Here is a 57,671-nt window from a genome sequence, read left to right as displayed (position 1 = left end):
ACCGGCTGCACCTGGTCGAGGGCCTGCTCACCGCGCTGGTGGACATCGACGAGGTCATCCGGCTGATCCGCTCCAGCGACAACTCCGCGCAGGCGAAGGAACGCCTGATGGAGCGGTTCTCCCTCTCGGAGATCCAGACGCAGTACATCCTGGACACCCCGCTGCGCCGGCTGACCCGGTTCGACCGCATCGAGCTGGAGTCCGAGAAGGAGCGGCTGGCCGCCGAGATCGCGGAACTGACCCGGATCCTGGAGTCGGACGCGGAGCTCCGCAAGCTGGTCTCGAACGAACTGGCCGCGGTGGCCAAGAAGTTCGGCACCGAGCGGCGCACGGTCCTGCTGGAGTCGGCCGGCGCCGCCCCCGCGGCGGGCGTCCCGCTCCAGGTGGCCGACGACCCGTGCCGGGTCCTGCTCTCTTCTACGGACCTGCTGGCGCGTACGGCGAACGGCGAGCCGTTCCCGGCGGACGAGGACGGTCGGCGCGCCAAGCACGACCTGATCGTCTCCGCGGTCCCGGCGACGGCACGGGGCGAGGTGGGCGCGGTGACGTCGGCCGGCCGCCTGCTGCGTATCAACGTCATCGATCTGCCCCGGCTCCCCGACACGATGGCGGCACCCAACCTCTCGGGCGGCGCCCCGCTGTCGGAGTTCCTCTCCCTGGAGGACGGCGAGACAGTGGTCTGTCTGACGACGCTCGACGAGTCGTCCCCGGGCCTCGCGATCGGCACGGAGCAGGGCGTCGTCAAGCGGGTGGTCCCCGACTATCCCTCCAACAAGGGGGAGCTGGAGGTCATCACGCTCAGGGACGGCGACCGGATCGTCGGTGCCGCGGAGCTACGCACGGGCGAGGAGGACCTGGTCTTCATCACGGACGACGCCCAGCTGCTGCGCTTCCAGGCCGCCCATGTCCGCCCGCAGGGCCGCCCGGCCGGCGGTATGGCCGGCATCAAGCTCACGGACGGTGCCAAGGTGATCTCGTTCACGGCGGTGGACCCGGCGGTGGACGCGGTCGTCTTCACGGTCGCCGGATCGCGGGGCACGCTGGACGACTCCGTGCAGACGACCGCGAAGCTGACCCCCTTCGACCAGTATCCGCGCAAGGGCCGCGCCACCGGCGGCGTCCGCTGCCAGCGGTTCCTGAAGGGCGAGGACTGTCTGTCCCTTGCCTGGGCGGGCCCCGCTCCGGCGAGGGCGTCCCAGAAGAACGGCACCCCGGCGGAGCTCCCGGAGATGGACCCGCGCCGCGACGGCTCGGGCCTGTCGTTGCCGAAGACGGTGGGTGTGGTGACGGGCCCGGTGTAGGTCAGCCGACCTCTCCGGAGCCCTCTGGGCTCTGCTCCTGTACGTACCTCAGGACGCCCCACATGCTGTGCTCGTCGGCGTGTGGGGCGTCGTCCATACATGCCTCCAGGTCCTTGCCGAGGACAGGCAGCTGGACGCCGGACCCGATGAGGACGAGCCGGCTGAGCCGCTCCTCGCCGTCGGCCCAAGGCTCGGGATAGAACCGCAGGAACCGCCCGACGGCATGCACGGCGTACCGGTTGCCCGGGTCGTGCGGTCCGAAGTCGACATACCCCTTGATGCGGTAGAGCCCTGCGGGCCGGCTGTCGAGGAAGTCCATCAGCCGACGCGGATGGAGGGGGGTCGAGGAGCTGAAGGAGAGGCTGTCGTAGGCGGCGTGCAGGTGCGCGGAATGGCCCCCCGCGCCGTCCTCACGACCGTCTTCGTCCTCCCTGTGACCGTCCTTTCCGTGATCGTCACTTCCGTGATCGTGCAGGTCGTCGAAGGACAGCTGCCCGATGCGCTCCCGGGTCGGCCGGCAGTCGAAGAGGAACTCGGGATCTACGCGCCCGTAGTCGGCGGGGACGACAGCGGCACGGTCGACCAGTCCGCGGACGGTCTCCAGGACCCGCTCACCGCCGTCCGCGACCCGCCCGACCTTGTTGACGACGACGAGATCGGCGAGGGCGAGATGCCGGTCGACCTCGGGGTGCTTCACCCGCGTGTCGTCGAACTCGACGGCGTCGACGACCTCGACGAGTCCCCCGTACACGACCCGGGGATTCTCACTGGCGAGCACCATCCGAACGAGTTCCTGCGGCTCGGCGAGCCCACTGGCCTCGATGACGACGACGTCGATCCGGGCCGAGGGTTGAGTGAGTCGATCAAGATAGACATCGAGCTCACTCGCATCGACAGCGCAGCACAGACATCCGTTGCCGAGCGACACCGTGGAGTCCCCCAGCGCCCCCGCGACAGCCATGGCGTCGATCTCGATGGCCCCGAAGTCATTGACGAGGGCCCCGATACGACTGCCACCGCTGCGGTGGAGGAGATGGTTGAGGAGGGTGGTCTTGCCGGAACCGAGGAAGCCGGCGAGGACGATGACGGGGATCTGTCGAGGGCTCTGGCTCGGACCCGGCTGACTCAATCTGCGACCTCTCTCACGCCGACGCGCACAAGGGGACTCACGGCCCCGCGCGCGTACGAGGAACGAATGCCGCCCCAGGATACGAGCCGGAGAATCGTCGCCGGGTGAACGGTCGTCAGCGGCCGGTCCCTGTCAGACCGGCAACGGCACCGCGACCGGCGGTACGGGCCCCACATAGCGCGCCGCCGGCCGAATGATCTTCGAGTCCTCCGCCTGTTCCAGGATGTTGGCGCTCCAGCCCACCACACGGGCCGCCGCGAAGGTCGGCGTGAACATCTCGCGCGGCAGGCCGCACAGTTCCATGACCACGCCCGCGTAGAACTCGACGTTCGTGTGCAGTTCGCGGCCCGGCTTCAGTTCGGCCAGGATCGCTTCCACCCGTCGTTCGACCTCGACCGCCAGATCGACCAGCGGGCCGCCGAACTGCTCGGCGATACTCCGGAGCATGCGCGAGCGTGGGTCCTCGGTGCGGTAGACCGGGTGTCCGAAGCCCATGATGCGGTCGCCGGCGAGAACGCGTTCGCGGATCCAGGTGTCGATGCGGTCCGGCGTGCCGATCGCGTCCAGGGTGTCCAGCGCGCGGCTCGGGGCGCCGCCGTGCAACGGGCCTGACAGGGCTCCGACCGCTCCCACGAGACAGGCCGCCACATCCGCCCCGGTGGACGCGATGACCCGCGCCGTGAAGGTTGATGCATTGAATCCATGATCAATGGTTGAGATCAAGTATTGCTCAATCGCCCTGGCGTGCAGCGGATCCGGCTCCGACCCCGTCAACATGTACAGGTAGTTGGCCGCATACGAGAGGTCGTCCCGCGGCTCCACCGGGTCGAGGCCCCGGCCCAGCCGATGCAGCGCCGTCAGTACGGTCGGCACGGCCGCCGAGGCGACCAGGGCGTCCGCGCGCCGTTCCTCCGCGTCGATGTCGTACACGGGACGGAAGCCCTTCGCGGCACCGAGCAGCGACAGTGCCGTGCGCATGCCGGCCAGCGGTCCGGACCGTCCGCTCGCCGCCGCGATCGCCGGCAGTGCCGAGCGCACCTCGTCCGGCAACCGTCGCAGCGCCGCGGTCTGCGCGGTGAAAGCGGCGAGACGGTGCGCGTCCGGCAGCTCACCGTGGACCAGGAGGTGCCAGACATCCTCGAAGCCGCGGGTCTGCGCGAGTTCGACGGCGGAGTACTGGCGGTAGTGGTAAAACCCCTCGCGTCCTCTGACGTCACCAATTCGGGTGTCGGTGACGACGACGCCCGCGAGCCCTCGCGGAACGTCGAGAAGGGTGGTTGCGGCTGTTGCGGCCCGGTTGTTCGGCATATTTCCTCCCTGAACTTGATTCGACTGTCCATGATTGACTGAAACGATGTCAATATTGATTGAATCAATATTCAGTCCATACGGATACGGTGATCTCCATGCGCGATCAGGAAACCGCCCCCGACCACACCAGCCGCCGGCTGAGCACCAGGGAGACCGCCGAACTGCTCGGCGTGAAGCCCGAGACCGTGTACGCGTACGTGAGTCGCGGTCAGCTCAGCAGCCGACGCGACCCCGGGGGCCGAGGCAGCACCTTCGACGCCACGGAGGTGGAGGCGCTCGCCCGCCGCAACAAGCGGGAGAGCGGCGTGAGTTCGGCCTCCGGCGGCGAGCTGTCCGTACGGACCCGGCTCACCCTCATCGACAAGGACCGGTACTACTTCCGGGGCGTCGACGCCACCGAGCTGGCCGTACGCCACTCCTACGAAGAAGTCGCCGAATGGCTGTGGACAGGCACCCTGCGCCCCGGGGCCACCTTCACCGCACCCAAGGCCTCCGTCGCCGCCGCCCGCCGCTCCGTCAACGCGCTGCCGGAGCACAGCGACCCGGTCGACCGGCTCCGGGTCGCCGCCATCGCCGCGGCAGCGGTCGATCCGCTCCGCTTCGACCTCTCCGAGGGCACCGTGCTGGGCACCGCCCGCACCCTCATCCCCACCCTCGTCGCCGCCCTGCCGCCACGCGCACCCGGCCACCGCGACGACGGCCCGCTGGCCCGACGTCTCTGGGCCCGGCTCACCATCCGGATCGCCGACGAGGCGTCACTGCACGCCCTGGACACGGCACTCGGCCTCCTCGTCGACCACGACCTGGCCGCCTCGACCCTGGCCGTACGCGTCGCCGCGTCCGCCCGCGCGCACCCCTACGCGGCCGTCTCGGCGGGGCTCGGCGTCCTCGAAGGCCCCCTCCACGGCGCAGCCGGCGGCCTGGCCCACCGGATGCTGCTCGACGTGCTCGACGAGGGCGACGCGGCTCCCGTGGTGGCGGACGAGCTGCGCGCGGGCCGCCGCGTCCCCGGGCTCGGCCACCGGCTCTACCCCGGCGAGGATCCACGCGCGCGTGCCCTCTTCGCCCTCCTCGACGAGCTGCCGCACGCCGCGCCCGCCCTCGCCGCTGCCCGGGACGTCGTGACGACCACCGCCCGTCACGCTCCCCTGCACGCCAATGTGGACCTTGCCCTGGCCGTGTTCACCGTCGCCTGCGGCATGGGAGCGTCGGCAGCCGAGACGATCTTCGCCGTCGCCCGTACGGCCGGCTGGATCGCACACGCCCTGGAGGAGTACGGCGAGCATCCGCTGCGGATGCGCCCGTCCGGAACCTACGTGGGCGAGCGCCCTCCGCAACCGCTCCCGGAGTAGCCCGGCAGTGCCGGAACCACCCGTTCCGCGCGGCTGGAGGTCGCCATGCGGCGAGTCAGGTTAGGCTCACCTCTGTGAGTAGGTGCGCAACCGTCTCCCGGGACCTCGACGAGCCCATCGCGGGAACCGCGGCGACCGCGAGGACGTGGCTGCTGCTGGAGCAGTCGGGCCCATGGGGTGCCCAGGCGCTCACCATGAGCCACCTGGACCCCGCACTCGGCCGCGCCCTGGAGAAGGCCGCGGAGGGGACCGGTGTCCGGATCGCGCTGATCCGCCGCCCCGGCCGCCACGCCGACTTCGGGCCACCCGCCGTACGACAGGTGTACGCGGCCCACACCACGCCAGGGAACGTGTGGCTGCACAGCGCCACGACCCGCGCCCCCGAGCAACTGCTCGACCTCGACTTCTCCGCGCTCGGCAAGGGCGCCCCCGAAACCTTCGACGCCGCACTCCAGGGGCGGCCCCACACCGGGGACCCCCTCGCGCTCGTCTGTACCAACGGCAAGCGCGACCGCTGCTGCGCACTGCTCGGCCGCCCGCTCGCCGCCGAACTCGCCTCCTCCGGGGTCGAGGGCGCCTGGGAGGTCACACACCTCGGCGGCCACCGTTTCTCACCGACGCTGCTCGTCCTGCCGTACGGATACGCGTACGGCCGCGCCCAGGCCCCGCACGTCAAGGAGGTCCTCCAGGGCGTGCGCGAAGGGCGTGTCGTCGTGGAGGGCTGTCGCGGCGGCTCCGCCTGGGAGCGGCCCGGACAGGCCGCGGAACTGGCCGTCCGCTCGGCGGCGCGCGAGTACGCGGCGGACGCCCTGAGCGTCGTGCGGACGGACGGCTCGGCACCGCACTGGGAGGTGACCGTCGCTCACACGGACGGGCGCCGGTGGAACGTCGTGGTGACCCAGGGCCCCTCGCTGCCACCTCGCCCGGAAAGCTGCGGATCGGCGTTGGGTTCGCCCGCGCGGATGGATGTGGTGTCGGTACGCGAACTGGTGTCCACGGCTCGGACGCGGTGACCGCGCGACGTCATCCCGTCCGTACAGCCCGTGGTCCACCCGTCAAACACCCGTACACGCTCAAGCACGCCCGTACACACATTGATCAAGAGATCCACGTAGCACCCCACTACGGCACAGGCACCTCATCCCCGTACCGTCATGGGTATGAGCCCCACTCCCCCTGGACGCCGCCTGCGCCTCGGTCTGCCGCGGCGGATGTTCTCGCAGGTGCTGCTGATGCAGGTGGCGATCGCCGCGGGAGTCGCGGTGCTCGCGACCGGGCTGTTCCTCGCCCCGCTCAGCGATCAGCTGGACGACCAGGCGATGCGCCGGGCGCTGGCGATCGCGCAGACCACCGCGGCCCAACCGCAGATCGCCGAGGACCTGCAGGGAAGCAGGCCGTCGGTCGACGGCCCGGTGCAGACCGAGGCGGAGCAGATCCGGAAGGCCAGCGGGGCCGAGTACGTCGTGGTGATGGACATGAGAGGCGTGCGCTGGTCGCACACGGACCCGAAGGAGATCGGCCGGGTCGTCTCCACCGACCCCCGCCAGGCGCTGGCGGGCAAGGAGGTCATGGAGATCGACAGCGGCACCCTGGGCCGCTCGGCCCGCGGCAAGGTGCCACTGCGCGACACCGGCGGCAGGGTCGTCGGGGCGGTCTCGGTCGGCATCGAGTACGACAGTGTGCGCGCCCTGCTGTTCCACGCGATTCCGGGGCTGCTCGCGTACGCAGGCGGCGCCATGGCCGTCGGCGCTCTGGCCGCCTGGCTGATCTCCCGACGGGTGCAGCGACAGACCCGGGACCTGGCCTTCTCGGACATCGCGGCGTTGCTCGCGGAGCGCGAGGCCGTGCTGCACGGCATCCGCGAGGGCGTCGTCGCCCTGGACCGTGCGGGCCGCGTCCGGCTCCTCAACGACGAGGCACAGCGCCTGCTGGGCATCGGCGAGGAGGCTGTCGGCCGCTCCCTGGACGAGGCGCTCGGTGCCGGACGTACCACCGATGTGCTGGCCGGACGCGTGACCGGAACCGACCTGCTCACCGTGCGGGGCCAGCGTGTACTGGTCGCCAACCGCATGCCCACGGACGACGGCGGCGCCGTCGCCACCCTGCGCGACCGCACCGAGCTGGAGCAGCTCGGCCGCGAACTCGACTCCACGCACGGTCTGCTCGACGCCCTGCGCGCCCAGGACCACGAACACGCCAACCGCATGCACACGCTTCTGGGACTGCTCGAACTGGAGATGTACGAGGACGCCGCGGAGTTCATCGGCGAAGTGGTGGGCGACCATCGGGCCACCGCGGAGCAGATCGCCGAGAAGATCCGCGATCCGCTGCTCGCCGCACTGCTGGTCGGCAAGGCCACCGTGGCGGCGGAACGCGGTGTCGCCCTGTGGGTCTCGGACCGCACCCTGCTCCCGGACCGGCTGATCGATCCAAGAGGGCTGGTCACCGTCGTCGGCAACCTGGTCGACAACGCGCTGGACGCCGTAGCCGGCACCGCGCACGCGCGCGTGGAGGTCGAACTGCGCGCGGAGGGTCGAACCGCGGTTCTCAGGGTGCGCGACACGGGACCCGGAATCCCGGTGGAACAGCGCGAGTTGGTCTTCACGGAAGGGTGGTCCACGAAGAAGCCCCCGGCACACGGCAAGCGCGGAATCGGTCTCCCCCTGGTACGCCGACTCGCGGAGCGGCAGGGTGGCAGCGCGCGCGTGGACGATGCCGAGGGCGGGGGCGCGGAGTTCACGGTCGTACTGCCGGAGGCACTCGCGGAACCGGACCCGGCAGCGGAACCCCGGCACACCCTCGTCCCGGAGGTGGAACACGCGCGAGTCCCGGACACGGAACCGTCCCCGGCCCAGGCGACCAGCACGGCCACCGGCGCGCCCCCCGCACAGGAGGAATCGAGATGATCGAGGTCCTGGTCGTGGACGACGACATCCGGGTGGCGCGCGTCAACGCCGCCTACGTGGAGAAGGTGCTCGGCTTCCATGTCGCGGGAGTGGCCCACAGCGCGGCCGAGGCACTGCGGCAACTGGAGGCTCTGCCGCACCTCGACCTCGTCCTCATGGACCACTACCTGCCCGACGGCACGGGCCTGTCGGTCGTCCAGGAGATGCGCCGACGCGGCCACGAGACCGACGTGATCATGGTGACAGCGGCCCGGGACGTGTCGACCGTACAGGCGGCGATGCGGCAGGGAGCACTGCAGTATCTGGTCAAGCCGTTCGCCTTCGCGGGGCTGCGCGCCAAGCTGGAGGCCTACGCGGAGCTGCGCCGCACCCTCGACGGCGGCGGCGAGGCCGAACAGGCCGAGGTGGACCGGATCTTCGGCGCCCTGTCCTCCGGACCCGAGCCCGAACTGCCCAAGGGGCACTCCCCCACCACCGCGGAACTCGTGCGCCGAGCCCTGGTGAACGCCGAAGGCCCCCTGTCGGCGCAGGAGATCGCCGAACGGACAGGGGTGAGCCGCCAGACCGCCCAGCGCTATCTGAAGCTGCTGGAGCGCACGGGACGGGCCAGGCTGACCCTGAAATACGGCGACGCGGGCCGCCCGGAGCACCGTTACGTGTGGGCGACCCGCCCCTGAGAGCGGGCACGACGGAGTTGTGAAGATCTTGCTCGCGCCCCGCTGTTCGATGGCGGGAGACATGGCGCATGCCACAACATCGGACTTCGGGGCGCAAGCCGTTCTTCTGCTTGCGAAAATCTGTTCTGCTCGTTCCGCGCGCCGAAGCAGCGGAGCCGCAACACGGGTTCACCGGACGGGCTTGCCGCTCGTCGGCCCTGAGGGAGAGGCCCGATGATTGACGTCCTGGTAGTGGACGACGACTTCCGTGTGGCAGAGATCAACGCGAGGTACGTGGGCAGGGTTCCCGGATTCAGGGTCGCCGCCCGCGCGCACAACGCGGCTCAGGCGCTGGCCGCCGTGCAGCAGGGCACCATCGACCTGGTCCTGCTCGACCACTACCTGCCGGACCAGACGGGACTCGAACTCGTTCACCGCATGCGGGAACAGGGCCATTGCACCGATGTCATCATGATCACGGGAGCGAGCGACGTGGTGACCGTACAGGCCGCGATGCGCGTGGGCGCGCTGCACTACCTGGTCAAGCCGTTCACCTTCGCCGCGCTGCGCACCCGCCTGGACTCCTACGCCGCCCTGCGCCGCACCGTCGACCACGTCGGAGACCGGAGCCAGGCCGGGCAGGAGCAGGTCGACCGGATCTTCGGCGCCCTGCGCACGCCGCCCGCCCCCTCGTCCCCCGGACTGCCGAGCGGCCACTCGGAACCGACCACGGACCTCATCTGCGGCGTGCTCCACCGTGCCGGCCACCCGCTCTCGGCCCACGAGGTGGCCACCGAGACGGGCCTGAGCCGATCCACGGCCCAGCGCTACCTCCGTCATCTGGAACAGGCGGGCCGCCTCCGCCTCTCCCTCAAGTACGGCGACACGGGCCGCCCCGAACACCGGTACGCATGGGTGGCCCCCTGAGTCGGTTCCTTGCCCAGCAAGGTCGTACGACAGTGAAATCGCCGCCCGCTAAACCGCCCCCGCCCCCGTGAGCGACCGCACCTCGGTCTCCGCGTGCTTGGCCTCGTCGGGGTCCTCCGCCGAGGTGACCGTGCCGAGCCAGCCGGCGAGGAATCCCAGCGGGATCGAGACGATCCCCGGGTTCTGCAACGGGAAGTACTGGAAGTCCATCCCCGGGAACAGGGATTCGGGGCTGCCCGACACCACGGGCGACAACAGGACGAGGACCACCGAGGGGATCAGCCCCCCGTACACCGACCACACCGCACCCCTGGTGGTGAAGCCGCCCCAGAACAGCGAGTAGAGCAGCACCGGCAGATTCGCGGACGCCGCGACAGCGAAGGCGAGGCCCACCAGGAAGGCGACATTGAGGTCACGGGCCAGCAGGCCGAGGGCGATCGCGACCACACCGATGCCGACCGCGGCGGTGCGGGCCACGGCCACCTCGCTGCGCGGCTTGGCCCGGGGGCGCCGCAGCGACGCGTACAGGTCGTGGGCCACGGACGCCGAGGATGCGAGGGTGATGCCTGCGACCACCGCGAGAATCGTTGCGAAGGCGATGGCGGCGACGATCGCGAACAGAACCGTTCCGCCTGTGGAGTCCGCTCCGCCGCCCAGATCGAGGGCCAGCAGCGGGACCGCCGTGTTCCCCGCCGCGTTCGACCCACGGACCGCCTGCGGTCCGACGATCGCCGCCGCGCCGAAGCCGAGGACGATCGTCATCAGGTAGAAGCCGCCGATGAGCCCGATCGACCAGACGACCGATCGGCGCGCGGCCCTTGCCGTCGGCACCGTGTAGAAGCGGGAGAGGATGTGCGGCAGCCCTGCTGTACCCAGGACGAGGGCGAGCCCCAGGCTCATGAAATCGAAGCGCGAGGTCCAGTCGCCGCCGTACCTCAGCCCGGGGGCGAGAAACGCGTCACCATGACCACTGCGCCCGGCCGCCGTGCGCAACAGCTGGTCGAAGTCGCCGTGGAACCGCACCAGCACCAGCACGGTCAGCGTGATCGCCCCGCCCATCAGCAGGACCGCCTTGACGATCTGGATCCAGGTGGTGGCCCGCATCCCTCCCAACGACACATAGATCACCATGAGCGCGCCGACCGCGATCACCGTCCAGGACTGCGCCGCCTCGCTCGTCCCACCCAGCAGCAGCGCGACCAGGCTGCCCGCGCCCACCATTTGCGCCACCAAATACAGAACGGACACGGTCACCGAGGAAGTTCCCGCAGCGATCCGCACCGGCCGCTCCCGCATCCGCGACGCGACGACGTCGGCCAGCGTGAACCGCCCGCAGTTGCGCACCAGTTCGGCGACCAGGAACAGCACGACGAGCCAGGCCACCAGGAAACCCACCGAGTACAGCAGCCCGTCGTAGCCGAAGAGCGCGATGAGGCCGGAGATCCCGAGGAAGGACGCGGCCGACATGTAGTCGCCCGCGATGGCAAAACCATTCTCCATCGGGGAGAAGAGCCGGCCGCCCGCGTAGAACTCCTCCGCCGAGCCCTGCCGGTGCCGACCCACCCAGGTGGTGATGGCCAGCGTGACGGCCACGAACGCGCTGAACAGCACCAGCGCCAGCATCTGATGGTTGCCGGTCATGATCCACCGCCTCTGAGGCCACGCGTCAGTTCCTGGGTGTCCCAGCGCAGATCGAGCGCGGCCCGGTCCCTGCGCAGCCGTGCGTGCCGCGCGTACGCCCAGGTGAACAGGAACGTCGTGAGGAACTGTCCGAGTCCCGCCAGCATCGCCACGTTCACCGCGCCCACCACTGGCCGGGCCATGAATCCGGGCGCTGTGGTCGCGGTCACCACATAGCCCACGTACCAGGAGAAGAAGACGGCGACGCCGGGGATCACGAACCTTCGGTAGCGACTGCGCACCTCCTGGAAGGCGGCGCTGCGCTGCACCTCCAGATAGACGTCGGCCGCGCCACCACCCCGGCCCTCCTGCTCCCCGCGCGCAGGCGGGACGACGGGCGCTGGCGCACCCGTGCCGTCCAACTCGCCCCAGCCAGAGGCGAGTGCGTCGTACCACGGGTCTTCGAACCGCGGGTCCCCACCCACCGCCGCGTGGGTGGGGGCCGTGTCACGGCCTTCGGGGGGCTCGGCTGAACTCTCAGGGCCGCCCCCGCGTCTGTTGGGGCGACCGGTGCTTGACTGCATGCCCAAGGATGGACAGAACGGGAAGATCCCCGACTCTTCTTCTCCACAGTCTTCACCCCATTAGGTGACTCACCCCGTGGGAGGCCGCACCAATCCCCTCCCGTAGGCGTAACGCACCGCCTGCGCACGGTCCTTGATTCCCGTCTTGGCGAAGAGGTTGTTGATGTGGGTCTTCACCGTCGCCGTGGAGACATGCAGTTGGTGTGCGATCTCCTGGTTGCTGAGGCCGTCCGCGATCAGCACCAGCACCTCGGCCTCTCTTGTGGTGAGCCCGTCGGGCGGCTCGGCGGGCGCGGCGGGCTTCTGCTCCGGCTCCGTCAGCCGCTCCAGGAGCCGCCGCTGGATGCTCGGCGCCAGCCCCGCGTCCCCGGACAGCACGCTGTGCACCGCTCTGACGATCTCCTCGCCGTCCGCGTCCTTGGTGAGGTAGCCGCGCGCGCCTGCCCGCAGTGCGCGGAACAGCGACTCGTCGTCCGCGAACGTCGTGAGCACCACGACCTGTGTCCCGGGGTACTCCGCCCTGATCCGCCGGGTCGCCTCGACACCGTCGCACCGCGGCATGCGCAGATCCATCAGCACCACGTCCGGCGCGAGTTCACCGGCGAGCCTAACGGCCTCGTCCCCGTCTCCGGCCGCTCCGACAACTTCGATCCCGGGCAGCAGACCGAGCAGCATCACGATGCCTTCCCGTACGACGGTCTGATCGTCCGCGACCACGACCCGCGCGGGCCTCAGGCCGGCCTCCCGCGTCATGTCGGCACCCTCAGCGTCACCACGAACCCCTTCTCGCCCGGCCCGGCATCCAGCGAACCGCCCAGCAGCTCGGCACGCTCCCGCATGCCCAGCAGACCGTACCCGCCGCCCATGCCGGTGAGTTCGCCCGGCGAACCGCCCGAGTCCCTTACGTCCAGCGACACTTGATGCTCGCTGTAGTCCAGCCGCACCTGGACCTTGGCGCCCGGAGCGTGCTTGCGGACATTCGTCAGTGCCTCCTGAGCCACCCGGCGCACGGCCTGCGACGCCTCCGCCGGCAGCGGTCTGCGCTCACCCGTAATGGTGACGCCCACGTCGTCTGTCGCGCCGACGAGTTCACTCAGGTAGTCCTCCAGCGGGGACATCTCGCCCCTCAGTGCGGACAGGGCCTGTCTCGTCTCGGCGAGACCGTCGCGGGCCATCCCCCGCGCCGCCACCACCCGTTCGAGGATCCGGTCCCGGTCGGCGCCCCGCTCGATCAGCAAACGGGCCGCTTCCAGGTGCACCAGCTGCGCCGAGAGACTGTGCGCCAGTACGTCGTGGATCTCCCTCGCTATCCGGGCGCGCTCCGCGAGCGCCGCCGACTCCGCTTCGGCGACCCGCGCGGCCCGCTCCTGGGCGAGGAGGCGCTGGGCGTTGCCGCGTGCTTCGGCGTCGAGCCGCAGGACGTATCCGGCGAGTGCGAGACCGACGCTGGTGACGGTCGTGGTGAGCAAGGGGTCGTCGTTGACCACCGCGTACGAGCCGAGGGCCACGATGCTCATGGGCAGAGCGGCTGACAGGGGCATTCTTTCCAGGGCCGTGATCGCGCACCCGCACCACAGGACGAGAGCCGGCACCCGGAAGCCCGTGGCCTGGCCCGCGACCGCGAGGCCCTGAAGCAGCAGGAGGAGCGCCAGCGAGGGCCACAGTCGGTGCTGGAACGTTGTCCGGTAGAGCGCCCAGGCAAGCAGCGCGGCGGCCAGGACTCCCCCGACAGCCAGGGCCGAGTGCAGGCCACGGGGGGGATTGCCGCTGACGGCGCCCCACAGCAGCATGCCGAGGACCAGCATCCTCGTGGCCCAGGCGAGCCGGCGGCGGTTGCGGGAGATCCCCTCGCGGCCGAGCGCCTCCTGGGAGGGCCAGCGCAACCAGTCGTTCTTCGTCACAGGCACTCCTTCCGCAACCGCACGCCGTCACCGTAAGCCGTGGTCTGCCGGTGCGCCGAGGGTGTGGACGCCGGATGCAGAGGCTCCGGTTGCGGGGATGTCAGGTGCGGGGACTGTGTCCGCCAGTGCAGGATTCCGGCGCGGAGCAGGAGGGTCGCCGCAAGGGCGAGGAGAAGGGCCGGGGTGTCCTGGTGGACGCCGAGTGCCATACCCAGGGCGTAGAGGCCGGCGCGGAGGCCTATCCCGGTGATCCACACGGCGACGCTCGCCTTGGTGCTCCGGCTCCACACCACGCCGTCCGCCTCCGCCCACACGCGGGTCGTCCAGGCCCAGCCGGCTCCGGTGACGAGGCCTACGAGCAGTTCGGCCACGAGCAGGGTGATCGACTCCGTGCGGTGGTGGATGTCGACAAGGCCGGGCTCGCGCAGCGCCACGACGGCCAGGATCACGGGCACGACCCACCAGCGCCGGTCCGCGTCCATCCGGCGTGTACGGAACTGTCGTACGACCACCAGGGCGATGACGGCGACGATCAGCGAGGCATCAACGAGCCCGGACATCAGGCCTCCGTGGGCGAAGAAGGAGCGGGTGTCGGCAGCGGGTGCTGTCGACGCCTTCGACGCTACGGAAATCGGCAGGTCACGGGATCGGAGCGGGGGTGGACCAAGGGTGGATCCACAACCGGTCGGGGGTCCACCTCAGGGTGGAGAGACGGCGTCGGGGCAGCACTCGGAGGTGCTGCCCCGGCACCAGAATCCGGACGGGTCACGCGTCGATTCGCGACCTGTCCAGCGTCGCCGCCGAGTTGGAGATGAACTCCTTGCGAGGAGCGACGTCGTTGCCCATCAGAAGGTCAAAGACCTGTTCGGCGGAGTCCAGGTCGGACACGTTGATCCGGCGCAGCGTGCGATGGCGCGGATCCATCGTGGTTTCGGCAAGCTGGTCGGCGTCCATCTCACCAAGACCCTTGTAGCGCTGGATCGAGTCCTTGTGGCGGACGCCCTTGCTCTGGAACTCCTGAAGCTTCTCGCGCAGCTCACGGTCCGAGTAGGTGTAGACGTACTTGTCCTGGCCCTTCTTCGGCTGGATGAGCTCGATGCGGTGCAACGGCGGCACCGCGGCGAACACCCGGCCCGCTTCGACCATGGGCCGCATGTAGCGGTGGAACAGGGTCAGGAGCAGGGTGCGGATGTGGGAGCCGTCGACGTCGGCGTCGGTCATCATGATGATCTTGCCGTAGCGGGCCGCGTCGATATCGAACGTACGACCTGACCCAGCCCCTATGACCTGGATGATCGCGCCGCACTCGGCGTTCTTCAGCATGTCGGTCACGGACGACTTCTGGACGTTGAGGATCTTGCCGCGGATCGGCAGCAGCGCCTGGAACTCCGAGTTCCGGGCGAGCTTGGCCGTACCGAGCGCGGAGTCGCCCTCCACGATGAACAGTTCGCTGCGCTCGACGTCGTCACTGCGGCAGTCGGCGAGCTTGGCAGGCAGCGAGGAGGACTCCAGGGCCGTCTTCCGGCGCTGCGCGTCCTTGTGCTGACGGGCGGCGATGCGCGTACGCGCCGCAGCCACAGCCTTCTCCATGACGACACGGGCCTGCGCGGCGGCATCCCGCTTGGTGGAGGTCAGGAAGTCCTTGAGCTCCTTGGACACCACGTTCGTCACGATGCGCCGGGCCGCAGAGGTACCGAGGACCTCCTTGGTCTGACCCTCGAACTGCGGCTCGGCGAGACGCACGGTGACGACCGCGGTGAGGCCCTCCAGAGCGTCGTCCTTGACGATGTCGTCCTCGGCCACGCGCAGCAGCTTCTTGGTGCGCAGCACCTCGTTCATCGTCTTCGCGACGGCCTGTTCGAACCCCGCCATATGGGTGCCGCCCTTGGGCGTGGCGATGATGTTCACGAACGACTTGAGGTTCACGTCGTAACCCGTGCCCCAGCGCAGCGCCACGTCGACACCCAGCTCGCGGGTGACCTCGGTGGGGGTCATCTGGCCGTGGTCGTCGAGGACCGGGACCGTCTCCTTGAAGGATCCCTGCCCGGAGAAGCGGAGGACATCGCAGACCGGCTTGTCGGTGGCCAGGTACTCGCAGAACTCGCTGATGCCTCCGTCGAAGCGGAAGGACTCCTCGCCCTTGCTGCCGCCCTCCCCGAGCCCTACCTCGTCACGGACGACGATGGTGAGACCCGGCACCAGGAACGCGGTCTGCCGAGCGCGCTGGTGGAGGTTGTCCAGGGAGAGCTTGGCGTCCTTGAGGAAGATCTGGCGGTCGGCCCAGTACCGAACGCGCGTACCAGTTCGGGTCTTGGGAACCCGCTTGGTCTTGCGCAGGCCCCCCGTCTCGAACGTGGCGTCCGGGCCGGCGTCGGAGAAGGATCCGGGAACGCCCCGCCGGAAGCTGATCGCATGGGTGTTCCCCCCGCGGTCGACCTCGACGTCCAGGCGCGCCGAGAGGGCGTTCACCACGGACGCGCCCACACCGTGCAGGCCGCCGGAAGCGGCGTACGAGCCGCCGCCGAACTTGCCGCCGGCGTGCAGCTTGGTCATGACGACCTCGACACCGGAGAGGCCGGTTTTGGGCTCGACGTCCACGGGGATGCCGCGGCCGTTGTCCCGCACCTCGACGGAGCCGTCGTCGTGCAGGACGACGTCGATGTGGTCGCAGTAGCCCCCAAGGGCCTCGTCCACGGAGTTGTCGATGATCTCCCAGAGGCAGTGCATCAGGCCACGGCTGTCGGTGGACCCGATGTACATGCCCGGACGCTTTCGCACGGCCTCGAGGCCCTCGAGGACGAGCAGGTGCCGCGCGGTGTAGTTGGAACCGTCCCGGTCTGCTCCTGCCAGCAGCGCTGTGGACGGCACGGACGTATCGGCGGTCACGCGGTTCGCTCCTCGCTGAATTTCAATTGGGGCCCTGATGGGTAAGGGCCTGGCTTCGGTCGCCGCTCAGAGGGTACCGAGGCCTGGTAGAGCCGATGTAACACCACCCTCGACGAAACTCACACTAATCCAGAGTCGCATGCCTGTTCGATCCCTCGATGGAGTGAAGTACATATCACGTTCCCTTCCAGGCATGAACCATTTAGGCTCCGGGCACGTCCTCATGGACAACCGGCAATCCAGCCGGGAGGACCAACACCCCTACAGACGACCGACAGCGCGAACCCGTACAGACACAAAGACACGCAATACGGCACATTCGCCGCCAACCGGAAGCAGACAGCCACCTCGAAAAGATTTTTTCGAGGAAAGGCCACGAGCGGGAACGTTTTCGGCCTGGTTGGATGTTGACCCTGGTACGACAGCTCGTCGAGCTAGAGAAGAGGCGACGTGACTACTGTTCTGACCCCCGCGAGCCCGCTGACGGCCGCTGATCGCTGCGACCGCTGCGGCGCCCAGGCATACCTTCGCGTTGTCTTGGCGAGCGGCGGAGAACTGCTCTTCTGCGCCCACCACGGTCGCAAGTTCGAGCCGGAACTCAAGAAGATCGCCGCTGAGATACAGGACGAGACGGAGCGACTGACGACCGTTCCAGCCAGCTCCAACGAAGAAGAACGCTGATACTGCGCGTCGACGACGAGCCAGCCCCGGCACAGGTCGGTTGATTCGGGCGGTCACTCCTGCACTCAGGAGTGACCGCCCGCTTCACTCAAGCCGCCCAGGGGCCCTCAGGCGGCGCCACAAGGGCGGGAACCTGGACGGACCCTCCGGTCGCCGCCCAGGGGCCCTCAGCCGCCGTTCCCGGCAACGACGGCACCCCACCCCATCGTCCGTACGACATCCGAGATCCGTGTGTAGACGCCCGGGCTACCGGGCCGTCCACAACCGCTCCCCCAGGACACGAGCCCCACCAGCCGCCCCTGGGCGACCAGCGGCCCCCCACTGTCCCCCTGACAGGCATCCGGCCCCCCTGCGGCCTCGCCCGCACACAGCATGCTGCCGGATCGATACTTTCCGTCGGCGCTGCCCGGGTACGCCCGCTCACAGAGCGCGTCGGACAGCACGTGCACCCGCGCCGCCCGCAGACTGTGCGCGTAGTCGCCGCCTCCCGTGATGTCCCCCCAGCCGTACACCGTGGCGCTCGTACCGGGTCGGTAGGCCGTGTCGCCGGCAGCCGCCATCCCGATGACCGCGCTCCCCGGAAGCGCCTCGGTGAGGGTGAGCACAGCGAAGTCCCCGGCGTTGCTGATCTTGTCGTAGCCCGGGTTGACCCAGATGTCGCGTACGGCGATCTCCTTGCCCTGGGCCGACGTCAGGTCCGTACGCCCGGTGATGACCCTGAGGTCCCGGACGCGGTCGGGCGGCGCCCCCAGGACGTCCTCGCCCATGCAGTGGGCCGCGGTCAGTACGGTGGTCCGGCCGACGGCCACGCCGTCGCAGAACTGCCCGGCGCGCGTACCCCCGAACCGGCCACGGCTGGACAGCGCCACCGTCCACGGGCTCTCGGACACGTCAACCGGGAATCCGCCGACCACGATGCCGTCGGCAGCCGCAGGAGCGGCTGACGCCAGCGGTATCACGGCCGCCGCGGCCGACAGAACCAACGCCCGGGTCAGCGCCCGGGACAGGGCCCGGACAATGGGATGGCGCATGTGCGCTCCTCACTCTGGGATGATCACGAGAAACCCAGAGTGATCCAACGGGCCCCACCCCGCACGCTCGGGCCACGAAAGAGGGACGCCGCGGACTGGAGCACCCCGCTCCGCACGCGCCGGGCCGCGCTCCCCGCACGCCGGTGCGACGATCCGCGCCCGCTCGACACGAAGGCCCGGCTCCCCTGGGGGACGCCGGGCCTTCCGTGTCGTACGACCGCGACCTAGTCGAGGTAGTCGCGCAGCACCTGCGAACGCGACGGGTGGCGCAGCTTCGACATGGTCTTGGACTCGATCTGGCGGATGCGCTCGCGGGTGACGCCGTACACCTTGCCGATCTCGTCGAGGGTCTTCGGCTGCCCGTCGGTGAGACCGAAGCGCATCGAGACGACGCCCGCCTCGCGCTCGGAGAGGGTGTCGAGTACGGAGTGCAACTGCTCCTGGAGGAGCGTGAAGCTGACCGCGTCGGCCGGGACGACCGCCTCGGAGTCCTCGATGAGGTCACCGAACTCGCTGTCGCCGTCCTCACCCAGGGGGGTGTGGAGGGAGATCGGCTCACGGCCGTACTTCTGGACCTCGATGACCTTTTCCGGGGTCATGTCGAGTTCCTTGGCCAGCTCCTCCGGGGTGGGCTCGCGGCCCAGGTCCTGGAGCATCTGGCGCTGCACACGCGCGAGCTTGTTGATGACCTCGACCATGTGCACCGGGATACGGATGGTGCGGGCCTGGTCGGCCATCGCGCGGGTGATCGCCTGACGGATCCACCAGGTGGCGTACGTGGAGAACTTGTAGCCCTTGGTGTAGTCGAACTTCTCGACCGCGCGGATCAGACCGAGGTTGCCCTCCTGGATGAGGTCCAGGAAGAGCATGCCGCGGCCGGTGTAACGCTTGGCCAGGGAGACCACCAGACGGAGGTTGGCCTCCAGGAGGTGATTCTTGGCGCGACGACCGTCCTCGGCGATGATCTCCAGCTCGCGCTTGAGCTTCGGAGCCAGCTTGTCGGCGTTGGCCAGCTTGTCCTCGGCGAACAGGCCTGCCTCGATGCGCTTGGCGAGTTCGACCTCCTGCTCGGCGTTGAGCAGCGGGACCTTGCCGATCTGCTTGAGGTAGTCCTTGACCGGGTCGGCGGTGGCACCGGCTACGGCGACCTGCTGGGCCGGTGCGTCGTCCTCGTCGTCGTCGGAGAGGACGAAGCCCTTGTTCTCGGCCCCTTCCTCTTCCTCTTCGCCGGCCTTGACGTCCTCGATGGCCTCGTCGTCGACGGCCTCGGCGTCGTCCTTGCCGGTGGTCGTCTTCTTGGCCGCCGTCTTCTTGGCGACGGTCTTCTTCGCGACAGCCTTCTTGGCGGTCGTCGTCTTCTTGGCGGCGGCCTTCTTCGCGGGCGCCTCGTCGTCGACGGAGGGCTCGGCGGAGGGGGCCGCCGGGGTGGCGGTGGCGGTGGCCTTCTTCGTGGTCACCGTCTTCGCCGCGACCGTCTTGGTGGCGGTGCGCTTGGCCGGACTCTTCGCTGCGACGCTCTTTCGGGTGCGCTTGGGCTCCGCGGCACTGACCATCAGCGTCACACCCTCTTCCTCGAGGATCTGGTTGAGGCTGCGCAGTACGTTCTTCCACTGAGTGGCCGGAATCTGGTCAGCTTCGAAGGCCCGACGCACGTCGTCGCCGGCGATCTGCCCCTCAGCCTTTCCCCGCTCGATGAGCGCCATGACAGAGACGGACTCGGCGATCTCCGACGGGAGCGTACGGGATGTGCTGGCCGACACGAACAACCTCTCGAACGTTGGAAAACGGCTTCCGGCCCCGTCCACTACGGACAGGAGCCGACGACCGCCGACTGGGGATGGGCCGACGGCGCGGGCGGGGGCCGGGAAGATACACAGCGCCTTGAACGGCGTCTGTATTCCCTCCGCAGCTGTCACCTCTTAGGTCATCGCGCTGCTTCCACAAGCGTTACGCCCAATCTGCGTGGCCCGAGTCACACCCCGTAGCTCTCAGAAGCGATCAAATGTGACTATAGGTGGTCAGCAGGGCCCACGGCCAGGCCACCCCGACCGATCTGCGGCCCCATCGGCAGCGGTATTCACAGCCTCGATGAGCGCTTCTGGACGGTCCGCCGCCTCTTCTTCCTCGCACCACCCAGCACGAGGTCGCCCCGTTTCACCGCCGGACCCCGCCGGGCCCTCTCGGGATCCGACGGGGCCCGGCGGTGACGGTTCGCGAGCCGAACGATGCCCCCGGAGGGCGAGGTGCCCTCCGCGCGCGCCGCTCTCGGCGCGCGGTCAGTGCTCGCGCGGGGCCGGGACCACGCGCTCCACCTCGGGGTGCACCATGAGCAGCTGCCGCATGGCCGTTTCCGCTCCCGCGCCGTCGCCGACCCCGAGAGCCTCCACGATCCGGGCATGGTGCGCCAAGGACGCCTCGGTGGGCCGGTCACAGCCGGTGATCGGACCGCCGGACACCTGGAGGGCGGCGGACACGATCCCGGAGAGGTGCTCCAGCATGCGGTTGCCGGCGAGCTGGACGAGCAGCGAGTGGTACTCGGCGTCGGCGCGCGCGAACGTCAGCGCGTCGCCCTGGCTCATGGCGTGGCCCATGATCTCGACCATGTCGACGAGCCGCTGCTGGACCTCCTCGCGCCCGTGCCCGGCGGCGAGACGAGCGGCGAGCGGCTCGATCGTCCAGCGCAGCTCGCTGAGCTCGCGGCGCTGGTTGTCGCGCTGCGGCCCAAAGGCGCGCCACTCGATGATGTCGGGGTCGAGGAGGTTCCAGTCGCTGACGGGACGCACGCGCGTGCCCACGTTCGGCCGGGCGCTCACCAGGCCCTTGGCCTCCAGCACCCGGAGCGACTCACGGACCACGGTGCGGGACACTTCGAAACGCTGGCCGATCTCCTCCGGCACAAGGGGACGGTCCGCGCCCAGGTCACCGGAGACGATCATCTGGCCCAGCTGCTGGACGAGTTGACCGTGCAGCCCGCGACCGCGGCTGCCCGCGGTGCGGCGGCCTACACGGCCCAGCTCCGGGTCCGTTGCGTCCCAGGATGGGACTCCCACCCGGTCGGCACCGGGAGCCTCGGCGTAGGGGTAGCGGTCAAACCCGCCCGGGCCGACGAGACCGGAGTCTGCGGAGCGGGCGGCGGTCATCATGGACTGCGCAAGGGTACTCACGGATCCTTTGTCGGCGCCGTCTTCAACTCCCTTGAGGTCTTTGGTGAAAAGCACACGAAAGGGTGATCGCTCACCCCGTCGCAATTGACGCCTTATCGGAAAGAAACGGGCGTTCCCCGGGGAGTTGTGCGCAGTGCAGAACCTGGAAGGGCGCGGACGATCGTCACCGGACCCTGCTTCGCAGGGTCGTGAGCAGATACGCACAGAGCAGACCAGCCAGCGACAACGTCAGCGCGCCGCCGACGGGTTGGGCGATCATCCGCGCTCCGGCTGCCAGATACCGCTCGCCCCCGAAGGGCCACTCCACCAGGAGCAGTTCCCGCAGGCGCAGGGAGAAACCGGCCGCGCTCCGCACGGATGAGCCCTCCAGGACCTTCTGTACGAGTGGCACCACGAGGACCGGTACGGCGACCACCGCCGCGAGCCCGGCGGTGGTGGACCGGAAGATGCCCGCGGCAAGGACCCCGGCCCAGGCGCAGCCGATCACCAGACCGATCCAACTCGTCGTCAGCGCGAGCCAGTCCGCGGGAACTCGCGCCAGCTCCCGTCCGTAGACGAGGTAGAGCACTTCGGCGTCGCAGCCCACGGTGAGGAAGGCCAGCATCAGCCCGGTGGCCGCGGCGACGAGGAGTTTGGCGAGGAGCAGCCCCAGTCGGCGGGGCACGGTGCCTCGGTCGACCGCCAGCGCGGGGTGGCGGAACTCGTCGCCGAAGGCGATGGCGCCCAGCAGCCCGGCGCCGAGTGCCGCGGGCGGCAGCGGCAGCTCCTGCGGCCAGGCGGCCAGCAGGCGGTGCTGCGGAGTGTGGCCGACGCGGGCCAGGAGTACGGCGACTAGAGCGGACGAGACGAGCACGGCGGCCCCGGTCAGAAACCCGGTGCCGACACCGCCGGCCCGGCGCAGCTCGTAACGGAGGGGACGCAGCGGACTCGGAGCGGGGCGGACAAGGATGGGGGGCGGGAGCGGCGGCAGGCTGTCGGAGGTGAGGGCGTCGAAGGGGCGCGGGCGGGTGTCCTGGGGGCGTGCGGGCGCGGACGCAGCTGAGGCACGGGTGGCTGTCGGCAAGCGGCTGGTGGGTACGTCCGGCTCGGCGAGACGGGTTGCCGAGGTGACCCCGGTTGACTCCGCAGTGGCTGTGCGAGGGCCTTGCCCCGCGGAGCCGTGCGACGCGGAAAGACCCGGAGGGGTGGCAGAACCCTGAGGCAGGTCGGTGTCCTCAGGTGTGGCCCCGGCAGTCTTCTGTCCCGCTGCGCCGTCGACCTCTCCGGTCATACCGGTTTCTCTGAACTCACCGAGCCCAGTTGACCCGTCAGTCGTACAGGCTTCTGTCCCGTCAGTCGTACAGCCTTCATCTCGCACCGTCGGCTCGCCCTGGCGGGTCGAGTCGGCTCCGGGACCCATGTCACCGACCTCGTCGGCGAGTTGGTGCACGAGGATGCCGTGCCGGAACGCGGTCTCGCCGATGTCCGCACAGGTACTGCCGTACACCGAGAGCCGATTACCGGCCTCCGGCACGACCTCCACGGAGCGCTGCGCCGTCCGGGCCTCTTTGGTCAGCAGGGCCGCGAGACGGGTGGCGTGCGGGCTGCGCACGGCGACGCGGGGGCGCAGTCTGGTGCGGGAGAAGTCCGCGGCTTCCTGGTCGGCGACGAGTCGTCCCTGTTCCAGGGTGATGATCCGGTCGGCAATGCGGGCCGCCTCTTTGGGGTCCGTGGTGGTGCACAGGACGGTGCCGCCCTGGTTCGCGTGGGCGCGCAGCATGCCGTGCAGCCAATGGCGTTCGCGGACGGACAGACCGTCGGTGAGCGCGTCGAGCACGAGGGTGTGCGGGTCGGTCAGCAGGGCGCAGGCCAGGCCCAGACGACGGTCCATGCCGCGCGACAGGGTGCCCAGGCGTTCGTCGCGCAGGCTGACGAGGCCGACGACCTCGAGGACTTCGTCGGCGCGGCGGACCGGGACGCCTGCCGCCGCGCACAGCATGCGGAGTTGGCCCCGGACGGTGCGCGCGGGGTGCCCCGGCACATCACCCAGGAGCACGCCGACCTCATGTGACGGATGGGTGATGCGGTGCAGTGGGCGGCCTCTGAAGTAGGTGGTACCACGGCCCTGTTGGAGTTCGAGCATGAGCCTGAGCACCGTTGTCTTGCCGGCGCCCGGGGCACCGAGGAGCGTGGTGACGCAGCCCGCGCGTGCCTCGAAGGACACGTCGTCGACGGCGGGCGGGAGCTCCTTGCGGGGGTTGCTGGTCAGTCCGAAGGCCTGGATCACCCGTAGCAAGTTAGCGCGTTATGTCCGTTTTACCGGGTACGGCGGGCCCACTGACGGCAGGCGTCGCCCCACCTGGTTCGGTGTCAGACCTCGGGGCGCAGCATCGGAGGGTTGAGCAGGGTGGCGCCGCCGGCTCGGAAGAGCTGGGCCGGACGACCGCCCTGCCGGGTGGTCGTGCCTCCGGTGGGGACCAGGAAGCCCGGGGTGCCCGTGACCTTGCGGTGGAAGTTGCGCGGGTCGAGGGCGACGCCCCACACCGCCTCGTACACACGGCGCAACTCGCCGACGGTGAACTCGGTCGGGCAGAACGCAGTGGCCAGCGACGAGTACTCGATCTTGGAGCGGGCGCGCTCCACTCCGTCCGACAGGATCTGGGCGTGGTCGAAGGCGAGTGGTGCCGCTTGTTCGCCGTCTCGGCCGTAGCCGCCCTGCTGCAGCAGTTCCTCGACGGGCGCCCAGCGGGCACTGTTGGCGTCACCGCCCGCCCGGGGAGCGGGCAGGTCGGGGGCGAGCGCGAGATGAGCGACGCTGACCACCCGCATCCTGGGATCGCGCTTGGGGTCACCGTATGTCGCGAGCTGTTCCAGGTGCGCGCCGTTGTCCTGAGCCGGGGCGTCCGGGTCGTGGGCGCGCAGGCCGGTCTCCTCGGCCAGTTCACGCGCCGCTGCCTGCGAGAGATCCTCGTCGGCCCGTACGAAGCCGCCTGGGAGTGCCCAGCGTCCCTGAAAGGGCGACTCACCCCTGCGTACCGCCAACGCGCACAGGGCGTGACGACGCACGGTCAGCACGACCAGGTCCACGGTGACGGCGAAGGGCGGGAAGGCTGACGGGTCGTAGGGCATGCCGCGATCATAGTCGTCTGCCTGACGATAAACACTCCCTTCTCCGGCCGCACGCATGACTGGTCCACGCCGGTCGGGCACCGGTCCCACGGACCGCTTCCGGTGGCCTCCTGAGACCTGTCGTACGAGGTCACGCCCCCAATTGCAGTCCCGTGGCAGCCTCCTCGACCATGGCCACGCCGAGACGGCCGACCCGTACGGAAAAGGGAGCGCCCGCGATCCGCAGCCCCGTCAGGCCGATCTCGCCCAGCGGCACGCTGCGTACCGGACGGAGCATGACCCTCCCCGCCGGGGCGTCCGGGCGGATACCGGCCAGGGTCGCGAGGAGGAGCACCCCGGAGGCGGCAGCGGTGGCCGACGGCCGACAGGCCGCCGGGTGGGGCAGCGGGGCTCCTCCTTCCGCGCGCTGTTCCCCCGCGTACATCTCGGGCAGCCGGTACTCGAAGGCCTCGGCCGCCGCCAGGAGGCCGCGCAGCAGCGAACTCGCCTCCTTCTCGTACCCGGCGGTGGCCAGTCCCGCTACGGCCACGGCGGTCTCCTGGACCCGCACGGCACCGCTCCGGTGGCCGAACGGGTTGTATCCCGCCTCCTTGACACCCAGACCGCGCAATCCCCAGCCGGAGTCCATGGCCGGACTGCCGAACAGCCGGGCGACCTGTCCGGTCTGCACCTTGTCGAGCAGGCCGGGGGCCGGCTCGCCCGCGCCCAGCAGGCCTGTGTCGAGGAGATGGGCGGCGATCGCGCCGAAGTGCGGCACGGTGCGTCCGTCCGGCGTACGGGCGGACGCCGGTCTGCCGCCGCCCCGGTCCTCGACCCAGAAGTCGTCCCTGAACGCGGTACGCAGCTTCTGAGCCCACTGCCGCAGCCCGGCACCGCCCGGCCGGCCGTACGCGTCGAGGAGATCGGCGCCTAGGAGGGCGGCGCGGTGCGCGTGGGCCTGCGTCTCGCAGCGCAGCGGGCCGCCCGGCTGCGGATCGGGCAGGTATGTTCCGTCGCCCACGGTCGCGCGCAGCCAGGTCAGACAGCGCTCGGCGGTCGGGAGCAGTTCCTCGGTCACCTGTTCCGGGAGTCCCCAGCGGCGGGCCTCGGCGAGGAGCACGGGGAAGAGCAGGGTGGCCTCCGTGCCCGTACAGCCCGGCGGCAGGTGGGGGCCCGCGTCCCGGAGCGGGCCGGGGAGCATGCCGGATCTCGGGCCCGGCCCCGGGAGCTGGGTGCGGGCGAGGGTTCGCAGCGTGCCCGCCGCGAGCCCGGTGCCGAGGGGAAGCGTCATTCGGGCGGCGGCGAGAGCCTCGGCCGGGGCCATTCCGCAGCGCCACGGCGCGCCTGCCGCCAGGTGGGTGTCGGAGGGATGCGCCGAGTCGCGCAGGAGCAGCGCCTGGAGGTCTTCGATGCTGGTCCGCAGGAGTGCCTCGACGCGTGGATCGTCACCGGCGGCCCGTGCCGCGGCGAGGGGGCTCGTCGCCACGTGGCCCACGGCTCGGACCGGTCCCGTGCCGTCCTGCCGTATACGCAGCTCCAGGGTCATGGAACCGCCCGGGGGCAGTTCCAGCTCCCAGCGCAGCAGGCCGGCGGAGGCCAGCGCGTCGGCGGGTGGCGGGTCCGCGGTGACGGCGGCGCTGCCGGTGGCGCAGGACCAGCGCAGACCTGAGGCATGGACGCTGGCGGGCAGTTCGGGGCCCGCGGTGCCGGAGGCGATCGTGCCCAGGTCCGCCAGGTCGGTACCGAGTGACACCTCGACCGGCAGGCGGAGCGGGCGCGACGCCGAGCTGTGCAGAGTGATCCGCTCCGTGCCGTCCGCGTGGCGGATGCGCTCGACGACCACGTCCGGGTCCGGCCCTCCGTCGGGGGAGACACGCAGTGTCCCCACGAAGCGGGCGCGGTCGGCGGCTGTCATCCGGGCCTGCACCGCGAGGGGTTCACGGCCGGCCACGCGGACCTGGCACCGGGCGAGCACGCGCCTGCCCCCGCGGTAGAAGCCCTCCAGTCCTCGGCCGGTGAGCTGCCCCTGGTCCGTGGAGATCGCGAGCCCTGGGAGGGCGACGCAGATCAGGGTGGTGTGGGTCGGGGGCAGCTGAGCGGGACGGCGGGCGGTGGGAGGCGGGCCGAGCGGCGGCCGAGGAGAGGGAGACGTCGCGAACGATGGCGGCGTGCCCCTTGCCGGGGATGCGGAAGGGCGCCCGGTGCCCGGGAAACGAGGCTCCGAGCCTCGGGGGTCCCCTGCGCTGCCGGGTACTCCACCGCCACCTCCCGGCGAGTGCGGCGTGGGTGTGCCTGCGGCACGACGGTCGTGGCCGTCGGCGGCCGAGGGCGGGGTCGGCGGATACATGGGCGACTTCTTCTGCGCTCTGGGCGCCGAGGGCGCGCTCGGCGCCCGGTAGGGGGCTTCGGCAGGACAGGGGTGATGCGGCGGCTCGGCCTGTCCAGGGGTTCCGCCACTCAGGTGAACGGACCAGGACTTCCCCGAGTCACGCCTCCGGCGGGACAAGCCGACCGAATGGCGGTGAAGCGGAGCATACGTCCGGACGGCGCCGGGACGACCGCATCGGCCGTCTGCTGCTGTGGTCGGGAGGGTGAGGTGTCCGTGAGCCGCCCTGGCTCCGGTCGGTTGTACGTGGGAAGGGTTGCCGTTGCTCAATCGCCGATCACGCGTTCGGCTGCCGCCGAGGGGTCCGCCGACCGGCACACAGCTGCCCGGACGCCGGTCATCTGCCCCTTCCCTGACGACTCGCTCAGGCGCACCGCTCCTGCTCAGTCGTCGGCCGCCTCCCCTGCCTTCCTTCGGGCTCCCATCCGCGCTCGCGCCCCCGCCGATCCGTCGGACCGGCATGCCACTGCGGCGGGAGCGCCGATGAGCGGCCCCACCCCGGTTCACGCTTCGCGCCCCTTCGTCCGGTGGCTGCGAGGAGTTGCATCCCCGCTACCTGGGCTGCGCCGGCGTACGACGGGCTTGTCCAGACGCTGGGGACGGGTGGTTCCGCCCGCCCTCCTGGCGCAGGGGCGTGTGTCGCCGTCATCTGCCGGGCCTACCCGACGGCGACGCCTCGTGGCCGACTCCAGCGCCCGGGTGGCGCTGCTGATCGACGTCGAGCAGGACGGGGGACCCGCGACATCGTCGAGGGGCGCCGTGGCTTCGATGTCGTCGATCCAGCCGTCCATCTCGAGCCCCTCCACGCAATCGGCACCGCTCGTTCCCTCAAACCTCTCCGTTCCCTCAAACCTCTCCGTCCCCTCAAACCTCTCCGTCCCCTCGAACCGTTCCGTGGCCGCGAGCCCTTCCGTGGCCACGAACCTCTCGGGATCCTCACTCCAGCCGATGCCCCCGTCCTCGTACGCGTCGTCGGCCCCGATCCGCGCTGTGTCCGGCGCGGCGCCGGACGGCCCGGCAGTCACGCGAGGTCGGTCGCCGCGCTCCGCGCGCAGACAGCGCCGGATCGACTCCGGGTCCAGGCCCTCGTTGCATGCCTGGTGCAGCAGGCGGGCGAACAGGTAACCAGGGTCCGCGCCGAGTGCCATGGCCAGGGCTTCCCGGGCCTCCAGCTCATCGCCGGTCGACCAGGCGACCCAGCCGGCGAGCGTCAGAGGAGCCGCGGCGTGCTCGCGGTACGGCCCGACACAGCGGCGGGCGAGGGCCCGCCAGAGGCGCAGCGCCGGTGCTGCCTCCTCGCCCTCCATCCACTGCGCCGCGCGATCGCGGGTCGTACGATCCTGCAAGCCCAGAATCAGCGTGGCGGCCTCGTCGTGTGCGAGCAGTTCGTCGTCGCGAAGGTCTGCTGGAAGCGTGCCGGAGGCGGCGGGCGCGTCGGCGAATCGGCTCCTGACCCGGCGTGCCTGTCGCAGGGTCTCCTCGGCCACGTCCGCACGGCTCGCGTCGTCGAGCATCCGCGGGACCATGCGGGCATTCGCGGTGTCGAGCGCGCGTTCCTGGTCCAACGCCGCAGCGGTCTCCCAGGGCTGGAACCTGGCCCGCAGCTCACGCAGGGTGCCTCGCACCTGCAGACCGGCGTAGGTCGCGGCGGCGGCCAGCACCGAGGTGCCGGGCAGGCCCATGGGCACGCCGTCGTCCGGACAGCACTCGGGTGTCACGCAGCAGTAGGACCAGAAACGGTTGTCGGCGATGCACAGGGCCTCGACCACTGGTACGTCGAGGCGGCCGCATTCGGTGCGCAGCAACTGGGCCAGCGGGCGCAGACGTTCCTTCACCTGATGCCGCGCTTCGCCCTCCCGTGGCTCCTGGCAGAGATACACGACCATGCTCTCGGGCCGTGCGCCTCTGCGCTCGCTTCCGGTCACCAGACCGTGCGTCAACTGCTGCGCCACGGCGGGCCAGTCGTCCGGGTTCGCGGGAATTCCGAGCCGGGCGCGTCCGCCGAACCGGCCGCGCCCGTCCCGGTCGTGCAGCGCGACCAGGACGATGCTGTCCTCGGGGTGGTAGCCGAGCAAATACGGCAGTGCGTCGGCCAGTTCGGCCGGGGTACGCAGGGTGACCTGATGCGTTTCGCTGTGATTCGTCATGCGTTGACGATCTCGCGGTTTCCGGGATCCCGCTCGAGCCTGTGGATAACCTCAACCAGGGACACGTCAAGGGCAGAGCCGGGATTCGCACGCCACCTGGTACGCCCGCGGAGCGGCGTGACACCGCCTCGAATCGGCACTCGCATGTCACCAACGGACAAAAGCTGGTTGGCGAACCGAACACATGGACCACAGGCACCATCAGCACGATCATCGGCATCGGCGGAGTCGTCGGCAGCCTGCTCCTGGCCCTGCCGGCATCGTCGTTCGACGCCGCGGCGTCCGGCTGCTCGCTTTCGTCACGGTGCTCCTCGCCTTCGGACGCCGACTGTCCCAAGCGTTGAACGCCACACCGGGCCGCACGGTCGGTATGAGTTCCCACAGCGTTCTGACCGGCCAGGTCATCCTCGCCGTGTACGGCGGTTACTTCGGCGGCGCCCCACCTCGCCCGGCGTCCCCCCGCCCGACTGCTGCGGGACGTCATTCTGACCACCGTCATGATCATGACCGTCCCGTACCTCCTGCACGGCCGGCCACACGGGAAGCCTCATTGCTCAACTCCGCGGCCGGAGGTGAACCTGACTGACATGACCGAAGGTCACCGGGAGCCGCACGCAAGGCTGGTGACGGCCTGCCAGGCACGCGGGCCGACCGAACGCGCACATGCCGCCGTACCGCCGATGTGCACGCGCACATGCCGCCGTCCCGATGCCCTGCAGCCCCCTCAGCAAGGCTCCCTCACCCGGCCACGGCAAGGGTGAGCGGGAGGACCGCGTCGGCTCCGGTCCGGCGCAGGAGCCGTGCCCCTACGGCCAGGGTCCAGCCGGAGTCGGTGTAGTCGTCGACCAGCAGAACCGGGCCGGGGGTGGCGGCCAGGGCGGCGGCGAGTTCGTCGGGCACCGCGAACGAGGCGGCCAGGGCGCGCAGCCGCTGGGCGGAGTTGCTGCGGTGCGCCGCGTACTCGTCGGCCTGCTCGGTGTAGGCCAGGCTGCCCAGCAGCGGAAGTCTGCCGACCCGGGCCAGTCCCGCGGCCAGCGAGGCGACCAGTTGCGGGCGCGCGCGGGAGGGCATGGCGACGATCCCCACCGGTCGCGCCGCCGCGTCGGAACCGCCGCCGGCCCAGCCGCCCGGCGAGCGGGCCCAGTCGGTCACCACCGTCACGACGGCGGCCAGCACGTCGTCCGGGACCGGCCCGTCCGCGGCCTGGGCCGACAGCAGCGGACGCAGGCGGTTGCCCCAGCCGATGTCCGACAGCCTGCCCAGCGCCCGCCCGGTAACCGCCTGCTGGCCGACGGGGATACGGCCCTTGAGGTCGACCCCGACCGCCGGCATGCCCGAGGGCCACATCCGGCGCGGCTCGACCTCGACCCCGGGGCGGTCCAGTTCGCCCGCGGCGCCCGCAAGAGCGCCGGGCGGCACGGACGGATCGAGCCAGGGCCCTGCGCAGGAGTCGCAACGGCCGCACGGGACCGCCTTCTCGTCGTCGAGCTGCCGCTGCAGGAACTCCATCCGGCAGCCCGTGGTCGCCACGTAGTCCCTCATGGCCTGCTGCTCGGTGGCGCGCTGTTTGGCGACCCAGGCGTATCGCTCGGTGTCGTACGCCCATGGCTGCCCGGTCGCCGCCCAGCCCCCCTTCACGCGCCTGACCGCGCCGTCCACGTCAAGGACCTTCAGCATCGTCTCCAGTCGCGAGCGCCGAAGATCCACCAACGGCTCCAGAGCCGGCAGCGACAGCGGACGACCCGCCTCCTCGAGAACCGCCAGTGTGCGCCGCACCTGTTCCTCGGGAGGGAAGCCCACCGAAGCGAAGTACGCCCAGATCGCCTCGTCCTCCCGCCCCGGCAGCAGCAGCACATCCGCATGGTCCACACCGCGGCCCGCACGCCCCACCTGCTGGTAGTAGGCGATCGGCGACGAGGGCGACCCCAGGTGCACCACGAACCCCAGGTCCGGTTTGTCGAAGCCCATCCCCAGCGCCGAGGTCGCCACCAGCGCCTTCACACGGTTCGCCAGCAGATCCTCCTCCGCCTGCAACCGGTCGGCGTTCTCCGTCTTCCCCGTGTACGAGGACACCGGATACCCGCGCTGCCGCAGGAACGCCGCGACCTCCTCCGCCGCCGCCACCGTGAGCGTGTAGATGATCCCCGAACCCGGCAGATCCCCCAGCCGCTCCCCCAGCCACGCCAGCCGATGCGCCGCGTCCGGCAGCTCCAGCACGCCCAGCCGCAGGCTCTCCCGGTCCAGCGGCCCCCGCAGCACCAGAGCGTCCCCGCCCCCCGTGCCCAGCTGCTCGGCCACATCCGCCGTCACCCGCGCGTTCGCGGTCGCCGTCGTGGCCAGCACCGGCACCCCCGCCGGCAACTCCGCGAGCATGGTGCGCAGCCGACGGTAGTCGGGGCGGAAATCGTGTCCCCAGTCGGAGATGCAGTGCGCCTCGTCGACCACCAGCAGGCCTGTGGTGGCCGCGAGCCTGGGCAGCACCTGGTCACGGAAGTCGACGGAGTTGAGGCGCTCCGGACTGACGAGGAGAACGTCGGTCTCGCCGCGCTCGACCTCCCCGTAGATGGTGTCCCACTCCTCCGGGTTGGCCGAGTTGATCGTGCGCGCCTGGATACCGGCTCGTGCCGCCGACTCGACCTGGTTGCGCATCAGCGCCAACAGCGGCGAGATGATCACCGTAGGACCGGAGCCACGCCTGCGCAACAGAGCCGTGGCGACGAAGTACACCGCCGACTTGCCCCAGCCGGTGCGCTGCACCACCAGGGCGCGCCGGCGCTCCTCCACCAGGGCCGCCACCGCCTGCCACTGGTCCTCCCGCAGGCGCGCCGAACCCCCAGGGGCACCGACCAGCTCAGCGAGGATGGCGTCGGCTTCGTCACGTAGCTCCTGGTTGCTCATGACCCCATGCAACCCCACGCCACTGACAACGGCCCAATCCTCGGCCGTGACGACGTGCGCACGGCTCTCCCCCCAGCTGCTCGGACGGCGGGCCGGTCCTCCTTTCGGACGACTTCACGGCGAGCGGGTGGACCCGCACGGCGGTGACCCGGGGACGACGACGGACCGGTGCGCAGGGGGCGTAGCCACTGGTCCTCGCCTTGCGTCGTCGATGACGAGAACGTGAACCAAACCGAACAAGCGGACCAACTGCACGTTCCCGGCCACCCCAGCCATCTACAAATGACACACCTGGCAGGGATATAATCCACAGATCACCAGAAGCCGGTCGGTGGCCCCATTTGCTCGTTGCCGCAACCCAGTTCGACAGCGAGAATCGGAGTCCGCTCCCCGCACGGCATGTCCGTGGTCCGGCAGGGCTCCGCCGCGGTGTGCGCTCCCCCAAGTCCGATCTCCGCCCGCAGTGCGGGCGCGTAGCCGAAGGGAGGACCGTGACCTTCGGATTCACTCCGTCCCCCGCGGCATCCATGTCGACGTCTGCCGACCTGTCCGCCGCTTCCACCAACTCAGCAGCCCGCATGCTCGAACCCGCGGAGTGGGCCGCAGCCGGGATTCCCCTGCTGCGCAATCCCCGTGAGGTCGTCAGCGGACTGCACGCGCGGCACCTCCCCGGGCCCGCTACCGCGATCGTGGCCGTCCTCGATCCGGACGAGCGGCTGCGGGCGAGTGCCTCGTTCACCCGCCGCTCGGCGCCGGCCGACGGCTGGATGTTCCGCAACTCTCTGCTCGCGCAGTTGCGTCGGGTCATCCCCCACGACCTGCGTCGCCGTACTCCGGTACGTACCGCCGTCCTGCTCTACTGCCGTGACGGAGACGCTCGCTGGACGGAGGAGGACGGCGCGTGGATGTGGGGTCTGCGTGACGCCTGCACCCTGCACGGGCTGCGCTGCGGCGCGTACATCACGCTGACCCGCGACGGCTGGCAGGTGCTCGGTGAGGGGCGCGGCGGGCGCCGCCCGAACGCGGATTCACCACCGGAGCCCTTCGCCATGTCCGAGGCACCGCCGCTGCTGCCGATGCCGCGCACCGGAGGAACCGCCTCCGACATCCTGCGCCGCGCGGCAGCCCGCTGACACAGGCGCCCAGCGGCCGACGCGCCTCAGCCGTACAAAGATCGGCCACCGCGGACAACGACGTCCGCCGGTACGACGTACGCCGGCGAGAAGCCCATACATGGGTTGCACGGGCAGACACGAGTCGTCCGGACGCCTCCAGCGCGCACGGCGACGGGGGCACGCGTGCGCGTGCCCCCGTCGCCCATGACGATGCGGCCTTACGGTCCCGCTTCCTGCTGCCCGACCCAGGGCACAGCAGGGAGCCGCACGGCAGTCACCGGCATTCCGGCGCGCCCGCGTCGGGGAACGTCAGATCGCCCGCCGTACGGTCACCGCTTCAGCGGCCCTCCGCCGGCCGGTCCGGTGTAGCCGGACCGGCCGACCCGGAACGGTTCGCGAAGCTGCTCAGACCCCCGCGCCCAGCGCCGAGTTGATCTGCTGCGAGTCGCCGCAGCAGATCAGCAGGGCACCGGCTCGGCCGAGGGCCAGGGAAAGGGCCGCGGCGGTCGTCGTGTCGGCGCCGCCGTTGACGGCGACCACCACCACGGGACGTGAGGCGGCACGGCTCAGCGCGGCGGCGTCGGCGTAGAAGACGTCGTCGCCCGCGTCGTGCTGCGCCCAGTACGGGCCCTCACCGAACGACAGCTCGTGCGCGGCCCACGGGTGCGGATCGCCGGTGGTGATCACCAGCACCTCGCCGGGGGCCCGACCCGACTCCAGGAGCAGGTCGACGGCTTCCTCGGCAGCGTCCAGCGCACCCTCGGCCGAGGCCGGGATCAGCTGGACCTTCGGGGCCGCCGGGGCCTCGGAGGCAGGCGCGGAAGGAGTGGAAGGGACAGGGGCGGCCGGAGCCGCGGACGGCCCGGGCTTGACCGCAGGAGCGGTCGAAGCCACGGCCGCCGGCGCGTCGTGCGGTGCACGCTGGGCCGGCGCGGTGGGCCGGAAGGGACCCGGACGGCCGGGACGCGGCGAGGCCGCGGGGCGCGGGCCGGGTACGGGACGGGGGGTCGGCGCGCTGTGGCCACTGGCCGGAGCGACACGGGGACCCTGGGCACTCTCGTGAATCTGAGGCTCCTCGGGAATGAGAGGCATGACTTGATATTTATCAAACGCCGGTGCGACTCGCGTCAGCGGGTGGCACATGAGTGCGAACGGAACTGTCAGAAGTCGAAGCCGAGCTGGCCCTCGATCTCCGGAGCGTTCCCGTTCGCCCAACTGCGGGCCTTCTTGAGGTGCCGCCACTGGGGCAGCGCATCAAGATACGCCCACGACAGCCGGTGGTACGGGGTGGGACCCCGCTCCTCCAGTGCGGCCTTGTGCACGGGCGACGGATACCCGGCATTGGCCGCAAACCCGAAGTCTGCATGGTCGATACCCAGTTCGGCCATCGCTTTGTCGCGGTGAACCTTGGCGATCACGGACGCCGCCGCGACCGCCACGCACGACTGGTCACCCTTGATCACCGTGCGGACCTGCCACGGCGACCCCAGGTAGTCGTGCTTCCCGTCGAGGATGACCGCGTCGGGGCGGACCGGCAAGGCCTCGAGAGCGCGCTCCGCGGCGAGCCGCAGCGCCGCCGTCATGCCAAGGTCGTCGATCTCCTCCGGTGAGGCGTGTCCCAACGCGTACGACGTGACCCATTCCCGCAGTGTTTCCGCGAGTTGGGTACGGCGCTTGACCGCGATGAGCTTGGAGTCGGTGAGTCCCTCGGGGGGCCGCCGGAGGCCGGTGACCGCCGCGCAGACGGTGACGGGGCCGGCCCACGCGCCCCGCCCTACCTCGTCGACGCCGGCGATGACCTTCGCTCCGGTCGTGGCGCGCAGGGAGCGCTCGACGGTGTGGGTGGGTGCTTCGTACGGCATGGCGGTCTCAGCCTACGCCGCCCGGAACCCCACTCGACACCCCGGTTCCCCCAAGCGACTTGAGGCTCACCGCGGAGCACACCCGGACCGTCTTCGGGGCGGACCTCAGACCCGACCCACCCGCAGCAGCGGAACCATCAGCTGGTCGATCATCTCCTCGATGTCCCGCTCCCCCCATTCACTCCCGCACATCTTGGAGCGATACATCATCATCGCCGGAATGGCGTCGAGGACGTAGTCGTTGGCGGCGTCGGGACGCGCCTCCCCTCGCTTGATTGCTCGGTCGATGATCTCCCGAAGGAGCTCCACCGTCGGCTCGACGAGTCCTCCGAAGATCACGCTCTGGAAGCGCTCCGCCTGCGGGTTGTCGCATTCGTGAATCACCGAGCGCAGAGCGAATCCGGGGCGCGAGAACAGCGCCTCACGCACCTGCCGACAGAGTTCGAGGAGGTCGTCCCGCACGTTCCCGAGGTCGGGCGCCCGGTCGAAGCGCGGCAGCCCGGCCTGGAGCGCGTCCGCGACGAGGTCCTCCTTGGAGGCCCAGCGGCGGTAGACCGCGGCCTTGCCGGTCTGGGCGCCGGCGGCGACACCCTCCATCGTGAGCCCGTTCCAGCCGACCGTACTGAGCTGCTCCAGCGCGGCATCGAGGATCGCGCGTTCGAGCACGGCGCCGCGCCGGCGGGGGGAGGCCGCCTGAGCGGGGGCAGCCGCCCAGCGCGAAGTAACCATCTGAGTGTCTCCAGCGGGCAGGAGGGAGCGGAGGGTGCAAGTATTTATGAGGATTGTCGGTATTGAGGTGATCGCCGACGAGGTGAATCGCCGAGGTTACCCGGGTAACCGGTGGACGACCCGACGGCGGCTTCAGTGAACGCTTGCGTTCACTGTCAGGGACTCACTACCGTTCGACGCGACAGTGAACGCAAGCGTTCACTAGTGTTCTTATGGGGGACCCACAGTGACTACCTCTTCGTTGGTGAAAGACCAGAAACCAGGTGCGGCCCGCCGGGAGGGGCATCCCGGCATAGCGCTCACCGTCATCGCGGCCTGCCAGCTCATGGTGGTACTCGACGCGACGATTGTGAACATCGCGCTGCCTCACATTCAAGGCGCCCTCAAGTTCAGCACGACCGACCTCACCTGGGTGGTCAGCGCCTACACGCTCACCTTCGGCGGCCTGCTGCTGCTCGGCGGCCGGGCCGGCGACATCCTCGGCCGCCGCCGGGTCTTCCTGACCGGCATCCTGGTGTTCATCGCCGCCTCCCTGCTGGGCGGACTCGCCCAGGAACCCTGGCAGTTGCTGGCCGCACGGGCACTCCAGGGCGTGGGCGGCGCGATCGCCTCGCCCACCTCGCTGGCGCTCATCACCACCACGTTCCCCGAAGGCCCTGAGCGCAACCGGGCGTTCGGGGTCTTCGCCGCCGTCTCGGCCGGCGGCGGCGCCGTCGGTCTGCTCGCCGGCGGCATGCTCACGGAGTGGCTCGACTGGCGCTGGGTCCTCTTCGTCAACGTTCCGATCGGTCTCCTGATCGCCGTGCTCACCCCGATCTACATCGGCGAGTCAGAACGCCACCCTGGCCGCTTCGACATCCTGGGCGCGCTGACCTCGACGCTGGGCATGGCGTCCCTCGTCTACGGCTTCATCCGCGCGGCGGAGAAGGGCTGGCGGGACAGCCTGACGCTCGCATCCTTCGCCACGGCGGTGGTCCTGCTGGTCGCCTTCGCCTTTGTGGAGATGCGCGCCAAGGAACCGATCACCCCGCTGCGGATGTTCGCCGACCGCAACCGCTCCGGCACGTACGTGATCATGCTGAGTCTGGCCGCCGCGATGTTCGGCATGTTCTTCTTCATCGTCCTCTTCGTGCAGAACGTCCTGCTGTACACGCCGATCGAGGCGGGCCTCGCCTTCCTGCCGGTGACCTTCGCGATCGCCATGGGGGCGGGCCTGTCGCAGCGGTTCCTGCCGGTCCTGGGCCCCAAACCGTTCATGGTGACCGGCTCGGCACTGGCCACGCTCGGCCTCGCCTGGCAAGCGTTCATCACCCCTGACAGCTCGTACGTCGGCGGAGTGCTCGGCCCGATGCTGGTGTTCGGCTTCGGCATGGGCCTGAACTTCGTGACGCTGACCCTGACGGCGGTCTCCGGGGTCGCCGCGCACGAGGCGGGCGCCGCGTCCGGGCTGCTCAACGTCACGCAGCAGGTGGGCGGTTCGCTCGGTCTCTCCATTCTGACGACGGTGTTCGGCTCCGCGAGCCGCGACGAGGCGGCGAAACAGGTGCCCAAGTTCCTCGCCCAGGCCACGGCGGAGCAGAAGGCGGAGTTCGCCAGGACCGAGCAACTCCCCGCTCCCTGGAGCCACGAGGTGCTCGCCCACGGCATCTCCACGGCGTTCATTCCCGCCGCCGCCATGGCCGTCCTGGCCCTCGCCACCGCCTGGTTCGTCATCCGCGTCCGCAAGAGCGACCTGGAGGCCCTGGCAGGCACGGCGAGCACCACGGGCCCGGCCGGCGGCTGATCTCCCGGCAGCGGGCCCGCAGGCACTGCCGAAGGGCTCGCGGCCGACGACGGCAGCCGTGCGTCGCTCCGGGGTCCGGAGCGACGCACGGCTGCCGCGGGTCGACGTGAGGGTACGCACGGACGCCTCCGCGCCTGGCGGCGCTCCCCCCGGCGATCCCGCCCGCAGGCGTTGCCACGACGGATTCGCGCCCACCGGGTCAGTGCTCCAAGCCGCTGCACACACCCGCGCGCCTCACGGCGACTGCGGGACCGCGCGCGGCCGACGCCGCCGCACGCTCCGACGGGGCCTGACCGGACAGTGCTCCCGGCAGCACCGCGACATCCCACGAGGGCGCGCCTTCGCCCCACAGTGCGCGCTGCGCCACAGGCACGCGCGTGCGGCGCGACAGGCCCGCCCTCGCTACGACCCCGCGGGCGCCCACTCCGGCAGCGCTTCCGTCCGCTCCAGCCACGCCGCCGGCGGCGCCCCCGCCTTCCCCGCGGCGAGTACGCCGCCCACGATGGCGCAGTTCGTGTCCACGTCGCCGCCCACCTGGGCCGTCGCCCAGAACGCCTCCTCGTAGTCGCCGAGGGCGCGCGCGGCGGACCAGAGCGCGAACGGCACGGTGTCGTGTGCCGACGTACGCCGACCACAGCCCAGAACGGCCGCGACCGTGCCCGCGTCGGCGTAGTCGAGCATGTCCCGGGCGCGCCGCAGTCCGGCGGAGACGGCGCTTCTCGGGACGAGCGCGATGACGCCGTCGAGAAGCGCACCGGGGCTCGGCGGGCCGCCCGGGTCGCCCGCCAGGGCCGCGGCCGCGGCGACGGCCATGGCGCCGACCACGGCCTCACGGTGCTGGTGCGTGGGGTAGGCCGAGATCTCGGCCTGGTGGGTGGCCTGTTCCGGGTCGTCCGCGTACCAGGCACCGAGGGGGGCGATCCGCATGGCCGCGCCGTTGCCCCAGGACCCCTGGCCGTTGAACAGGGCGGACGCCAGCTCACGCCAGTCGCCGCCCTCCCGGACCAGCCGCAGGAGCCGGTTCACCGCGGGACCGTACCCGCGGTCGAAGTCGTGGTGATGCGCGAAGGAAAGGGCCAGTGCGTCCTGGTCGACGCGTTGGTGGGCGGCCAGCACGGCCACCACGGAGCACGCCATCTCCGTGTCGTCGGTCCACTGCCAGGGGCCGGGCGGCAGCTCGCGGAGCCCCAGCAGCGGGTGGTTCACGGGCACGAAGAACTGCGACCCGAGCGCGTCCCCCACCGCGAGCCCGCGCAGGCTGGCCAGGGCGCGCTCCAGGCGCTCGTGAGGAGAGGACTGGGGAGAGGAATCAACGGTCATCGCCCCGCCACTCTATCCGGTGATTCCGTACGATTCCGGATCACGCCAGCGCTCGAACGGCCGGTCAAGGGTGTACCTGCCGTCACTTCCGAGAACGAGCATCCGCATCTCCGCGTTCCCCGGATTCGACAGCGACTCGAACTCCGCGACCGTCCAGTGGAACCAGCGCATGCAGAACAGCCGCATGGCCAGCCCATGGGTCACCAGCAGCACGTTCGGTGGATGGTCGGGCGCCTCGAAGCTGCGGTAGAGGCTCTCCAGGAAGCCGCCGACCCTGTCGTACACGTCGGCGCCGGACTCCCCTTGGGCGAAGCGGTAGAAGAAGTGCCCGTACGCGTCCCGGTAGGCCTTCTGCAGCTGTACGTCGTCCCGGTCCTGCCAGTTTCCCCAGTCCTGCTCGCGCAGCCGGGGCTCCTCGCGTACGCGCATGAGGTCGGAGTTCAGGCCGAACGCGCGCAGGGTCTCGTGGGTACGACGGTAGGGCGAGACGTAGACGCTCACCTGCTCCTGCCCGAACACCTCGCGCAGCCGCTTACCGGTCTCCTCCGCCTGTCGCCAGCCGCGGTCGGTGAGGGCGAGGGCATGATCCGGCTCGCGCTCATAGACGGTGTCATCGGCATTGCCCATTGACTCGCCGTGCCGGACAAGGACGATGCGCCGTGGTCTTACCATGCCAAAACCCTAGATCGGGTAGGCGCCGACCGGGCACTCACGCGACCTCTATACGGCGTATGTCACACATGTCGTGCCCACCGAAGCGCACAAGGCGGAGCACAAGGTCCGGAACCCAGGGTCCGGACCTCAGACTATCCAGCTCGGTTCCAGTTCGACGATGTCTCCGGCGAGAGCCGCGACGTCCGCCTCCAGCTGGGCCCGCAGTGCCAGCCGCTCCACACGCTCGGCCCGGTACTTGCCGTGCTCGGCGGCCGACCGCCACATCGACAGGATCAGGAACTCGTGCCCCGGCGCCTCGCCGAACAGCCCCCGCACCATGCCGGGCGAACCCGCCATCGCAGGGTTCCAGACCTTCTCCTGCATCAGCGCGAAGTGTTCGGCGCGCTCCTCGTGCACGCGGCAGTGCGCCACCCGTACCACGTCGGAGTCCGTGAAGCGCGGCTCGAAGCCGGTCTTCACATCGAAACGGTGGTCGAACAGCTTGACCTGCTGGTCCTTGAAAGTGCCCGACTGCGTGGTGGCGAGCCGGTCATGGGACCGGGCCATGAAGGAGTCGTAGAAGGCGCGGCTCTCCCAGAAGGCGAATACGTGTGCCACGCCGGGACGCCCCCGGCTCCAGCCCCCGCCCTGCCCCCGGAATCCCGGCTCCCCCAGAAGTCCCGCCCACTTTCGCTGCCCGCGTTCGAAACCGCGGCGGTCCACCACGGTGCAGCGAATCCACTTGACCAGCACCGCGCCATCGTAAGGCCCCGTGGCGTGGCGCCGGTCACGCTCGGGCGTAGTACGACCGCGCGAGCGCCCCCGCGCGCGTGACACGATGGACAACCAGCTGTGATGTACCGGCAGTTGGAGCGACAGCACACGGCGAACGGGGAAGGAAAGTCTGGTGAAGGCGCTCAACAAGGGGATCCGCAAGGCCGAAGTCTCACTGAAGTGGGATCCGAGTCCGGCGGGTCAGCCGCCCACCGATCTCGACATCGTCGCCGCCACCTACCCGGCGACCGATCCGTACGGCGATCCCGCCTATGTGGTGCACTTCGACAGCCGCTCTCCGGACGGCACGATCACACTCAACCGGGACAGCAAGGACGGCAAGGGCTTCGGCTGGGACGAGGTCATGACACTGGAGTTCGACCGACTGGGCGCCCAGTACGCGCGCGTGGTGGTCGGCGTCATCATCCAGCAGCGCTCCACGCACCGGACGTTCGTCAGCGTCCGGGGGCCGGGCCTGCGCATTCGCGAGGGCTACACCGTCCTGGCCGAGGACGACTTCGGCGGTGTCCTGGGGGCTACGGCGGCCACGGTCGCGGAGTTCGTGCGCGACGAAGCCGGGTCGTGGGACTTCCACTCCGGCGTCCAGGGCTTCGAGGACGACCCCTCGACGTTCAGCAGGGAGATGGGCCGCACACGTCAGACCTGATCTCTCCCCGAGGGGGAGGGCAGGCAGGGGGTGACGATCGCGAGGGTGGCGGCCAGGGCGTCGAGCACGGCCTTCCGATGGGTGACCGTGCTCGGCGGGCCGTCCCCTCCCGGCGTCAGCAGTCCGCGGTCCACCAGCAGGTAGAGCATGCGCAGGGTGCGCATGGTGTTGGAGGCCCAGGGGGGCACCGGCCCCGGCTCCCCCGTCCGGAACGCCGCCGAGACGGCGTCCAGCCATCCCACCGACCCGGCGGCACCGAGACCGGGCCGGCACAGGATCTGAGCCAGCGCACGGGCGATCCGGTCGTCCTCCTGGGCGTCGAAGACCTGCCCGGTGTCGGCCAGCAGCCGCGCGACGGCCAGTTCGAACAAGGGCGCGGCATCCTGCTCCGGGCGCCGCGCGAGGGCCGCCAGCAGGTCGGCGCCGTGCGCGGCGGCATGTACCCAGCCGAGCACGGGGTCGTACCCGCGCAGATCGGTCTCGCCGGGATACCACCCGGCGAACGCCTCCCACCACTCCTGCCGCCAGTCCCCCGCGTCGGCGATCCGGGCCAGGACAAGGGGAGCGAACGCGCGCGCCTGAATGCCGGGATCGTCGAACAGCCCGGCCGTACGGTCCCCGAGCCAGCGCCGCTCCGCCACGTCGAGGCCGGGTATCCAGCGGACGGCCGTGCCATACGCCTGCTCGTCACGCACCACGGGATCCGGGGAACGGAGATCCGCGACCATCGCGTCGAGAGCGGCGGCCCGGGCAGCGCCCGAGAGTTCACCGATGTCACCGTCGTGCCGCCGTGACCTGTCGTCCATGGACGGAGATTACGCGGCCTCCGACACGACGAAGGAGGGGCACCGGCCCATGGCCGGCGCCCCTCCTCCCTCACTCACTCACCGACCGGTCAGGGACCGTCGGTCGAGGTCAGCTGCAACCGCTGGTCGACCCGCATCCCTCGCAGATGTAGCAGGACCCGGCCCGCTGCATCTTCGTACCGCAGGAGAAGCACAGCGGGGCGTCCGCCTGGATGCCCAACTGCATCTCCACCAGTTCGGCGCTGGTGTGGACCTGCGTCAGCGCGAGTTCCGGCGTCTGGGCGGGGACGGGCTTCGGGGCCGCGACGGCCTTCAGCTCCTGAGTGCGGGGCGCCGACTGGGCCAGGCCCTCGACCTCGATGCCGACCTCTTCGTCGGTCGGCTCGTAGGACCCCGTCTCCAGGTGACGCTGGCGCTCGTCGGCGGAGTGGATGCCGAGGGCGGAACGCGTCTCGAAGGGGAGGAAGTCCAGTGCGAGGCGACGGAAGATGTAGTCGACGATCGACTGGGCCATACGGACATCGGGGTCGTCCGTCATACCGGCCGGCTCGAAGCGCATGTTCGTGAACTTCGAGACGTACGTCTCCAGCGGCACGCCGTACTGCAGACCCACCGAGATGGCGATCGAGAAGGCGTCCATCATGCCCGCGAGGGTGGAACCCTGCTTGGACATCTTCAGGAAGACCTCGCCGAGACCGTCGTCCGGGTAGGAGTTGGCGGTCATGTAACCCTCGGCGCCGCCGACCGTGAAGGACGTGGTGATGCCGGGGCGGCCCTTGGGGAGGCGCTTGCGGACCGGGCGGTACTCGACGACCTTCTCGACGGCCTCACGGATCGTCGCCTCGGTCTTCGCGGTCACCGCGGTCTTCTCGTCGTCCTTCTTCTTGACGGAGAGCGGCTGGCCGACCTTGCAGTTGTCGCGGTAGATCGCGAGCGCCTTGACGCCCATCTTCCAGGCCTCGAAGTAGATCTCCTCGACCTCCTCGACGGTCGCCGTCTCCGGCATGTTGACCGTCTTGGACAGGGCGCCGGAGATCCAGGGCTGGATCGCGGCCATCATGCGGACGTGACCCATCGCGGAGATGGTCCGCTCGCCCATGGCGCAGTCGAACACCTCGTAGTGCTCGTGCTTGAGGCTCGGGGCGTCGATCACATGACCGTGCTCGGCGATGTGGGCGACGATCGCCTCGATCTGCTCCTCCTGGTAGCCCAGGCGGCGCAGGGCCTGCGGGACGGTGCCGTTGACGATCTGCATCGAGCCGCCGCCGACGAGCTTCTTGAACTTGACCAGTGCGAGGTCGGGCTCAAGACCCGTGGTGTCGCAGGACATCGCGAGACCGATGGTGCCGGTCGGAGCGATGACGGACGCCTGCGCGTTACGGAATCCGTTCTTCTCGCCGATGCGGACGACGTCCTGCCAGGCCTCCGTGGCGGCGGCCCAGATCGGCGTGTCCAGGTCGTCGATACGGACGGCCTTGCCGTTCTCGTCGGCGTGCTGCTTCATGACCCGCAGGTGCGGCTGCGCGTTACGGGCGTAGCCGTCGTACGGGCCGACGATCGCGGCGAGCTCGGCGGAGCGGCGGTACGACGTGCCGGTCATCAGGGAGGTGATGGCACCGGCCAGGGCACGGCCACCCACGGAGTCGTACGCGTGACCGGTCGCCATCAGCAGGGCGCCGAGGTTGGCGTAGCCGATGCCCAGCTGGCGGAACGCACGCGTGTTCTCGCCGATCTTCTCGGTCGGGAAGTCGGCGAAGCAGATGGAGATGTCCATCGCGGTGATGACGAGCTCGACGACCTTCGCGAAACGGTCGATCTCGAAGGACTGGCGGCCCTTGCCGTCGTCCTTCAGGAACTTCATCAGGTTCAGCGAGGCGAGGTTGCAGGACGTGTTGTCCAGGTGCATGTACTCACTGCACGGGTTCGAGCCGTTGATACGACCGGACTCCGGGCACGTGTGCCACTGGTTGATCGTGTCGTCGTACTGGATGCCCGGGTCGGCGCAGGCCCAGGCCGCCTCGGCCAGCTTACGGAAGAGCGACTTGGCGTCGACCTCCTCGATGACCTCGCCGGTCATCCGGGAGGTGAGCCCGAACTTGCCGCCCGCCTCGACGGCCTTCATGAACGTGTCGTTCACGCGGACCGAGTTGTTGGCGTTCTGGTACTGGACGGACGTGATGTCGTCGCCGCCCAGGTCCATGTCGAAGCCCGCGTCGCGCAGGGCGCGGATCTTCTCCTCTTCCTTCACCTTGGTCTCGATGAAGTTCTCGATGTCGGGGTGGTCGACGTCGAGGATGACCATCTTGGCCGCGCGGCGGGTGGCGCCGCCCGACTTGATCGTTCCCGCCGAAGCATCGGCGCCGCGCATGAAGGACACCGGGCCCGAGGCGTTGCCACCGGACGAGAGCAGTTCCTTGGAGGAGCGGATCCGGGAGAGGTTCAGGCCTGCGCCGGAGCCGCCCTTGAAGATCATGCCCTCTTCCTTGTACCAGTCGAGGATCGACTCCATGGAGTCGTCGACGGACAGGATGAAGCAGGCCGAGACCTGCTGGGGCTGCGGGGTCCCGACGTTGAACCAGACGGGGCTGTTGAAGCTGAAGATCTGGTGCAGGAGGGCGTACGCCAGCTCATGCTCGAAGATCTCGGCGTCGGCCGGGGAGGCGAAGTACTTGTAGTCCTCGCCCGCCTTTGTGTACGTCTTCACGATGCGGTCGATGAGCTGCTTGAGGCTCACCTCGCGCTGCGGGGTGCCGACCGCGCCGCGGAAGTACTTGCTGGTGACGATGTTGACCGCGTTCACCGACCAGAAGTCGGGGAACTCGACGCCACGCTGCTCGAAGTTGACCGAGCCGTCGCGCCAGTTGGTCATGACGACGTCACGGCTCGCCCACTCGACCTCGTCGTACGGGTGCACGCCGGGGGTGGTGTGGATCCGCTCGATGCGCAGTCCCCGGACCGCCTTCGTCCCCTTGGCGCGGGAACTCCGTGCCGGACCGCTCGCCGTCTCTGTCATGCCGCCTCCCAGTATCGGGCAAAACGCCCAGAAGTGTCACGTTGTTCCCATGACACGATGTGGTTTCTTGCGCTGCGGACAGGCTCTTGATGCCGCCCGCAGCAGGTCTTTGGATTGCCGCCGCCCGGGGCCGGGTCCGAACGCGTGGTCCGGGTCCGGCCCGCCGGTCAGTCGGCGGCGTTGGCGGGCACGGGGACCTGAGCAGTCCCCCCGGACCCGCGATCGTGCTGCCGGCGCCCCACGTCCGGGTCTTCGTCGTCCACGGCGGGGCCGCGCGGCGCTTCCCTGAGCTCCGCGATGGCGGCCTCGAAGTCGTCCAGCGAGTCGAACGCCCGGTAGACGGACGCGAATCGCAGGTAGGCGACGAGGTCGAGTTCCTGCAAGGGACCGAGTATGGCCAGCCCCACGTCGTGGGTGGTCAGCTCGGCGCTTCCGGTGGCGCGCACCGCTTCCTCGACCCGCTGGCCGAGTTGGGCGAGAGCGTCCTCGGTGACAGGCCGTCCCTGACATGCCTTGCGCACGCCGTTGATGACCTTCGTACGACTGAACGGTTCGGTGACTCCGGACCGCTTGACCACCATGAGCGAGCACGTCTCGACGGTCGTGAACCGGCGGGAGCAGTCAGGACACTGGCGGCGCCTGCGGATCGACGTGCCGTCGTCGGTCGTACGACTGTCGACCACACGGCTGTCGGGGTGCCTGCAGAAGGGGCAGTGCATGTTCTCCAACCCTTCCTCACAGCAGACTCAATAGCCTCGCAAGGGCCTTTGAGCCCCTCGAAGCAGCCCCCAGCATAGGTGATGCCCGAGGGACCAAAGACCCGGGGGACCACAACTTCTGGGCTACAGCCGCAATCCAACCACTAGATGTGGGGATTGGCCCGTACATCCATCGCGTAGCGCGTGTCGCACCGGTATTGGCATGTGCCGTACGGCCATACCGCCGCGGGAGACCGGATCCGGCCCGGCCGTATCGCTCGGGAACGCGCGGAGATACGGTGAAGTACCGCGCACGGCGGGGGTCGATTCCCGGTTGACCGGGTTCCGGGTGGCAGACTTGGGCATCGGCCCACGAGGTCGCCGCCCCGGCGGTGAAGGGTACAACAAAGAGCCCTTTTGTCCGCCCGGCACGGCGTTAGCCATACACCCAGACATCTGATCGTGGCAGGCCATCGGCAATTTTTCACTCGAACGTGTGTTTGGCGCAACCTTTCGAAAGCAACTACCGTTGCACTGCACGGGAGACCATCGAGAGGGGCCGACGTGACCACCACCGCAGACAGTGCCACCATCACTGCCCAGGACCGCTCCCAGAGCCGACTCGAGCCGGTGCATGCGATGAACGAAGCCACGAATCCTGAGGGACCCAAGCGGTCCCTCCCTGGACGACCTCCAGGAATCCGAGCGGACAGCTCGGGACTCACCGACCGGCAACGGCGCGTGATCGAGGTCATCAGGGACTCCGTGCAACGACGCGGTTACCCGCCGTCGATGCGCGAGATCGGGCAGGCAGTCGGCCTATCCAGTACTTCATCGGTCGCACATCAGCTCATGGCTCTGGAGCGCAAGGGATTCCTGCGCCGCGATCCGCATCGCCCGCGCGCCTATGAGGTACGCGGTTCCGACCAAGGGGCTTCCGTGCAGCCCACGGACACCGCGGGCAAGCCCGCCGCTTCGTACGTCCCGCTGGTGGGACGTATCGCCGCCGGCGGACCCATCCTCGCCGAGGAATCGGTCGAGGACGTGTTCCCTCTCCCCCGCCAACTGGTGGGTGACGGAGAACTCTTCGTCCTGAAGGTCGTCGGTGACTCGATGACCGAGGCCGCGATCGTCGACGGCGACTGGGTCACGGTGCGCCGCCAGCCGGTCGCCGAGAACGGCGACATCGTGGCCGCGATGCTGGACGGCGAAGCAACCGTCAAGCGCTTCAAGCGCGAGGACGGCCACGTCTGGCTCCTCCCGCACAACTCCGCGTACCAGCCGATCCCCGGCGACGAGGCGACGATCCTCGGCAAGGTGGTGGCGGTCCTCCGCCGCGTGTGAGAACCGCGGGAGGCGGGGTCTTGCACACCCCGCCCTCTAGCCGGGCCCCGGAACCCCTGCGCCGGTTCCGGGGCCCTGTGTTGTTCGTTGTCCCGTGTTCAGGTGCACCAATGTGCCGGCCACCGACTCAAGTCGGTGGCCGGCACGTTGATGTCTACGCTTCCTCCGCCGCCTCGGCCACGGGGACCTCCTCCGTCTGCTTCGCCGTCGCGTCGATCGCGGCCAGCGATCGACGGACCACGTTGGGGTCTGTGGTGTACCAGAAGTCCGGCAGGGACGCCTTCAGGTAGCTCCCGTACCGGGCCGTGGCGAGGCGCTGGTCCAGTACGGCGACCACACCGCGGTCGCCCGTCGCCCGTACGAGGCGGCCGGCGCCCTGGGCCATGAGGAGCGCCGCATGGGTGGCGGCGACGGCCATGAAGCCGTTGCCCCCGGCGTCCTCGACCGCCTTCTGGCGGGCGCTCATCAGCGGGTCGTCCGGGCGCGGGAACGGGATCTTGTCCATGACGACCAGCTGGCAGCTGGCGCCCGGGACGTCGACGCCCTGCCAGAGCGACAGCGTGCCGAACAGACAGGTCTGCGGATCGGCCGCGAAGTTCTTGATCAGCTCACCGAGCGTCTCCTCGCCCTGGAGGAGGATCGGGAACTCGGGGATGCGGGACCGCAGTTCCTCCGCCGCGAGCTGGGCCGCCCGCATCGAGGAGAACAGGCCGAGGGTGCGGCCCCCCGCCGCCTGGATCAGCTCCGTGAGTTCGTCGAGCATGTCCCCGCGGTCGCTGTCACGCGCAGGGCGCGCCAGATGCTTGGCGACGTACAGAATGCCCTGCTTCGGGTAATCGAAGGGCGAGCCGACGTCGACGCCCTTCCACTGCGGGAGGTCGTCGCCCGCCGTGCCCTCGGGGGCGAGGCCCAGGGAGGCCCCGACGCCGTTGAAGTCGCCGCCCAGCTTGAGCGTCGCCGAGGTCAGGACCACGGAGCGGTCCGTGAAGAGCTTCTCCCTGAGGAGGCCCGACACCGACATGGGGGCGACGCGCAGGGAGGCCCCGAATCGGTCGTGCCGCTCGTACCAGACGACGTCCCACTCGGAGCCGTTCGCGATCCGCTCCGCGACGTCGTGCACGGACTCCACCGAGGCCAGTGCCTGCTTGCGGACCGCATCCTCGTCCTGGACCGACTTGTCGCGGGTCGCGCCGATCCCCGAGATCACCGTGCGGGCGGCGTCCCGCAATGCCATCAGCGCGTAGCCAAGGTCTTCCGGGACCTCTTCCAGGCGGCCCGGCAGGGCCAGTTCCATCACCCGCTCGAAGCCCTCGGCCGCGGTCTGGAGCTGGTCGGCGGCCTTCTCGTTCACCAGCTTCGCCGCGCGGCGCACGGCACGGTTGACCTGGCCGGGAGTGAGCTCCCCGGTGGCCACTCCGGTGACCCGCGAGACCAGTTCGTGCGCCTCGTCGACGATCAGCACCTCGTGCTGCGGGAGGACGGGCGCGCCCTCGATGGCGTCGATCGCGAGCAGCGCGTGGTTCGTGACGATCACCTCGGCGAGTTTGGCGCGCTCACGGGCCAGCTCGGCGAAGCACTCGGCTCCGTACGCGCACTTCGAGGCGCCCAGGCACTCGCGGGAGGAGACGGAGACCTGTGCCCAGGCCCGGTCGGAGACACCGGGGGTGAGGCCGTCGCGGTCGCCGGTCTCGGTCTCGTCCGACCATTCGCGCAGGCGGAGCAGGTCCTGGCCCAGCTTGCTGGTGGGCGCCGCCGACTCGAACTGGTCGAAGAGTCCCTCGTCCTCGTCCTGCGGCACCCCCTCGTGGAGGCGGTGCAGGCACAGGTAGTTCGATCTGCCCTTGAGCATCGCGAACTCGGGGCGACGGCGCAGCACCGGGTGCAGTGCGTCGACCGTGCGCGGCAGGTCGCGCTCCACGAGCTGGCGCTGGAGCGCGAGGGTCGCGGTCGCGACCACCACCCGCTCCCCGTGCGCGAGCGCGGGTACGAGGTAGCCGAGCGACTTTCCGGTGCCCGTGCCTGCCTGGACCAGCAGATGGGAACCGTCGTCGATCGCCTCCGCGACGGCTTCGGCCATGGTCACCTGGCCGGGGCGCTCCGTACCGCCGACGGCGGTGACAGCAGCATGCAGGAGTTCGGGGAGTGAGGGCTTCGTCATAGCGCGACCACCCTACGGGGCGGCACTGACAATCGGGTGATCAAGGCCGGAGCGCACGGTGCGACCAGGAGTGACGCAGCGGGTCTACAGCGCATCGCGCAGGCCCCGGTCCCGGATCATGAGGGCGGCCCGCTTCGCGGGCAGGTCGACCTCGGCACCGAACCGGAATCCGGCGTTCAGGAAGGCCGACACGGAGGGCGTGTTGCGCAGGTCGGGTTCCGCTACGACGCGCGCACAGCGGGGACGGTTGTCGAGTACGAGGTCGGCGACCGCTCTGAGCAGGACACCGCCCAGTCCGCGCCCGCGATCGGCGACACCGCCGAGCAGGAGGTGCAGTCCGGTGTCGTGGGCACGGGCGGGATAGTGCCGGGCCAGTGGGTCGAGGTCGGCGCGGTAGATCTCCCAATAGCTCATCGGGGTGCCCTCCAGCACACCGAGACAGGGGACGCTGCGCCCGTCACCGTCGAGCTGGGACCGCAGATGGGCCTCGGTCAAGCACTCGGTGCCGGCGAGCTCCCAGAAGGTGGCGACGGTGGGGTCGTTTATCCAGCGCCCGATGAGAGGCAGATCGCGCTCGATCTGCACGGGGAGGAGGTGGAACGAGCCTGCGGGCGTGATGATCGGCCCCCAGTCCCCGATGCCGTCGAGGAGATCGCCGCCTGGCGCCGCCGGGACGGTGCCCGACGCATTGACGTCGTCCGCGTACATCGCGAGGAACGCGTCGGGCAGGCGCAGCTCCAGCGTGTCCTCGCTGTCGCCATCGGCGCGGAAGTCGGGGTGGCTCTCGGGGGTCGTGGCTGTTCGGAGGTCGGTACGGGCGTCGGTGCGCGCGTCGACAGGAGGCACGGGACGCTCCTCTCAGGAGATGGGGTGTGTGGTCGTGTTCCTCAGGGGTGAAAGGGAGTTGGCGGCGTCAGAGGCATGTTGGTGACGTCAGCGATGAAGGGGGTTGGCGATGCTGACATAGACGGACTGGGTGTCGACCGGGCCGACGAGCTCGTCGAGGCCGTGCAGCCGGGTGAGCAGGTTGGCCTTGCAGCGCAGGACGGGTGAGTCCAGCAGACGGCCGGGCAGGGACGTACGCAGTCGGGCGGGACCGGAGGCGACGTCTGTGAGAAAGCGCCGGAAAGCGGCCAGCAGAAGCTGTTCGTCGGCGAGGCGCTGGGAGCCGAACGCGCCGATGAGGCCGAGGACGTTGTTGATGCCGAGGTAGTAGGCAAAACGTTCGTCGGTGACCTCGTCGGAGACGAAGGTGTCGCTCCGGTCTCCGATGCCCGGCAGCAGGGCGTCGAGTTCGGCGCGCCGGGACTCGCGGAAGTAGAACCCCTGGTTGTCGCGGTAGCGGCCTCCCCGTGGCCAGCCGTCGGCGTCCAGCAGGACCAGGGTGTTCTGCTGGTGGGCCTCCAGGGCGATGCCCGCCTCGCTGTCCAGCCAGAGCACGGGTCGTACGACCTGTTCCAGGTAGCGCAGGAACCACTCGGCGGCGACGGCGGCGCGGGGGCGGCCGGTGCGGCCGGCGAGACGTGTGACGACCCCGGCCAGCCGGGACCGCAGGATCGGGCCGTCCGGTCGCCGGTCGGTCGTGGGGCCCAGGTGGGTGTGGGGCCGGGGTGAGACCAGTCCGGCGATGCAGGACACGTCGTCCGCCGGGTGGAACGGGTTGTGCCGGATCATCACGTCGAGGCCGGGGACGGGGCGGCCGTCCGGGCCGTCGACGGCGAGCCAGGCCGGGTCGCGGACGATGTCGAAGCCCGGGTGCGCGGACTGCCACCGCTTGGCCAGTCCGCAGCGCAGCAGTCGGTGCACCTCGACGCCCCGGTGGAGTTCCTTGCGGAGGTTCTCTCGCCGGGAGTTGGTGATGCGCAGTCCCAGCGAGAGTTTCAGCATCGCGGGGGCGCCCGAGCGGTGGACGGTGCGTACGGACGAGGTGGGGTGCCAGGAGGAGCCGTGGGTGCACAGGTCTCGGAGCAGGCCGGCCTCGAACAGGGCTGCGATCTCCGGGCGGTGGCGGGTCTCACGGATCTGCCAGGGGTGCAGTGGGAGGGCCGCGTAGCCGTCGGGCAGCGGCAGTTCGGCGCCGATGAGCCGCGCGGTGAGCTGCTCGGCGCGGATGGGGCGGCCCCGCTCGGTCCAGGCGGAGTCGGCAGCGAGTACGGAGGGGGCCACCGCCAGCCAGTGCAGCGGGAACGAGCCGCGCAACTCCGGTGAGTAGAGGCGGGCTTCGGCCTCGGCCAGCCCTTCACGGCTCTTCGGGGTCGGATGCAACGGGTGGCCGAGCAGCAGCGACTGCTCGGCGGCGAGAAAGAGGTCGGGCCCGTCGGCCGGCTGTGCACGGCGGTCACTGATGAAGGTGGCGGTCCGGCGGACGGAGTCGGCGACCCGTGCGACCAGGTCGACCGCGTCGGGTGGCAGGACCGAGGACACCGGCGAGGTCGGGGTATCGGGGGCGTCGATCGCCGCTGACATGCCGCCCGCGCGAGCCGAGGGTGCCTCGGTCACCGGGTCGACCCGGGCCGGCTTCGGACCGTCGTACGCCTCCCTCGCGAGCAGGGTCGCGACGGTGACCGCGTCGGCTGCCGGGGCTCCTGCGGGGGCGTCGGCCAGGTGGGGGAGGCCGAAGCGGTGCCAGCCGGTCGGGGACCAGTAGTGGACCGGGGCCAGCAGGGCGGTGCCGCTGGTGGGGAGGGGGATGCGGAGGGTGCCGTCGTCGGGGGCGGTGAGGTCGTTCTCGCGTACCCAGCAGCGCAGCAGGTTCTCGGTGGCGGCGGCCTGGGCGGCGGTGTGGGGGTCGAGGTGCTCCAGGAGGTCGGCCGTGGCATCGCGCGCCCACTCGGCACCGCCGGCTGTTCCCTTCTGGCGGGGCACCGTCTCTCTCCCGGTCCGGAAGCCGCGCGCGGGGGTGGGGTGGGAACGGCCTTCGGGTACGGGGGTGCTGTTCAAGACCATTCCTCGTGAGGTTGTGCGAGTGCGCGTGCGGGCGGCGAACCGGGTTGGTACGAACGGGCGTTGGACCTGGCTACCCCGCTCGCTCGGCGTGGGTGGTGTGCGGGCGGCCGGAGTCGGTGTGGCCGCGTGCCACCGCCGCCACCGCGTCGGCCAGCCGGTCGAGTACCGCGGCGGCCTGTTCGTCGGTGATGGTCAGCGGCGGCAGCAGGCGGACGACACTCGCCCGGCGTCCGCCGAGTTCGACGATCAGGCCCCGGCGCAGACACTCCCGCTGTACGGCGGCGGCCAGTTCGGGCGCCGCGGGACGCGGCCCACCGTCGGCCGGGGCGGGGAAGACCTCCGGATCGGGGTCTCGGTCGCTGTCGTCGGAGTCTGCGGCGGCCCCCGCACCCGGCTCCGCCCCCGGTTCGACCAGTTCGACCCCGATCATCAGGCCCCGGCCGCGCACATCGCCGATGATCGGGAACTCCGCGGCCAGCCGTCGGAGCTGGGAGAGCATGCGGGTGCCCAGGGTGGCCGCGCGTTCGGCGAGTCCGTGTTCGCGGACGTACGCCAGGGTGGCCGTCCCGGCGGCCATGGCGAGCTGGTTGCCGCGGAACGTGCCCGCGTGGGCGCCGGGCTCCCAGACGTCGAGGTCGTCGCGGTAGACCACGACTGCCAGCGGCAGGCTGCCGCCGATCGCCTTGGACAGCACCATCACGTCCGGGGTGACCCCGCTGTGCTCCACAGCCCAGAACGTGCCGGTGCGGCCGACGCCCGTCTGGATCTCGTCGGCGATCAGCGGGATCGAGCGGGACTCGGTGATCCGTCGCATGCGCCGCATCCAGGCGTCCGGAGCGGGAATCACCCCGCCTTCGCCCTGGACGGGTTCGAGGATCATCCCGGCGGGCAACGGCACGCCCGACTTGGTGTCGTCGAGGACGGACTCGGTCCAGCGGGCGGCGAGTTCGGCGCCCTGGGCGCCACCCATCCCGAAGGGGCAGCGGTAGTCCTGCGGGAAGGGCAGCCGGGCGACCCGTACGTCGGTCGCGTGGCCGGAGGCGCCGAGCGAACCCGCGGTCATGCCGTGGTAGGCGCCTGTGAAGGCGAGCATGCCGGTGCGGCCGGTCGCGGCGCGCACGAGCTTGAACGCGGCCTCGACCGCGTCCGTCCCGGCCGGTCCGCAGAACTGCACGCGCGCGTGGTCGGCGAGTCCGGGCGGCAGGGTGCGGAACAGCTCGGTGATGAAGGCGTCCTTGACGGGGGTCGCCAGGTCGAGGACGTGCAGCGGCGCTCCCGAGTCGAGGACCTTGCGGATCGCCTCCAGCACGACCGGGTGGTTGTGGCCGAGGGCCAGTGTCCCCGCGCCGGAGAGGCAGTCGAGGTAGCGGCGGCCGTCGGCGCCCTCGATCGTCAGCCCACGTGCCCGTACGGGGACGATCGGCAGGGCGCGCGCGTAGGTGCGCGCCGCCGATTCACGCGCCGACTGGCGCCGCAGAATCCCCTCGTACGCCCCCGTCTCCATGGACTCCCGCAGCCCCAATGCCCCAACTCCCCGCTGTTCCACTGCTCTGCCGTCCCGCCGAGCACCAACTCGGCGATAGACCCCTCCCGTTACCAACACCCTGTGCACCGCAGGAGTCACGGGTCGACTCAAGATCCTTGCCGGGAAGGTGCCGTCGCCCCAGCACAACGGGAACAGCACTCCGGGAACAGCCGTGGCAAGGCGTCACATCGGTAGCCCGGTGGACGATCCGCAGACCCGCCCGCCCGTAGCGAAACCGTTGCCGTTCCAGCGGATGCGCTCCACAGCGACCGCATAGTGTGTGATGCCGAGCGGGGACAGCACACGGTTCGACCACGCCAGGGGGAGTCAGATCATGCGACCCATACGCCCACCCTTCATCGCCCGGGACGGGAGGGGCGCGCGCCGCGGGACCTCCCCCGTGCCGGCCGTCGTAGGCCTGGCCGTGGCGCTCACGCTCGCCGCCACCGCCTGCGGGTCCGGCTCCGACTCCGGGGGTTCCGACGCGAGCGGGCAGTCGTCCGCCTCCGCGACCGACGACGGTGCCGGGAAGATCACGATCCCGGACGGGCTCAGGGACAAGCTCAAAGAGCACGGGATAGACATCGACAAGTGGAAGAACGGCGCCTGGAAGAACTGGGACAAGGACGACTGGCTGCGCGAGGCCGAGGACTACGTCAACCCGATCATCGAGGGCCTCTGGGACACGGACCGGATGCGGGACGCCGACGACCCGGAGAAGAGCGTCGACACCAACGACCTCACCGGCGACCAGGGCGTCACCGACCCGACGCCGCGGGCGGTGAAGGCCAGGGCCGTGCCGCCCGCGTACCACGCCAGCGCGCCCGAGGCGGGCAAGGTGTTCTTCGACGCCCCCGAGGGCACGATGGTCTGCTCGGCGACCGTGGTGGAGGACCCCGCTCACCCCGGCAAGTCGAACCTCGTCTGGACCGCGGGTCACTGCGTGCACGCCGGCAAGAAGGGCGGCTGGTACCGCAACATCGCCTTCGTGCCGTCGTACAACAACGCGGGCAGGTCGAGCGCCGAGGTGGAGAACACGCCTCGCGCGGAGGTCGCTCCCTACGGCGTCTGGTGGGGTGACTGGACCCAGACGTCCGACCAGTGGATCGCGCAGGGCGGTTCGACGGGCGGCGACGGGGCACCGTACGACTTCGCGGTCATCCATGTGACGCCGGAGAAGGGCGGAGGCGGCAAGTCATTGGAGGAGACGGTCGGTTCGGCCCTCCCGGTGGACTTCGACGCGCCTGCCGTGTCTCAGGTGGGAAGCATCACGGCGACCGGGTATCCGGCGGCGGCGCCGTTCGACGGCGAGACGATGTACCAGTGCAAGGACGAGCCGGGCCGGCTGTCGATCCTCAGGTCGGATCCGACGATGTACCGCATCGGATGCACCATGACCGGCGGTTCCTCCGGCGGCGGCTGGGTCGCCACGGGCTCGGACGGCAACCCGGCCCTCGTCTCCAACACCTCGATCGGCCCGGTGAGTTCGGGCTGGCTGGCGGGCCCGAGGCTGGGCAAGGTCGCGAAGGGCGTGTACGACGAGGTGAGCGGCAAGTTCGCCCGTTAGCAGGGAGGGTGGCCCCCCATGCCGGAGGCATAAGGGGGGCCACCCAGGGGCGCGGGGCCCTGACCTTTGCGGCTCCGCCGCGTGGGCGCGACCAGCCACATCGCGCCCGCAGACGACGATGCACCCGCCCGGTGGAGCCTAAAGCGCAGCTGCCGCCGGAACGTACGGCGACAGATCCGCCGCCAGTTCCTCGTGCACCCGCGCCTTGAGCAGCGTGCCCTCCGCGGTGTGCTCCTCGGAGATCACCTCGCCGTCGGTGTGGGCACGGGCGATCAGGTTGCCGTGGGTGTACGGCACGAGCGCCTCGATCTCGACCGAGGGCCGGGGCAGCTCGTTGTCGATCAGCGCGAGCAGTTCGTCGATGCCCTGACCGGTGCGGGCGGACACGGCGATCGAACGCGTCTCCATCCGCATCAGCCGCTGAAGCGTCAGCGGGTCGGCGGCGTCCGCCTTGTTGATCACGACGATCTCGGGTACGCCGGTGGCGCCGACATCCCTGATGACCTCGCGCACGGCGGCCAGCTGCTCCTCCGGGGTCGGGTGCGAACCGTCCACCACGTGCAGGATCAGGTCGGCGTCACCGACCTCCTCCATGGTGGAGCGGAACGCCTCGACCAGGTGGTGCGGCAGGTGCCGGACGAAACCGACGGTGTCGGTCAGCGTGTGCAGCCGTCCGCTCGGGGTCTCGGCCCGGCGCACGGTCGGGTCGAGGGTCGCGAACAGGGAGTTCTCGACCAGCACGCCCGCGCCCGTGAGGCGGTTGAGCAGCGAGGACTTGCCGGCGTTGGTGTAGCCGGCGATGGCGACCGAGGGCACCTTGTTGCGGCGGCGCTCCTGGCGCTTGATCTCGCGGCCGGTCTTCATCTCCGCGATCTCCCGGCGCATCTTCGCCATCTTCTCGCGGATCCGGCGCCGGTCCGTCTCGATCTTGGTCTCACCGGGACCACGGGTGGCGAGGCCGCCGCCCTTGCCGCCGCCCATCTGACGGGACAGCGACTGACCCCAGCCGCGGAGCCTCGGCAGCATGTACTGCATCTGCGCGAGCGCGACCTGTGCCTTGCCCTCGCGGGACTTGGCGTGCTGGGCGAAGATGTCGAGGATCAGGGCCGTACGGTCGATGACCTTGACCTTGACGACGTCTTCGAGGTGGATCAGCTGGCCCGGGCTCAGCTCACCGTCGCAGATGACGGTGTCCGCGCCCGTTTCGATGACGATGTCCCGCAGTTCGTTGGCCTTGCCGGAGCCGATGTAGGTGGCCGCGTCGGGCTTGTCGCGGCGCTGGACGACGCCGTCGAGCACGAGCGCGCCCGCGGTCTCCGCGAGGGCGGCGAGTTCGGCGAGCGAGTTGTCCGCGTCCCGCACGGTTCCCGTGGTCCAGACGCCGACGAGCACGACCCGCTCCAGACGGAGCTGGCGGTACTCGACCTCGGTGACGTCCTCGAGTTCGGTGGAGAGGCCCGCCACGCGGCGCAGGGCCGCGCGCTCGGAGCGGTCGAGCTGGTCGCCGTCCCGCTCTCCGTCGATCTCGTGGCTCCAGGTGACGTCCTCTTCCATCAGGGCATCGGCCCGAAGACCTTCGGGGTAGGTGTGCGCGAGGCGCTCAGTGTCCTGGGAAGGGGAAGAAGAGGAGGTCATTGGGTCCTTACGTCGATGGGGTCGCGTGTGCGGCGACGGAGCGTGCCCCGTCACTGACCACAACGCACGAGCGTCCCGGGAGATTCCCGGAATCCGTCCCGCGAGGCCGGGGGCAGTGCCGCCGACCTGAAGATGGTCGCACGGCACGCCCCGTCTCGTCACGGTGTTATTCCGTGGCGCTATGTCGTGGGCGCGACGGACTTCCAGTCGGGGTGCCCGGGCATCGGCGGCGTCTTCTCCGCGTACAGCCACGCCTGGAAGAACGCGCTCAGATCGCGCCCGGCGATACCGGAGGCGAGGCGCTCGAAGTCTGCGGTGCCCGCGACACCGTCCTTGTGGAGGCCGACCCACGCCTCCTCCACCCTCTCGAACGCCGGGCGGCCGATCTCCTGGCGCAGGGCATAGAGGGCGAGGGCCGCACCGTCGTAGACGTTGGGGCGGAAGATGCCGATCTTCTGGCCGGGCTTGGGCGGCTTGGGGGCGGCCGGTGGTCCGCCGGCGGCCCGCCAGCGGTCGGAGGCGCCGTACGCCGCCTTCATGCGGTCCACCAGTTTCCGGCCCGCCTTCTCCTCCGCGTACAGGGCCTCGTACCAGGTGGCGTGTCCTTCGTTGAGCCACAGGTCGGACCAGGTGCGCGGGCTGACGCTGTCGCCGAACCACTGGTGGGACAGTTCGTGCACCATGATCGAGTCGACGTACCACTCGGGGTAGGCGGGTTCGGTGAACAGGTCTCTCTCGAAGAGAGAGAGTGTCTGTGTCTCCAGCTCGAAGCCGGTCGACGCCTCGGCCATGAGCAGCCCGTACGTCTCGAACGGGTAGCGGCCGACCTTGCTCTCCATCCACTCGATCTGCGCGGGCGTCTTCTTCAGCCACGGCTCGAGCAGCGCCCGGTCCTTGGTGGGCACGACATCGCGCAGGGGCAGTCCGTGCGGCCCGGCGCGGTGCACGACGGTGGAGCGGCCGATGGACACCTGGGCCAGCTCGGTGGCCATGGGGTGCTGGGTGCGGTACGTCCAGGTCGTGGCCCCACCGACCCGGTCGACGCCGGTGGGCAGACCGTTGGCCACCGCGGTGTAGCCGTTCGGGGCGGTGACCCTGATGGTGAACA

General features: G+C 70.3%; 43 protein-coding genes (2 of these 43 only partly in view). 12 read left to right on the top strand and 31 right to left on the bottom strand.

What is annotated here, in order from left to right:
- Positions 1–1,301, top strand: the 3' portion of a protein-coding gene (locus G3I56_RS21105) for a DNA topoisomerase IV subunit A (protein ID WP_164411167.1). 1,156 nt of this gene lie to the left of the window's left edge; the window shows 1,301 of its 2,457 coding nt (coding positions 1,157–2,457); its start codon lies beyond the left edge, outside the window; it ends in the stop codon at positions 1,299–1,301.
- 1 nt (position 1,302) lies between these two features.
- Here the strand turns inward: G3I56_RS21105 and G3I56_RS21100 are convergent, their stop codons facing one another.
- Together G3I56_RS21100 and G3I56_RS21095 are read right to left on the bottom strand one after the other, a co-directional pair.
- A complete protein-coding gene (locus tag G3I56_RS21100) occupies positions 1,303–2,430 on the bottom strand; it encodes a GTP-binding protein (RefSeq protein ID WP_164411165.1) in 1,128 nt (375 codons plus the stop codon).
- Positions 2,431–2,562: 132 nt separating this feature from the next.
- Positions 2,563–3,738, bottom strand: coding sequence for a citrate synthase/methylcitrate synthase (locus G3I56_RS21095; protein ID WP_164411163.1), 1,176 nt, complete (start codon positions 3,736–3,738; stop codon positions 2,563–2,565).
- A 98-nt stretch (positions 3,739–3,836) separates the two neighbouring features.
- On the opposite strand from G3I56_RS21095, the gene G3I56_RS21090 reads away from it, so the two are divergent.
- From G3I56_RS21090 to G3I56_RS21070, 5 genes are all read left to right on the top strand, one after another.
- Complete coding sequence (locus tag G3I56_RS21090; RefSeq protein ID WP_164411161.1) at positions 3,837–5,093, top strand: citrate synthase family protein; 1,257 nt, start codon at positions 3,837–3,839, stop codon at positions 5,091–5,093.
- Between the two features lie 74 nt (positions 5,094–5,167).
- Positions 5,168–6,106: a sucrase ferredoxin gene (locus tag G3I56_RS21085; protein ID WP_164411159.1), complete on the top strand. Its 939-nt coding sequence runs from the start codon at positions 5,168–5,170 to the stop codon at positions 6,104–6,106.
- Positions 6,107–6,253: 147 nt separating this feature from the next.
- Entirely contained in the window at positions 6,254–7,999 is a 1,746-nt protein-coding gene (locus G3I56_RS21080; protein ID WP_239135009.1) for a sensor histidine kinase, read from the top strand.
- A complete protein-coding gene (locus G3I56_RS21075) occupies positions 7,996–8,676 on the top strand; it encodes a response regulator (protein WP_164411158.1) in 681 nt (226 codons plus the stop codon). Before G3I56_RS21080 ends, G3I56_RS21075 begins: the two co-directional genes overlap by 4 nt.
- 213 nt (positions 8,677–8,889) lie before the next feature.
- Entirely contained in the window at positions 8,890–9,582 is a 693-nt protein-coding gene (locus G3I56_RS21070; RefSeq protein WP_164411155.1) for a response regulator, read from the top strand.
- A gap of 48 nt (positions 9,583–9,630) precedes the next feature.
- Here G3I56_RS21070 and G3I56_RS21065 read toward each other — a convergent pair whose 3' ends face one another.
- From G3I56_RS21065 to G3I56_RS21040, 6 genes are all read right to left on the bottom strand, one after another.
- On the bottom strand, positions 9,631–11,223 hold the full coding sequence (locus tag G3I56_RS21065) for a cation acetate symporter (protein ID WP_164411154.1): 1,593 nt from the start codon (positions 11,221–11,223) through the stop codon (positions 9,631–9,633).
- Positions 11,220–11,786, bottom strand: a complete 567-nt coding sequence (locus G3I56_RS21060) for a DUF485 domain-containing protein (RefSeq protein WP_203690323.1) — start codon at positions 11,784–11,786, stop codon at positions 11,220–11,222. Before G3I56_RS21060 ends, G3I56_RS21065 begins: the two co-directional genes overlap by 4 nt.
- Positions 11,787–11,855: 69 nt before the next feature.
- Positions 11,856–12,539 carry a response regulator transcription factor gene (locus G3I56_RS21055; protein ID WP_164411150.1) on the bottom strand — a complete coding sequence of 228 codons (684 nt, stop codon included), beginning with the start codon at positions 12,537–12,539 and terminating at the stop codon, positions 11,856–11,858.
- The gene (locus tag G3I56_RS21050) at positions 12,536–13,687 is read right to left on the bottom strand and encodes a histidine kinase (protein WP_164411148.1); all 1,152 of its coding nucleotides are present in this window, start codon (positions 13,685–13,687) and stop codon (positions 12,536–12,538) included. The genes G3I56_RS21055 and G3I56_RS21050 overlap by 4 nt, the downstream gene beginning before the upstream one ends.
- The gene (locus G3I56_RS21045; protein ID WP_164411146.1) at positions 13,684–14,247 is read right to left on the bottom strand and encodes a DUF1453 domain-containing protein; all 564 of its coding nucleotides are present in this window, start codon (positions 14,245–14,247) and stop codon (positions 13,684–13,686) included. The genes G3I56_RS21050 and G3I56_RS21045 overlap by 4 nt, the downstream gene beginning before the upstream one ends.
- Before the next feature lie 205 nt (positions 14,248–14,452).
- Entirely contained in the window at positions 14,453–16,573 is a 2,121-nt protein-coding gene (locus G3I56_RS21040; protein WP_164411144.1) for a DNA topoisomerase IV subunit B, read from the bottom strand.
- A 450-nt stretch (positions 16,574–17,023) separates the two neighbouring features.
- Between G3I56_RS21040 and G3I56_RS21035 the strand changes: the two genes are divergently transcribed.
- Positions 17,024–17,254 (top strand): hypothetical protein, encoded by a 231-nt coding sequence (locus tag G3I56_RS21035; RefSeq protein WP_055532400.1) that lies wholly within the window; start codon positions 17,024–17,026, stop codon positions 17,252–17,254.
- A gap of 167 nt (positions 17,255–17,421) precedes the next feature.
- Here G3I56_RS21035 and G3I56_RS21030 read toward each other — a convergent pair whose 3' ends face one another.
- The 8 genes from G3I56_RS21030 to G3I56_RS20995 all read right to left on the bottom strand — a co-directional run bounded on the left by G3I56_RS21030 (position 17,422) and on the right by G3I56_RS20995 (position 31,967).
- The gene (locus G3I56_RS21030; protein ID WP_203690321.1) at positions 17,422–18,285 is read right to left on the bottom strand and encodes a serine protease; all 864 of its coding nucleotides are present in this window, start codon (positions 18,283–18,285) and stop codon (positions 17,422–17,424) included.
- A 224-nt stretch (positions 18,286–18,509) separates the two neighbouring features.
- On the bottom strand, positions 18,510–20,045 hold the full coding sequence (locus G3I56_RS21025; protein WP_164411142.1) for an RNA polymerase sigma factor: 1,536 nt from the start codon (positions 20,043–20,045) through the stop codon (positions 18,510–18,512).
- 516 nt (positions 20,046–20,561) lie between these two features.
- Entirely contained in the window at positions 20,562–21,449 is an 888-nt protein-coding gene (locus tag G3I56_RS21020) for a FadR/GntR family transcriptional regulator (RefSeq protein ID WP_343240013.1), read from the bottom strand.
- Positions 21,450–21,612: 163 nt separating this feature from the next.
- Positions 21,613–23,715, bottom strand: a complete 2,103-nt coding sequence (locus G3I56_RS21015) for an ABC transporter ATP-binding protein (protein ID WP_164411140.1) — start codon at positions 23,713–23,715, stop codon at positions 21,613–21,615.
- Positions 23,716–23,798: 83 nt separating this feature from the next.
- A complete protein-coding gene (locus tag G3I56_RS21010; RefSeq protein ID WP_164411138.1) occupies positions 23,799–24,557 on the bottom strand; it encodes an NUDIX hydrolase in 759 nt (252 codons plus the stop codon).
- Positions 24,558–24,687: 130 nt separating this feature from the next.
- Entirely contained in the window at positions 24,688–26,604 is a 1,917-nt protein-coding gene (locus G3I56_RS21005; protein ID WP_343240020.1) for a glycogen debranching N-terminal domain-containing protein, read from the bottom strand.
- Positions 26,605–27,425: 821 nt separating this feature from the next.
- Positions 27,426–29,069 (bottom strand): DUF4192 domain-containing protein, encoded by a 1,644-nt coding sequence (locus tag G3I56_RS21000; RefSeq protein WP_164411135.1) that lies wholly within the window; start codon positions 29,067–29,069, stop codon positions 27,426–27,428.
- 738 nt (positions 29,070–29,807) lie between these two features.
- Positions 29,808–31,967, bottom strand: a complete 2,160-nt coding sequence (locus G3I56_RS20995; protein ID WP_164411133.1) for a RecQ family ATP-dependent DNA helicase — start codon at positions 31,965–31,967, stop codon at positions 29,808–29,810.
- A gap of 491 nt (positions 31,968–32,458) precedes the next feature.
- Between G3I56_RS20995 and G3I56_RS20990 the strand changes: the two genes are divergently transcribed.
- On the top strand, positions 32,459–33,100 hold the full coding sequence (locus tag G3I56_RS20990) for a hypothetical protein (RefSeq protein ID WP_164318372.1): 642 nt from the start codon (positions 32,459–32,461) through the stop codon (positions 33,098–33,100).
- A 387-nt stretch (positions 33,101–33,487) separates the two neighbouring features.
- Here G3I56_RS20990 and G3I56_RS20985 read toward each other — a convergent pair whose 3' ends face one another.
- From G3I56_RS20985 to G3I56_RS20975, 3 genes are all read right to left on the bottom strand, one after another.
- Positions 33,488–34,174: a hypothetical protein gene (locus G3I56_RS20985; RefSeq protein WP_164411131.1), complete on the bottom strand. Its 687-nt coding sequence runs from the start codon at positions 34,172–34,174 to the stop codon at positions 33,488–33,490.
- Positions 34,175–34,242: 68 nt separating this feature from the next.
- Positions 34,243–34,944 carry a ribonuclease HII gene (locus G3I56_RS20980; RefSeq protein WP_164411129.1) on the bottom strand — a complete coding sequence of 234 codons (702 nt, stop codon included), beginning with the start codon at positions 34,942–34,944 and terminating at the stop codon, positions 34,243–34,245.
- A 105-nt stretch (positions 34,945–35,049) separates the two neighbouring features.
- Positions 35,050–35,673 (bottom strand): TetR/AcrR family transcriptional regulator, encoded by a 624-nt coding sequence (locus G3I56_RS20975; protein WP_164411127.1) that lies wholly within the window; start codon positions 35,671–35,673, stop codon positions 35,050–35,052.
- Positions 35,674–35,899: 226 nt separating this feature from the next.
- Here G3I56_RS20975 and G3I56_RS20970 point away from each other — a divergent pair, with 226 nt between their 5' ends.
- On the top strand, positions 35,900–37,456 hold the full coding sequence (locus tag G3I56_RS20970; RefSeq protein WP_164411125.1) for a DHA2 family efflux MFS transporter permease subunit: 1,557 nt from the start codon (positions 35,900–35,902) through the stop codon (positions 37,454–37,456).
- A gap of 402 nt (positions 37,457–37,858) precedes the next feature.
- On the opposite strand, the gene G3I56_RS20965 is transcribed toward G3I56_RS20970, so the two are convergent.
- The 3 genes from G3I56_RS20965 to G3I56_RS20955 all read right to left on the bottom strand — a co-directional run bounded on the left by G3I56_RS20965 (position 37,859) and on the right by G3I56_RS20955 (position 40,183).
- Complete coding sequence (locus G3I56_RS20965; protein WP_164411123.1) at positions 37,859–38,776, bottom strand: ADP-ribosylglycohydrolase family protein; 918 nt, start codon at positions 38,774–38,776, stop codon at positions 37,859–37,861.
- A 12-nt stretch (positions 38,777–38,788) separates the two neighbouring features.
- Complete coding sequence (locus G3I56_RS20960; protein WP_164411121.1) at positions 38,789–39,448, bottom strand: histidine phosphatase family protein; 660 nt, start codon at positions 39,446–39,448, stop codon at positions 38,789–38,791.
- Positions 39,449–39,577: 129 nt separating this feature from the next.
- Positions 39,578–40,183 carry a YdbC family protein gene (locus G3I56_RS20955; protein ID WP_164411120.1) on the bottom strand — a complete coding sequence of 202 codons (606 nt, stop codon included), beginning with the start codon at positions 40,181–40,183 and terminating at the stop codon, positions 39,578–39,580.
- A gap of 154 nt (positions 40,184–40,337) precedes the next feature.
- Here G3I56_RS20955 and G3I56_RS20950 point away from each other — a divergent pair, with 154 nt between their 5' ends.
- A complete protein-coding gene (locus G3I56_RS20950) occupies positions 40,338–40,871 on the top strand; it encodes a TerD family protein (RefSeq protein ID WP_164411118.1) in 534 nt (177 codons plus the stop codon).
- On the opposite strand, the gene G3I56_RS20945 is transcribed toward G3I56_RS20950, so the two are convergent.
- The 3 genes from G3I56_RS20945 to nrdR all read right to left on the bottom strand — a co-directional run bounded on the left by G3I56_RS20945 (position 40,862) and on the right by nrdR (position 45,409).
- Positions 40,862–41,677 (bottom strand): DUF2785 domain-containing protein, encoded by an 816-nt coding sequence (locus G3I56_RS20945; protein WP_164411116.1) that lies wholly within the window; start codon positions 41,675–41,677, stop codon positions 40,862–40,864. The two genes, G3I56_RS20950 and G3I56_RS20945, sit on opposite strands and share 10 nt — an antisense overlap.
- A 109-nt stretch (positions 41,678–41,786) precedes the next feature.
- Entirely contained in the window at positions 41,787–44,690 is a 2,904-nt protein-coding gene (locus G3I56_RS20940; protein ID WP_164411114.1) for a vitamin B12-dependent ribonucleotide reductase, read from the bottom strand.
- A 167-nt stretch (positions 44,691–44,857) separates the two neighbouring features.
- Positions 44,858–45,409, bottom strand: a complete 552-nt coding sequence (gene nrdR, locus G3I56_RS20935) for a transcriptional regulator NrdR (protein ID WP_164411112.1) — start codon at positions 45,407–45,409, stop codon at positions 44,858–44,860.
- Between the two features lie 543 nt (positions 45,410–45,952).
- Between nrdR and lexA the strand changes: the two genes are divergently transcribed.
- Positions 45,953–46,732, top strand: coding sequence for a transcriptional repressor LexA (gene lexA / locus G3I56_RS20930; RefSeq protein WP_164318350.1), 780 nt, complete (start codon positions 45,953–45,955; stop codon positions 46,730–46,732).
- A 154-nt stretch (positions 46,733–46,886) separates the two neighbouring features.
- Here lexA and G3I56_RS20925 read toward each other — a convergent pair whose 3' ends face one another.
- The 4 genes from G3I56_RS20925 to G3I56_RS20910 all read right to left on the bottom strand — a co-directional run bounded on the left by G3I56_RS20925 (position 46,887) and on the right by G3I56_RS20910 (position 53,340).
- Positions 46,887–48,890, bottom strand: coding sequence for an ATP-dependent DNA helicase (locus G3I56_RS20925; protein WP_164411110.1), 2,004 nt, complete (start codon positions 48,888–48,890; stop codon positions 46,887–46,889).
- Positions 48,891–48,974: 84 nt separating this feature from the next.
- Positions 48,975–49,736: a GNAT family N-acetyltransferase gene (locus G3I56_RS20920; RefSeq protein WP_164411108.1), complete on the bottom strand. Its 762-nt coding sequence runs from the start codon at positions 49,734–49,736 to the stop codon at positions 48,975–48,977.
- A gap of 87 nt (positions 49,737–49,823) precedes the next feature.
- Entirely contained in the window at positions 49,824–51,755 is a 1,932-nt protein-coding gene (locus tag G3I56_RS20915; RefSeq protein WP_343240019.1) for an IucA/IucC family protein, read from the bottom strand.
- A gap of 151 nt (positions 51,756–51,906) precedes the next feature.
- Positions 51,907–53,340, bottom strand: a complete 1,434-nt coding sequence (locus G3I56_RS20910; protein WP_164411307.1) for a diaminobutyrate--2-oxoglutarate transaminase family protein — start codon at positions 53,338–53,340, stop codon at positions 51,907–51,909.
- A gap of 355 nt (positions 53,341–53,695) precedes the next feature.
- Here G3I56_RS20910 and G3I56_RS20905 point away from each other — a divergent pair, with 355 nt between their 5' ends.
- The gene (locus G3I56_RS20905) at positions 53,696–54,928 is read left to right on the top strand and encodes a hypothetical protein (protein WP_164411104.1); all 1,233 of its coding nucleotides are present in this window, start codon (positions 53,696–53,698) and stop codon (positions 54,926–54,928) included.
- Positions 54,929–55,066: 138 nt separating this feature from the next.
- On the opposite strand, the gene hflX is transcribed toward G3I56_RS20905, so the two are convergent.
- Both hflX and G3I56_RS20895 read right to left on the bottom strand, forming a co-directional pair.
- Positions 55,067–56,563 (bottom strand): GTPase HflX, encoded by a 1,497-nt coding sequence (gene hflX / locus G3I56_RS20900; protein ID WP_164411102.1) that lies wholly within the window; start codon positions 56,561–56,563, stop codon positions 55,067–55,069.
- A 179-nt stretch (positions 56,564–56,742) separates the two neighbouring features.
- A protein-coding gene (locus G3I56_RS20895) for a M1 family metallopeptidase (protein WP_164411100.1) crosses the window boundary here: on the bottom strand, positions 56,743–57,671 show its 3' portion. The gene runs 526 nt beyond the window's last position; only the last 929 of its 1,455 coding nucleotides appear in the window; the start codon falls outside the window, past its right edge; the stop codon is at positions 56,743–56,745.

Source organism: Streptomyces sp. SID12488, assembly GCF_010548275.1.
Lineage (GTDB): Bacteria > Actinomycetota > Actinomycetes > Streptomycetales > Streptomycetaceae > Streptomyces.
This window is presented reverse-complemented; position numbering and strand designations above follow the sequence as displayed.

Excerpts from the sequence above, each read along its gene's own strand:
- G3I56_RS21090 (WP_164411161.1), top strand. The coding sequence starts at position 3,837 with ATGCGCGATCAGGAAACCGCCCCCGACCACACCAGCCGCCGGCTGAGC.
- nrdR (WP_164411112.1), bottom strand. The coding sequence starts at position 45,409 with ATGCACTGCCCCTTCTGCAGGCACCCCGACAGCCGTGTGGTCGACAGT.
- G3I56_RS21070 (WP_164411155.1), top strand. The coding sequence starts at position 8,890 with ATGATTGACGTCCTGGTAGTGGACGACGACTTCCGTGTGGCAGAGATC.
- G3I56_RS20925 (WP_164411110.1), bottom strand. The coding sequence starts at position 48,890 with ATGACGAAGCCCTCACTCCCCGAACTCCTGCATGCTGCTGTCACCGCC.
- G3I56_RS21055 (WP_164411150.1), bottom strand. The coding sequence starts at position 12,539 with ATGACGCGGGAGGCCGGCCTGAGGCCCGCGCGGGTCGTGGTCGCGGAC.
- G3I56_RS21095 (WP_164411163.1), bottom strand. The coding sequence starts at position 3,738 with ATGCCGAACAACCGGGCCGCAACAGCCGCAACCACCCTTCTCGACGTT.
- hflX (WP_164411102.1), bottom strand. The coding sequence starts at position 56,563 with ATGACCTCCTCTTCTTCCCCTTCCCAGGACACTGAGCGCCTCGCGCAC.
- G3I56_RS20945 (WP_164411116.1), bottom strand. The coding sequence starts at position 41,677 with ATGGACGACAGGTCACGGCGGCACGACGGTGACATCGGTGAACTCTCG.
- G3I56_RS21060 (WP_203690323.1), bottom strand. The coding sequence starts at position 11,786 with ATGCAGTCAAGCACCGGTCGCCCCAACAGACGCGGGGGCGGCCCTGAG.
- G3I56_RS21000 (WP_164411135.1), bottom strand. The coding sequence starts at position 29,069 with ATGACGAATCACAGCGAAACGCATCAGGTCACCCTGCGTACCCCGGCC.
- G3I56_RS20985 (WP_164411131.1), bottom strand. The coding sequence starts at position 34,174 with ATGCCTCTCATTCCCGAGGAGCCTCAGATTCACGAGAGTGCCCAGGGT.
- G3I56_RS20910 (WP_164411307.1), bottom strand. The coding sequence starts at position 53,340 with ATGGAGACGGGGGCGTACGAGGGGATTCTGCGGCGCCAGTCGGCGCGT.
- G3I56_RS20975 (WP_164411127.1), bottom strand. The coding sequence starts at position 35,673 with ATGGTTACTTCGCGCTGGGCGGCTGCCCCCGCTCAGGCGGCCTCCCCC.
- G3I56_RS20995 (WP_164411133.1), bottom strand. The coding sequence starts at position 31,967 with ATGAGCAACCAGGAGCTACGTGACGAAGCCGACGCCATCCTCGCTGAG.
- G3I56_RS21065 (WP_164411154.1), bottom strand. The coding sequence starts at position 11,223 with ATGACCGGCAACCATCAGATGCTGGCGCTGGTGCTGTTCAGCGCGTTC.
- G3I56_RS20905 (WP_164411104.1), top strand. The coding sequence starts at position 53,696 with ATGCGACCCATACGCCCACCCTTCATCGCCCGGGACGGGAGGGGCGCG.
- G3I56_RS20940 (WP_164411114.1), bottom strand. The coding sequence starts at position 44,690 with ATGACAGAGACGGCGAGCGGTCCGGCACGGAGTTCCCGCGCCAAGGGG.
- G3I56_RS20980 (WP_164411129.1), bottom strand. The coding sequence starts at position 34,944 with ATGCCGTACGAAGCACCCACCCACACCGTCGAGCGCTCCCTGCGCGCC.
- G3I56_RS21080 (WP_239135009.1), top strand. The coding sequence starts at position 6,254 with ATGAGCCCCACTCCCCCTGGACGCCGCCTGCGCCTCGGTCTGCCGCGG.
- G3I56_RS20960 (WP_164411121.1), bottom strand. The coding sequence starts at position 39,448 with ATGGTAAGACCACGGCGCATCGTCCTTGTCCGGCACGGCGAGTCAATG.
- G3I56_RS21030 (WP_203690321.1), bottom strand. The coding sequence starts at position 18,285 with ATGCGCCATCCCATTGTCCGGGCCCTGTCCCGGGCGCTGACCCGGGCG.
- G3I56_RS21010 (WP_164411138.1), bottom strand. The coding sequence starts at position 24,557 with ATGCCCTACGACCCGTCAGCCTTCCCGCCCTTCGCCGTCACCGTGGAC.
- G3I56_RS21045 (WP_164411146.1), bottom strand. The coding sequence starts at position 14,247 with ATGTCCGGGCTCGTTGATGCCTCGCTGATCGTCGCCGTCATCGCCCTG.
- G3I56_RS20965 (WP_164411123.1), bottom strand. The coding sequence starts at position 38,776 with ATGACCGTTGATTCCTCTCCCCAGTCCTCTCCTCACGAGCGCCTGGAG.
- G3I56_RS21075 (WP_164411158.1), top strand. The coding sequence starts at position 7,996 with ATGATCGAGGTCCTGGTCGTGGACGACGACATCCGGGTGGCGCGCGTC.